The organism is Prosthecobacter sp., from assembly GCF_029946185.1.
Classification (GTDB): Bacteria; Verrucomicrobiota; Verrucomicrobiia; order Verrucomicrobiales; family Verrucomicrobiaceae; genus Prosthecobacter.
Genome location: NZ_JAQSEA010000137.1, coordinates 1 through 40,674 on the forward strand (window position 1 = coordinate 1; position 40,674 = coordinate 40,674).

The 40,674-nt window shown below is 58.5% G+C and carries 20 protein-coding genes and 1 pseudogene; 2 read left to right on the forward strand and 19 right to left on the reverse strand.

What is annotated here, in order from left to right; genetic code table 11:
- From PSV43_RS11335 to PSV43_RS11350, 4 genes and pseudogenes are all read right to left on the reverse strand, one after another.
- Window positions 1-719: pseudogene (locus PSV43_RS11335) on the reverse strand (hypothetical protein); the annotation flags it as partial.
- 463 nt (window positions 720-1,182) lie between these two features.
- Entirely contained in the window at window positions 1,183-2,217 is a 1,035-nt protein-coding gene (locus PSV43_RS11340) for an aldo/keto reductase (RefSeq protein WP_300196838.1), read from the reverse strand.
- A 30-nt stretch (window positions 2,218-2,247) separates the two neighbouring features.
- The gene (locus tag PSV43_RS11345; protein ID WP_300196840.1) at window positions 2,248-3,267 is read right to left on the reverse strand and encodes an LLM class flavin-dependent oxidoreductase; all 1,020 of its coding nucleotides are present in this window, start codon (window positions 3,265-3,267) and stop codon (window positions 2,248-2,250) included.
- Window positions 3,264-4,313 carry an alkene reductase gene (locus PSV43_RS11350; RefSeq protein WP_300196842.1) on the reverse strand — a complete coding sequence of 350 codons (1,050 nt, stop codon included), beginning with the start codon at window positions 4,311-4,313 and terminating at the stop codon, window positions 3,264-3,266. The genes PSV43_RS11345 and PSV43_RS11350 overlap by 4 nt, the downstream gene beginning before the upstream one ends.
- A gap of 130 nt (window positions 4,314-4,443) precedes the next feature.
- On the opposite strand from PSV43_RS11350, the gene PSV43_RS11355 reads away from it, so the two are divergent.
- Window positions 4,444-4,725, forward strand: a complete 282-nt coding sequence (locus PSV43_RS11355; RefSeq protein ID WP_300196844.1) for a helix-turn-helix domain-containing protein — start codon at window positions 4,444-4,446, stop codon at window positions 4,723-4,725.
- A 6-nt stretch (window positions 4,726-4,731) separates the two neighbouring features.
- Here the strand turns inward: PSV43_RS11355 and PSV43_RS11360 are convergent, their stop codons facing one another.
- From PSV43_RS11360 to PSV43_RS11380, 5 genes are all read right to left on the reverse strand, one after another.
- Complete coding sequence (locus PSV43_RS11360; RefSeq protein WP_300196846.1) at window positions 4,732-5,547, reverse strand: glycerophosphodiester phosphodiesterase family protein; 816 nt, start codon at window positions 5,545-5,547, stop codon at window positions 4,732-4,734.
- Window positions 5,544-5,696: a hypothetical protein gene (locus PSV43_RS11365; protein ID WP_300196848.1), complete on the reverse strand. Its 153-nt coding sequence runs from the start codon at window positions 5,694-5,696 to the stop codon at window positions 5,544-5,546. The genes PSV43_RS11360 and PSV43_RS11365 overlap by 4 nt, the downstream gene beginning before the upstream one ends.
- Window positions 5,697-5,793: 97 nt before the next feature.
- Window positions 5,794-6,999 (reverse strand): sialidase family protein, encoded by a 1,206-nt coding sequence (locus tag PSV43_RS11370; RefSeq protein WP_300196850.1) that lies wholly within the window; start codon window positions 6,997-6,999, stop codon window positions 5,794-5,796.
- A 42-nt stretch (window positions 7,000-7,041) separates the two neighbouring features.
- Complete coding sequence (locus PSV43_RS11375) at window positions 7,042-8,511, reverse strand: right-handed parallel beta-helix repeat-containing protein (protein WP_300196852.1); 1,470 nt, start codon at window positions 8,509-8,511, stop codon at window positions 7,042-7,044.
- Between the two features lie 17 nt (window positions 8,512-8,528).
- On the reverse strand, window positions 8,529-9,272 hold the full coding sequence (locus PSV43_RS11380) for an RraA family protein (RefSeq protein ID WP_300196854.1): 744 nt from the start codon (window positions 9,270-9,272) through the stop codon (window positions 8,529-8,531).
- A 93-nt stretch (window positions 9,273-9,365) separates the two neighbouring features.
- Between PSV43_RS11380 and PSV43_RS11385 the strand changes: the two genes are divergently transcribed.
- Window positions 9,366-10,430: a substrate-binding domain-containing protein gene (locus tag PSV43_RS11385; protein ID WP_300196856.1), complete on the forward strand. Its 1,065-nt coding sequence runs from the start codon at window positions 9,366-9,368 to the stop codon at window positions 10,428-10,430.
- A 234-nt stretch (window positions 10,431-10,664) separates the two neighbouring features.
- Here PSV43_RS11385 and PSV43_RS11390 read toward each other — a convergent pair whose 3' ends face one another.
- The 10 genes from PSV43_RS11390 to PSV43_RS11435 all read right to left on the reverse strand — a co-directional run bounded on the left by PSV43_RS11390 (window position 10,665) and on the right by PSV43_RS11435 (window position 40,552).
- A complete protein-coding gene (locus PSV43_RS11390; RefSeq protein ID WP_300196857.1) occupies window positions 10,665-11,660 on the reverse strand; it encodes a hypothetical protein in 996 nt (331 codons plus the stop codon).
- A gap of 154 nt (window positions 11,661-11,814) precedes the next feature.
- Window positions 11,815-12,387 carry a hypothetical protein gene (locus PSV43_RS11395; protein ID WP_300196859.1) on the reverse strand — a complete coding sequence of 191 codons (573 nt, stop codon included), beginning with the start codon at window positions 12,385-12,387 and terminating at the stop codon, window positions 11,815-11,817.
- 117 nt (window positions 12,388-12,504) lie between these two features.
- Entirely contained in the window at window positions 12,505-13,134 is a 630-nt protein-coding gene (tmk, locus tag PSV43_RS11400) for a dTMP kinase (protein WP_300196861.1), read from the reverse strand.
- A 4-nt stretch (window positions 13,135-13,138) separates the two neighbouring features.
- On the reverse strand, window positions 13,139-14,659 hold the full coding sequence (guaA, locus tag PSV43_RS11405) for a glutamine-hydrolyzing GMP synthase (RefSeq protein WP_300196863.1): 1,521 nt from the start codon (window positions 14,657-14,659) through the stop codon (window positions 13,139-13,141).
- A gap of 54 nt (window positions 14,660-14,713) precedes the next feature.
- Window positions 14,714-16,171, reverse strand: a complete 1,458-nt coding sequence (gene guaB / locus PSV43_RS11410; RefSeq protein WP_300196865.1) for an IMP dehydrogenase — start codon at window positions 16,169-16,171, stop codon at window positions 14,714-14,716.
- A gap of 82 nt (window positions 16,172-16,253) precedes the next feature.
- A complete protein-coding gene (gene vccD / locus PSV43_RS11415; RefSeq protein WP_345784663.1) occupies window positions 16,254-16,985 on the reverse strand; it encodes a Verru_Chthon cassette protein D in 732 nt (243 codons plus the stop codon).
- A 52-nt stretch (window positions 16,986-17,037) separates the two neighbouring features.
- Window positions 17,038-18,249: a Verru_Chthon cassette protein C gene (vccC, locus tag PSV43_RS11420; RefSeq protein ID WP_300196867.1), complete on the reverse strand. Its 1,212-nt coding sequence runs from the start codon at window positions 18,247-18,249 to the stop codon at window positions 17,038-17,040.
- Window positions 18,250-18,262: 13 nt separating this feature from the next.
- Window positions 18,263-18,727: a Verru_Chthon cassette protein B gene (gene vccB, locus PSV43_RS11425; protein WP_300196869.1), complete on the reverse strand. Its 465-nt coding sequence runs from the start codon at window positions 18,725-18,727 to the stop codon at window positions 18,263-18,265.
- Window positions 18,728-18,765: 38 nt separating this feature from the next.
- A complete protein-coding gene (gene vccA / locus PSV43_RS11430; protein WP_300196871.1) occupies window positions 18,766-23,790 on the reverse strand; it encodes a Verru_Chthon cassette protein A in 5,025 nt (1,674 codons plus the stop codon).
- Between the two features lie 190 nt (window positions 23,791-23,980).
- A complete protein-coding gene (locus PSV43_RS11435; protein ID WP_300196873.1) occupies window positions 23,981-40,552 on the reverse strand; it encodes an autotransporter-associated beta strand repeat-containing protein in 16,572 nt (5,523 codons plus the stop codon).
- Window positions 40,553-40,674 lie beyond the last annotated feature (122 nt).

The window sequence follows — 40,674 nt, forward strand, 5'->3', positions numbered from 1 at the left end:
CGGAAGTAGCTGTAAGTGCGCAGGAAATCGAGTTCGAGGCCGTCGAGATCGTAGTTCTCACACAGCTCGCGAATGAGGGCGAACTTTTGCGCCCGAACCTCGGGGACGGCCCAGTTTTGCACGAGGTCGGCTCCGCGCAAGGAGCCGGGTTTGAGGCGGTATTCGGGATGCTCGACGTAATGTTTTGTGACGCTCATGCCGATACTTCCGCCGGGTTTGTCGCCGGGCTTGGGATCGCTGAACTCCTTGTGATGGGCATCGTTCATGCGGAAGGAGATGAAGGCGGCCTGCTGGCGCTGACGACAGCGTTCGATGAAGACCTGCACGACATCACCGCCATCCAAGACAAATTGGCCGAAGGGATCGGGCTTCTGGCCGTAGCGCTGCTTGATCCAGGCGTAGTGCTCTGCCAGTGGCAGGACCTTGCTGGGCCACATGGGAACCATGCCGAGGCCGGGCTGGAGGAGATTTGCGTCCACGAGTCCGGTCACTTCATCCACCGTGGCTTCGAGCATCTCTTTGCGAAAAGGTTCCCGCTCTTTGTGGAAGGGGCTGACGCAGGAGGTGATGTTTGTTGTGTCGTTGCTGTACAGAACCCGAGGTGCGGTTCGTGAGGGGTTCGCTGCATTAGCAAGCCATGGCAAGGCTGCGGCGGTCTTGATGAAGCGGCGGCGTGTGGTGCCTGATCGACTCACCCGCATCATTTGTGTTTTGTTCATGCAATTGAATAAGTACATCGGTTTTCTGTTTTGCTACCCTCTACTTCTGCTCTGGATTGATGAGCAACGGCACGAAGCTGGTGCCTGCGAGAGGTAACGCAATCTTGATCCCCTAAATCGGCAAGCCGCGGTAGATAACCGGAAAGTCCACGAGTACTTGTGGGCGCAGGACGGGCTTTTTGGCCACACGCGCTGACGGAGGAAATCGTCTGTATCATTGGAAGGTTTGACAGGCATTGGGAGCCTTTAGCTCATCTCGCGGGAGCGAGATGGCTACTTTCTAGACACCGCTTTCCTCGTTCTGAATCCTGGGTGTTTGCGGAGCTTTCCAGAACGAGCTGATGCTCGGGAGTACTTTGCTTGGCGGAGAGCTGCGCCAAGGCGAAGTGGAAATTGCGAGGCGCTATAAATGCAGCCATCTCTTTTGTGAGATGGCTGCGCTAATGAGGTGCGGAAGTCGGTGCTACTTGGTTGGGAACGGATTGCGCTCTTCGAAGCCGCTCTGGTGCCAGTAGGGGTAGATCTTTGGTTTTTCGCTGACGGCATCGAGCTTGGCCACTTGTTCAGTGGTGAGGTTCCAGCCGACGGCACCGAGGTTTTGGCGGAGCTGCTCTTCGTTGCGGGCACCGATGATGACGGTGGAAACGGTGGGGCGCTGGAGGAGCCAGTTTAGAGCGACTTGCGGGACGGTCCTGCCGGTTTCGGCGGCGACTTCGTCGAGGGCATCGACGACCTTGTAGAGGTATTCGTCGTCCACCTGCGGGCCCATGGAAGAGCTGAGCTTGTGATTGAGGCGGCTGGTTTCTGGACGTGGCTGATTGCGACGGAGCTTGCCAGTGAGGCGGCCCCAGCCGAGGGGACTCCAGACGACGGCACCGACTTTTTGATCGACGCCGAGGGGCATGAGCTCCCACTCATAGTCACGACCGATGAGGGAGTAGTAGGTCTGATTGGCGACGTATTTCGTCAGGCCAAATTTGTCGGCATGGGCGAGGGATTTCATGAGGTGCCAGCCGGAGAAATTGGACACGCCGATGTAGCGGATTTTTCCTGCTCGGACGAGATCGTCGAGGGTGCCGACGACTTCTTCGACCGGGGTCATGGCATCGAAGCCGTGAAGCTGATAGAGATCGATGTAGTCGGTGCCGAGGCGCTTGAGGCTGTTTTCCACGGAGCGGATGAGATGCCAGCGGGAAGAGCCGACGTTGTTCGGGCCTTCGCCAAAGCGGAAGGTGCCTTTGGTGGAGATGAGGACTTGGTCGCGACGGCCTTTGATGGCTTGACCGAGGATTTCTTCGGCGAGACCGTTTGAGTAGATGTCGGCCGAGTCAAACATGTTGAGCCCGTTTTCCAGGCAGATGTCGATGAGACGGGAGGCTTCGGCGACGTCGGAGGTGCCCCACTCTTTGAAGAATTCTGTACCACCGCCAAAGGTGCCGGTGCCGAGTGTGAGTGCGGGGACTTTGAAGCCGGAGCCGCCGAGTTGTCTGTATTCCATGGGAGTGTGGGTAGGGTTGAGTGGGTGAAGTTACGAATTGAAATGCTGCAGGCTTTTAAAAATATCGGAGGCGATTTCGAAGGAGTGCAAGCGCGCCTGTTGATCGTGGATGTGGGCGGTGGCGATGACTTCATCTGCGCCGGTGTCATTGAGCAGGACTTCGATCTGCTGGCGGAAAGTGTCCGGCCCGCCGACGGCGGAGCAGTGGGTCATGCGGGATACTTGTGAGGCCTCGACTGGATTCCAGAGTGAGTCGATGTCATCAACCGGGGGCTGCAATTGTGTGGGCCTGCCGCGAATGAGATTGAGGAAGACTTGCTGGAGCGAGGTGTAGAGGCGTCTGGCCTCGGAGTCCGAGTCTGCGGCGATGACATTCACGCCGATCATCACGTGGGGTTTGTCCAGAGCTGCGGAGGGTTGGAACTGGGTGCGGTAGATGTCGAGTGCCTGATGCAGCAACTCGGGTGCGAAGTGGGAGGCGAAGGCAAAGGGCAGTCCCAGCTCTGCGGCGAGGGTGGCGCTGAAGGTGCTGCTGCCGAGAAGGTAGAGCGGGACATGGAGCCCCTGCCCCGGGACGGCGTGCACGCGCTGCCCGGGCAGAGGTGAGCCGAGGAAACTCTGCAATTCCTGCACGTCTGCGGGAAAGGTATCGCCACTGCTGCCGAGGCCGCGACGCAGGGCGCGGGCGGTGAGCTGATCTCCGCCGGGTGCGCGTCCGAGGCCGAGATCGATGCGGCCGGGATAGAGTGACTCGAGCGTGCCGAACTGCTCGGCAATGACGAGTGGGGCGTGATTGGGCAGCATGATGCCGCCGGAGCCCACGCGGATGGTGGAGGTGCCACCGGCGATGTGACCAATGACGACCGAAGTGGCGGCGCTGGCGACGCCGGGGATGTTGTGATGCTCGGCGACCCAGTAGCGGTGGTAGCCCCACTTCTCGGCGTGCTGAGCCAGATTCAATGAATGGCGGAAGGACTGCGCGGCCGTCTCGCCTTGCAGGATCGGCGACAGATCCAGGACGGAGTAGAGGAGGCCGGGGTGCGTATTCATGACGCAGGGTAATCGGTGTAGCCCTTGGCTCCGTCTGCATAGAACGTGGAGGGATCTGGAGTGTTCAGGGCGGCACCTGAGGCGAAGCGCTTTGGCAGATCGGGATTGGCGAGGAAGGGCACGCCAAAGGCGACGGCATCGGCGTCACCGGCGGCGAGGATGACATTGCCGGAATCGAGGGTGAATTTTTCATTGGCCACATAGAGACCGCCGAAGGCCTTCTTTAACGCAGGGCCGATGCTATCCGGAGCCTGGCGCTCGCGTGCACAGATGAAAGCGATTTTGCGTCGGCCAAGCTCACGCGCGACGTAGCTGAAGGTTTCCAGGGGATTGGAATCGCCCATGTCATGTGAATCGCAGCGCGGAGCCAGATGCATGCCCACGCGATCGGCACCCCAGACGGAGATGACGGCATCGGCGACCTCAAGCATGAGACGGGCGCGGTTTTCCAAGGAGCCGCCGTAGTCGTCGGTACGCTGATTGGACTTGGATTGCAGGAACTGATCGAGCAGGTAGCCATTGGCACCGTGAATCTCTACTCCGTCGAAACCGGCGAGCTTGGCGTTTTCAGCGCCTTTGCGAAAGGCTTCGATGATGCCGGGGATTTCGTTAAGTTCCAAGGCACGCGGGGTGACGAAGGGCTTCTCTGGACGCACGAGGCTGACGTGGCCTGCTGGGGTGATGGCGCTGGGAGCTACGGGCAACGCGCCATCAAGAAACAGCGGATCTGAGATGCGGCCCACATGCCAGAGCTGCAGGAAGATGCGGCCACCGGCTTCATGCACGGCCTGGGTGATGAGCTTCCAGCCGGTGACCTGCTCGTCCGACCAGATGCCGGGGGTATTGGCATAACCGACGCCCATGGGTGTGACGGAGGTGGCTTCCGTGAGGATGAGGCCGGCGCTGGACCGCTGGCGGTAGTACTCGGCCATTAGGGCGTTTGGTATGCGCTGCTGACCTGCTCGAGCGCGTGTGAGTGGGGCTAGGAAGATGCGGTTCGGGAGAGTGAGTGAGCCGAGCTGGAGGGGATCGAAGAGAGTGGGCATGATCAGTTAGTTCTTTTGTTCACATTTACCGAACAATGGAATGATTGAACTGCAAGTGAAATTAATGTAGTATCCGTTCATCAGACCTCTCCACCATCCTTCAGCCGATAGTTTCACAGTCGCAGGCATCATGCATGCGCTCTCAGATCCCGTGCGTCTCAGCATCGTAGCCGAGCTGCGCAAGGCTGAGGAGGGACTCAACTGCGTGGAGACCAGCGGCCGCCTGAAATGCACCATCCCCAAGTCCACCTGCTCACAGCATTACCGCATTTTGCGTGAGTCGGGTATCATCCACAGCGAGCGCCGTGGTGTGGAAATGACGAGTAAGGTGCGGCGCAAGGAACTGGACAGCCGCTTTCCCGGACTGCTGGATGCCATATTGAAATCATGGCGTCGTGAGCATGGGGAGTGACGGCTCTCAGGGCTGTCTTGGGATGGGCTCAATGCCAAACTCCCGTGCCACGGGCAAAGCTTTTGCCAGATCATTCACGAGCGGGAAATCGACCCCGGAGCTCCATTGGCGGCGGAGCCCTTCGGATGTTTCATCGTGGTAATAATTCACGAACACGCCTGCGGCTTTGAGTAGCTTGACCGCCTGAACGGGAACTTCGCCTTTGCCGAGGAGTTGAATGAACTGTGCTTTCATGGCGATGGTTTCCTGCGCGTATGCCATCGATCCATTCTGCCGCTCCATGTTGCAGATGAGGATGCCTGGCACAGCGGCACGGGCGGCCTTGGCTGCATCGGCGGAGGCAGCGAGGAAGGCTTGATGTGTGCGGCCCGTTTTGGCGATTGCCTTGGCCGTGGCTTCGCCGAGGGCGGCACCGCCTTTGAGGTGGCAGTTAAGCCAGACGTTCCTGGGAAACACTGCCAGCGCTTCTTCAAACGTGGGGATGCGTGTGCCGGCGAAACGGGCATCGAGCTTTGCGCCTGCGTCGAGCGCTTTGATCTCTGCGAGTGTGAGGTCAGAAACCTTTCCTTTGCCGTTTGTGGTGCGGTCCACCGTGGCGTCGTGCATGAGGATGAGAGCACCGTCTTTGGTGAACTGAATGTCGAACTCGATCATGTGGGCACCGAGGCGGACAGCCTCAACCAGCGCGGGAATGGTGTTTTCTGGATGAGTGCCCATGTCACCACGATGTGCACAAAGACCACGGGCGGGCATGTCTTCGGCATTGCATTGAAACAGCGCGCCGAATGTCAGGACAATCAGGAGGATGTGGAGGCGTTTCATGGTGACGAGATTTCTTTGCCGTTGGTCAGCCATTCAAGATTGAAGCGGGCAAAGTGCAACTCGTCCCAGCGGCCATAGGGATGCTCTATCTGGCGAAACAGGGAAGCGGGGCTGAAGAAGAGCAGCGTCTTCGAATCGAAGCGCTCCACTGCACCGTGAGAACGCGGCGTGATGAGTTCTTCGCGGCAGAGACGAATGAAGAACGATGAGTGAGGCAGAAGGACAACCCACGCGGGAGGCTATCCATCACTGGTGAGTGGTCAGCCATTCCAAATTGAATCGGGCCAACGTCAGGCGACCTCCGGCAAAGTGGGCCAGCGCTGAACCGTCGCCGCTGCGGCCGTAGAAGCAGAGGATGGTGCCGCTCTTGGTGACGGCGATGTCTGAATACATGCTGGGGCCGGGTTCGATGGTTTTGCTCACGGGCCAGGTTTTGCCTTCATCGCGGCTGATCTTTACACTGACGTTTTTGCGGTCGCGGTTTTTGCCGGGCTCGGCTTTGCCTTTCTCTTTCTCGAGGTTGTGCGGATTGGAGAAGAGGATGAGGCTCTTACCATCGTGATCATAGCGAACGATGCCGCCCATGCAGATGGGTTCGAGCAGGGCGTCGTCAAACTTGGGTGTGCTCCAGTTCGTGGCGCCGTCTTTGCTGACGGTGACGAGGCGACGGTGGGCCTTTGATTCACTGCGTACATTGAGCATGACGCTGCCGTCGTTGAGTTCGATGGCGACGGTTTCGTTGGGGTTGATCCATTCCTCAGTGCATGGCACGGCGATGTCGCCAGCCTTCCATGTTTTGCCTTGATCATCGCTGAAAATGGTAGCGGTGACGCTGGGGCGATGTGCATTGCCACCCTTGCCGGTGGAGAGCCAGACTGGGACGACGAAGCGACCCGTCTTGAGCTGGATGCTGTGGTCTGGCCCGGTGGCGAGCACCTTCCAGTCGTAGTCTTTCTTGAAGGCATCAAAGGCGGAGGTGATCTCAGACGGCTTGCTCCAGGTAAGGCCATCGTCTTCGCTGCGCTGATAGAAGCAGCGCTCGTATTCAAGGCAGAAGAGCATGTGAACGGTGCCGTCCTTGCCGGCGATGAGTACGGGGTTGTTGTAGGTCACGTCGTTGGGATCGACGTTCTTCATCTTGAGCGCGAAGGGGTTCTTGGTCTTGGGTCCTTCGACATTGGCGATGCTTTGCGGTTCGCTCCATGTTTTGCCTTCATCGGTGCTGCGGCGGAGGAGAATGCGGATGTCGTCCCAATCGCTGACACCGGCAGCACGCTTGCGGGCTTCACACCAAGTGAGCACGGTTCCATTGGCAGTGACGACGATACCGGGGATGTGATAGAGCTGGTAGGCGGGATTATCGCCGCCGATGAAGAGATCTTGTTTTTCGATGAAGGGTTCGGCGGCGGCGAGGGAGCCGCAAAGGAGCAGGAGGAAGGAGAGGTGTTTCATGATTGAGGGGGGGATTCAGGGGTTGGTGGTGAGACGCTGTAATTAGGGATCAGGGGAGAACACTTCATTGCCATTCAGGCTGGTTTTGATGCCTTGATCGTGAATGGGTGAGGTCGTCACGTTGTTGCGCACAATGTTGCCCTTGGCGGCAGCGTCGAGTTCGAGTGTGCCTGAGGTATGCGTGTTGTCCGACCAGATCCAACCGCTGGCCTTGAGCAGCTGATTACCGGGGCTGCGAAAGGTGTTGCCACGAATGGTGATGTGCGAAGATTTCATGTCAGCCGCAGGGACATTGGTGAGCTTTCCTTCGCAGACGTTGTCGGCAACCACGATATCTGAAATGGTCGTCATCATGGGAATCCTGCGATCATACAATTGAACATCTCCGTCCAACACATTGCCGGTCAAAGTAATGGCCTCATACTTGCAGCCGAGCGATTCGGGGCGCGTCTCAAAGCTGACCGTGAGTTTGGCAGCGGCCGTCTGATTGCGAAACACATTTCCGGTCACGCTGACGTGAGAGACGGTGGTGACGAGAGGCAGCGGTTCAGTGCGAAACAGCAGGCATGTCCCCCACCTATTCGTAGCCTTCCCAGCAACGGGTTCGACGATGTTGCCGGTGACGGTGATGTGATGCGAGCCTTCGGTGATGTTGATTCCGGTGCGCAGGAAGAACACCTGATTGTCGCAGATGCGGACATTGCGTGAACCAAAGATCACCTGCGGTCCGTCTTCGCAATTGATGATGTAATTATCCGCAATGAGGCCACCATTGCACTCCGCGAGTTCGACCGCTTTGTTGCCACAGGTGTCGATCATGTTGTGATGCACCTGCCAGTTCTTGAACTGTGAGGCCTGGCGTTCCGGAAGGCCGTAAAATTGTTTACCCGCTCCGGCTTTGCTTGCGACCTTGGCTTCTTCGGCAGGAATGACGTACTTGGCCTGATACATGTTCGATGCGGGCTTGGTGCAGCCCGCCGCCTGCTTGGAGTCATAGATCCAGCAATTGCGAACGGTGATGTTGTCGCAGGAGAGGAGCATTGATTCGGGTTCGTCCAGGCGTGCGTTGAAGCCCATGATTGAACCGCCGCCGATGAGCTTGTCGTTGCCGGTGTAGCGCAGGTTTTCGATCACTACATTGTTTGCGGGCACCTTGGCTGAACCGATGCGCATGGGGAAGTATCGGATCGGATGGGGTGGGGTTTTGGGGTCCAGATAGATGTGTGTGGCGTAGCCTTGGCCGCGCAGGGTCACATTGCTTTTGATGATCACGGTTTCATCCCCGGCCTTGCGGGAGAGTTTGAAGGCGCCTGCGCCAAGAATCACGGTGCCGCCACCGGCGGATGAGACTTTGTCGATCGCCTGCTGCAGGACGTCATCGGCCAAAGCATCTGCTCCTGGCGCGGGCACTTGCAGGCCGAAGGCGGTTTCGGCTGGTGAAGCCCCTTGGGCAAGTGCACCGCCTTGGATTACGAACAGACAGAGGAGAGTTAGAATTGAGATCGGTTTCATGAGTGGTTCCAGATGAGCTACCATTCACCTTCGCGTTGGAATTTGGCTTTGGCGTTTTTGCCGAACTGCGCACCGGCAGCGGCGAGATTGGCGAGCACTTCAGCGCTGCTGAGACCGGCACTGCCACGTGCGGCGGGGATGACGGTGAGGCATTCGTTGGAGTCCATGAAACGGGAGGCTTCGAGGATTTGCGGCTGGGCTTCGGGCTCGATGACGAGAAAGCCGTGCTTGTCAGCGTGAATGAGATCGCCGGGAGTCACTTTGCGGCCGAAGACTTCGACTTCGCAATTCCAGCGCACGGGGTGGACGTGTGCATGACCGACGCAGAAGCGACGGGCCAGGGCTTTGAAACCAGCGTTGGTCATTTCATCGACATCGCGGATCGCGCCATCGACAATGGTGCCCACGCAGCCGAGAGCGCGGTGCATGTTGCTGTTCACCTCGCCCCAGAAGGAGCCAATGGTGCGGGGCTTGTCGAGATCTTGCACGCAGACGATTTTGGGTCCGGGGATGCCCGCCACGTAACTGCGGTATTCATTCCACGCGTTCGAATTGACTTCGCGATGAGCTTTGTTGCTTGGCTCCACCACGACGGTGACGGCGTAACCGACCATGGGCCCCATCTGCGGCATGAAATCGCGGGTTTCTTCGAGGTTGAAACCGTCGGCGGCGGGATCGCGTTTGGTGATCTGCTCCCAGCCATTGTAGATGGTGGGTGTGTTCCAGCGTTTGAGTTGAAGGAGGTCGGAATGGGGAAGCATGAGATGCGAAGGGTGGGACATCATGAACGGTGCGACACTTGAAATCTCTGTGGTCATTTCAGCTTACCACGGCATGGTAAGGACCTTCCGCTTATGCACGCCGTTCCCCCCAGACCTTCGCTCATCACGCATAGCGCCGACTTTTTACGCGAGGCTGTGCAGCGTGGAGAATGGCAGGAGGTGCTGCCGTCGGAGCGAACGCTTTGCACGCGGCTGCGCATCAGCCGGCCCACGCTGCGGGCAGTGCTGGCACAACTGGAACGAGAAGATGTGATCGGCGCGGTGGTGAACAAGCGAAGGCAGATTCTCACTCCGACCCAAACGCGTGGCAAGGTTGTGGCATCGCGTATCATCGTGCTGCTGACGCCGGTGCTGCAGCAGGCGATGCCACCGTTTGTACTTTTTTGGGTGGATACGCTGCGTGAGCTGCTGACGGAGGCGGGGTATCAACTGGAGGTGCATGCGAGTCCGCATTGCTTCGCGGCCAAACCTGCGGGTGGGTTGAAAAAAATCACGCAGCGAGTGTCTGCTGCCGCGTGGGTGTTGTTTCGATCTACTCCGGTGATGCAGCGGTGGTTTGTCGCGCAGCAACACCCGACCGTCATCGCTGGATCGTGTGCTGATGACATGGGACTCCCGTCCGTGGATCTGGACTACCGTGCGACGTGCAGGCATGCGGCGACGATGCTGATGCAGAAGGGGCACCGCCGCATTGCGCTGCTGCTGCCAGATTCTGCACACGGTGGCGATGCAGTGAGTGCGCAGGGTTTTCGGGAAGCCTTTGCGACAAGTGACGCTGTGCCTTGCGTCTTGCCTCATCATGAAACAGCGGAGCAGGTGATCGAGAGCCTGAATGAGGCGCTAAAGCGGAAGCCTGCACCGACGGCGTTTCTTGTGGCGCGTTCGATTCACACGCTCACTGTGATGACGCATCTACTGCGGCTGGGCCACAAGCTGCCGCGTGATTTTGCGATTGTCTCACGAGATGACGATGCGTTTCTTGAGCATGTGGTGCCGAAGGTGACGCGGTATTCTGCGGATGCGGCAAAGTTTGCGAAACGGCTGGCCAAGCTGGTGCTAGAGCTGGCGCAGACAGGGCATACGAGCACGAAGCCGGTCAGGTTGATGCCGGATCTGCGGCGTGGGGAGACGGTGTGACGGAATTGCCAAAGAGGCTAAATATTCACCTCACATCATTCATGATCGTAAGGGGCATGCAGACCATTGGTGCCGAAGGCTGGCGCAGAAGTTTCGCGCACAGTGTTTGAGTGATCTCAGTTTGAGCGACTGCCCAGAAACCGCACAGAGGACTGTGCGGACCACTGTGCTGTCGCATTCGCGAAGCGCCTGGCTATTGCTCAACGCTGGAATAACAATGTCAGAGACCAGCAGCTACGCACCGAAGGCTTCGATGAAGCTTACTTCGAGGGCGAGGCCTTCGTTGACGTTGGTGTGGAGGTGGCTTTCGAGCTGGCGCAGGACGCGGATGCGTTTGGCGACGTCGCCGGGTTCCCATTTGGTGGCGAGGGCGGCGGTGGCTTCTTGAAACTTGGGAAGGTCGAGATGCTCGGCACCAGCCTGCTGGCGAGCGACATCGCCCATCCAGGAGAGGAGGAGTTCCATGAGCGAGGTGCGCTGCTGGAGGTAATCGGCCTCGATCTGGGCTTCGACTTGTTCTTCGCGCTGTTTGAGCCAGGCGCCGTCGGTGGTCTTGGCGTAGTGGTCCTGTTCGCGTTCGAAGTCGGCTTCCTGCTCCTTTTTGATCGCGTCTTTCAGGTCTCCGAGGATCTCCTCGAAGTCCTTTTTCAGCGAGAGTGCCGCCGAAATGCTGCCGCTTTCTTTTTTGGACATCTGCTTGAGCACGTAGAGGAGCTTGCCCTCGTGCTCGGTGAAGATGCGTGCGCCGTCGGGAGGCATCAGCGCGACTTCGAGAACGCGGGACTGGATGGTGGGCAGCAGTTGCTGGGGCTGGGTGCTTAGCAGCAAGAGGAGAGTGTTCGGCGGCGGCTCTTCGAGCGTTTTGAGGAAGGCGTTCTGCGCCTGGGCGTTCATGCGCTCAGCATCGACGATGACTGCGAGCTTCCAGCCGTTGGGCGCGGCGGTGCGGTGGATCATCTTTTCCAGGAAGCGGATGGTACCGGGATCGTCGCCATCATCACCAATGGTGATGCGGCGTGATTTGCTCTGCGGGCGGAGGACGATGGCCCCCTGCCCTTCCCAGGCTTCGAGTGTGCCCATTTTGGTGCCGACCATGAGGTCCAGGACTTTGGCGGCGAAGACTTCATGCTGCGCCTCTTTGGGACCGGTGATCAGGTAGGCGTGACCGAGGCGGCCGTTGTCACGTGCGCGGGCGAGGAGTTCAAGGGCATGGTCAGCTTTGAATGGCATGAAGAGGAATGACGAAATTCGAAGGACGAATGACGAATGACGAATGAATCAGGCCTTGGCTGGCTCGAATGGGTTCGCCACGCATCTGAAAGACTTTGACCTACTCGACTTCCGTCCCTGTGCAACTGGCAGCTAAGCCGTGTAAGCAGAGGGGTCATTCGTAGTGCAGTCGTTCGGTCAGGCTGGCCTCCGAAGGACCAAACCACGCCTCCAGCTTGTTCTTGAACTTCAGGAACATCGTCGTCACCGGCTTGTCCGGGGCTGTCCGCACCGAGAGTTCGACCGCGCCTGAAGGCAGCAACCGCCATGTGAAAGTGGCCACTTTCTGGCCTCCCCGAACGTGGTCACCGGTGCCATCCTTCTCGAATTTCCACTTCGTCATGGCGGCTGTCAGCCACGTCTTGCCGACAAACCAGCGTAGTTCGGGCATCTCGGCTCCCGCCGCCTGCTTGCCAGCATTGGCCGCCGCGACTGCAGTCGCCTGTGTCGGCGTGCGTTTCCCCGTCTTTGCAAAGGCGATCTGCTGATTCATCGTCGTGATCTCCGCCTGTACCAAATTCACCCCAACCAGATTCCCGGCACGCGAAAAGGTGTCTCGCAGCTTCTCCAGCTCCACCAGATATTTGTCCCTCAGCGGCGCCGTTTCCCGCTCCACAGCCCCCTGATAAGAAATCTGCAGCTTGTCAAACTCTGCAACGCCACCGTCAGCAGCAGCAACTGGACACACGATCCCGCAGGTCAATAACATCAAAAAAATGAACATCTTCATAGTCAGCATTTGACTGAAAATGAACCTTACCCGCAATCCTAAACCGACTTAATTTTTGAGTCCGAGGGAGGGGCCTCACGTCAACCGTGTGGAAACGCGCTCCCAAACTGCCTCATGCACAGACTCGAGCGAGGCTCCGGCATCAATGATCTGGATGCGCTGCGGCTCTGCCTGAGCGACATCGAGATAGCCTTGGCGCACTTTTTGGAAAAAGGACTGGGGCTGGCTTTCCATTCGGTCCAACTCTCGGCCGCTTTGATGAATGCGCTGCCAGGCGTTGGCGCTGTCCATGTCGAGCACGAGCGTGAGGTGCGGCAAGGTGCCACCAATGGCGAGGTGATTGATGGCGCGCACGCTTTCCAGCGGGAGACCACGGGCAATGCCCTGATAGACGGTGGTGGAGTCGAGGAAGCGGTCGAGGATGACAAAGGTACCGGCCTCAAGCAGCGGGCGGATTTTTTCGCGGACGAGCTGGGCGCGGCTGGCGGCGAAGAGCAGGAGCTCGGTCTCCGCGGTCATGGCCGCGCCCTCTTTGGCGTGCTGGAGGAGATGACGGATGCTTTCGCCCAGCTCTGTGCCGCCGGGCTCACGCAGCACGACGACACTGCGACCCGCGGCTTCGAGCCGGGTGCGAAGCAGGGCGATCTGCGTGGACTTGCCGCAGCCTTCGGAGCCTTCGAATGAGAGAAGGAAGCCTGCGCTCATGGCATCACTCCCACTCGATGCTGGCGGGTGGCTTGGTGCTGATGTCGTAAAGCACACGGTTCACGCCTTTGACGCTGTTGAGGATCTTGTTGGAGGCGTTGCGCAGCACGGAGTAGGGCAGCTCGACCCAGTCGGCGGTCATGGCGTCTTCGCTGATGACGGCACGGAGGGAGATGGCCTGCTCGTAGCTGCGTTCGTCGCCTTTGACGCCAACGGTTTTGACGGGAAGCAGCGCGGCGTAAGCCTGCCAGGTGCGCTCATACCAGCCGCTACGGCGGAGTTCGGCGATGAAGATGGAGTCCGCATGCTGGGTGGTGGCCACACGCTCGGGGGTAATCTCACCGGGAATGCGAACCGCGAGGCCTGGGCCTGGGAATGGATGACGCCATAGAGCCTGGTGCGGGATGCCGAGGCTGGCTCCGAGGGCGCGGACTTCGTCTTTGAAGAGTTCCGCGAGGGGCTCGAGCACCTTGCCCTGCGCCTTGAGTTCCATGATCTTATCAACGCGGTTATGGTGCGTCTTGATCTTGCTGGCGATGCTGCCGCTGGTGGCGCTTTCGATGACGTCGGGATAGAGCGTGCCTTGCGCGAGAAGCTCGACGTTGTCGGCGACCTTCCAGAATTCTTCGACGAAGAGGGTGCCGATAATGCGGCGTTTCTGCTCAGGATCGGTGACGCCTTTGAGAGCACCGAGGAAGATTTCGCTGGCGTCGATCTGCTCGATGGGGACGCCGACTTCTGCGAAGAGTTCCTTCACTTCTGCGCCTTCATTGAGACGCATCATGCCGGTGTCGATGAAGATGCAGCGGACTTTGACGCCGGCCTTGGCAAGGAGAACGGCAAGCACTGTGCTGTCAACGCCGCCGGAGACGCCGCAGATGACTTCGCGGTTGCCGACTTCGGCTTTGATGCGCTCCAGCATCTGAGCTTTGAATTCCTGGATGTCGAACTTGGCAAGAACCGCGCCGCTGCGCGTGAGGAAGTTTTTGAGGATGGCGGTGCCTTCGTGTGAATGCGTGACCTCAGGGTGAAACTGAATGCCCCAGCAGCGGTCCGACCACTTCAGTGCCACGGGCACGGCGTCTTCATTGGTCGCGATGATCTTGGCCGTGCTGGCGAGATCGGCGCAGGTGTCGCTATGGCTCATCCAGACCTGGGACTCATGCGAGATTCCTGCAAAAAGGTCTTCGTGATCGGTGACGACGAGCTTGGCGGGGCCGTACTCGCGGGTGACGCCGGGTTTGACGGTGCCGCCGTGTTTGATGTTGAGGAGCTGCATGCCGTAGCACACGCCCAAGACGGGAACGCCGAAGGACATGAGCTTGGCGTAATCGACATCCGGCGCATCAACGTCGGATGTGCTGCGTGGACCGCCGGAGAGAATGATGGCACCGGGGGACTGCAGATTTGCGAGTTCAGCCGGGGGATAAAGGTGCGACACAAAGCCGAGCTCGCGAACGCGGCGGACGATGAGCTGGGAGTACTGGGAGCCGTAATCGAGAACGGCGACTTCTTGGGCGGTCATGAGAGAGGAGACAAAGACAGAATGGCGAATGCAGAATGACGAAGGCCGGAGGCATCAATGCGGCTCGTAATTGACGGGCTCTTCGGTGATGACGACGTCGTGCGGGTGGCTTTCTTTAAGGCCACCGGCGGTGATGCGCACGAAGCGGGCTTTGGCGCGGAGTTCGTCGAGGGTGTTGGCACCGACGTAGCCCATGCCGGAGCGGAGGCCGCCGATGAGCTGGAAGACCACTTCTGCGAGAGGGCCTTTGAAGGGCACGCGGGCCTCGACGCCTTCGGGGACGAGCTTGCCGGAGGAGTTCTGGCCGTAGCGGTCGCCTGCGCCTTTGCGCATGGCTTTGAGACTGCCCATGCCACGGTATTCCTTGAAGGTGCGGCCCTGCCATTTGACCATGTTGCCGGGGCTTTCAGCGGTGCCGGCCAGCAAGGAGCCTAGCATGACGAAGTCGGCACCTGCGGCGAGGGCTTTGACGATGTCTCCCGAGTAACGAATGCCGCCATCGGCAATGACAGTGACGCCTGCGGCGCGGCAGACTTCAGCGACTTCCTGCACGGCGGTGAACTGAGGCATGCCGACGCCCGAGATGATGCGCGTGGTGCAGATGGAGCCGGGGCCGACACCGACTTTGACAGCGGAAGCGCCGGCTTTGACGAGATCGCGCGCGCCTTCGGCGGTGACGACATTGCCTGCGACGATGGGGATGCTGGAGCCGAGGGCTTCGCGCAGGCGGGCGATGACCTGCATGACGCGGGTGGTGTGCCCCGTGGCGGCGTCAATGAAGACGGCATCCGCACCGGCGGCCTGCATGGCGAGACCACGCTCCACGCAGTCACCACCGACGCCGACTGCGGCACCGACGCGGAGCTGGCCGTTGGCGTCTTTAGCGGCGTTGGTAAACATCTGGCGCTTCACGATGTCCTGCTTGGTGATGAGGCCAGCGAGTTTGCCGTTGGAGTCAACCAGCGGGAGCTTTTCGATACGGTGCGTGTAGAGAATTTTGAGAGCGTCCTCAAAGCTGGTCTGAGGGGTGCCGGTGGAGAGCTTATCACGCTTCGTCATGATGGCGGAGACAGGGGTGGATTCGTCTTCGATGTACCACATGTCGCGGCTGGTGACCATGCCGGCGAGCTTACCTTGGGCATCCACCACCGGGAAGCCGCTAACGCCTTTTTCATGCATCAGACGCTGCACTTCGCCGAGGCTGGTCTCAGGTGTGACGATGTGCGGCTGCTGAATGACGGTGTTTTCGGAGCGCTTGACCCGCGCCACGTGCTCCGCCTGCTGATCGATGGGGCAATTCCGATGAATGACTCCGAGACCGCCTTCACGTGCGAGGGCAATGGCGAGTTCGGACTCCGTGACGGTGTCCATGGCCGATGAGAGAATCGGCACATTGAGGCCGATGGCGGCCAGTTTGGTGGCGACATTGACGTCTCCAGGCAGCACCTGGCTCAGTCCGGGAAGGACAAGAACGTCATCGAAACTTAAAGCAAGAGAAGGCAGTTCACCCATACGCCATTCAAGCGATGATCAGGCGGCTGTCATGTGGAAATTTGGGCAGTTTGAAACGAACCGCCACCCCCGTGAGGAGGTACTAGAAGCCGGGGCGGTAATTGCGCGCCTTGCCAGTAAATGGATCAATCTGAATGGTGTAAAAGTTTTTGGGCAGGTTGCCCGTGGTGATCTCCTGGCCGTTGTTGTACGTGATGGTGAGAAAGCTGGTCGGCAAGGTTCCGTAATCGAGCTGGGAAAACCCGTCATTCTGAGCGCTCACTTTTCTACACGACCCATCGGGCATGAAGCGAATGGCATTGTATTTAGCGTTGGCCACTCCGGAATAGCCCGCACCACCCGAACTGCTGGTCTTGACGTCATCAAGTGCCTGCCCGCTCTGGCCATTCAGGAGCGGGGATAACTCCTGATCAGCTGCGATGATGATGCCGTCAGACAATTTGGACAAAGTGCCGACAGGTACCACGGACTCCTTCGTCTGTGCATTCGCTCCCGTGCCGTCTGTCAGCGTGACGATTTTAAAACTCTGATAAGAGCGGAACAACTGAACGGAGGAGCCGGGGAAATCTGGGTCAGGGTATTTGAAAAACCTCAACTCGACGGGAACATTTTGTGCGTAAGCCAGCTGCTTTGCCTCGGTGAGGGCACCCATGATGGAATCACCGGTCGATGACAGCCGGGTGGCCTGCATGGTACGCATCAAGGCGGGGGTGGCAGAAGCCATGATCATCGCGATGATGGCGATCACAACAAGCATCTCGATCAAGCTGAAGGCCGGTCTGGCCTGACGCTTAAAGTATGGGGAGTGTGTCATTGGAAAGAAAGTGGGCCGGGTTAATGAATGCAGAAAGCGAGACAAATTCGGTTTAGAAGCTCCAGCGAGCCTGCTTCAAGGGGATGGTGGTGCTGAATACCCGATAATTAAGTTTTTGATCAAGCAGGAGTTGAACCAGGGTGCCGACCTTGCCTTGGGATCCATCGAGCTCCTCGCTCAAGCTGGAGGCATTTTGGAGCTTGCCAGCAATCGCTGTCAGCAGCTGCGCTCTCATCTGGCTGTTTTCCTCCCGCGAAAGGAACTCTCCGGAGCGTTCATCCAAGGCGACCATGCTGACCTTGAGCAGTGGCGGAAGGAGGTGCTGTGTCCCCTGCGGGCTGGCATTGATTGGGGAGGCCCCAGGATTGATCTTCAATGTCGAATCGTAAATGAACTGAGGGGCAATGGCATAAGGAGAAACGTTCGCATTGCCGGTCACCTCCACCTGCGGAGAAATCACCAAGGCAATGATGTTTTCGGCAATAGGCCGGGTAAACGCACGAGATTGTGCGGTTTCATTAGCGTCTTGAACTCCAGTGGTCAGCACGTCCTGATACCACTCCATGGAATGAGAGGTGATCGGCCGCAAAGAGGTGTCATAAATCCGGTTTTTTTCCGCTGTGGGACTGTATTCCATCAAGCGGAGGCGACTGCGTACCGGGACAGCGTTGTTGAGCTGTTCCAAGAAGGCCGGGCGAAAGGACGCATCACTCCCCCACTCCACAAAGTAACCCCGGCCACAAAGGAGATTGACCATGTTTTCAGTGTTGACCGGCTGGCCGCTGCCGCCCGCCCCTGTAGTGGCCACCAAACTTGCGACTCCCAATGGAGCTTGGAAAAAAACGGCATGTCCCGGGTAGTTCTGCGAGTTGCCTGCAGCGCCGGGCACGATCCTGCCGGTGGGACCACAGACAAACTGAAGCTCCGACTGCCTGAAGTATTCTTTGGCGAGGGTGATCTGCTGACCTGCGGCATCCGTTCCCAGGGTGTCAAATTCGTTGTCCCAGTAGTTGTTAAGGGTGGCCTGAGTCAAGCTGCGTGAGAGTGTGTCAAATGCCTGACGTGCTTCGCGAAACTGTGACACGCGGGAATTGGCCCGCACCCAAGTGCGCTGCACGATGCCGATGACCTGAGAGACGACGAGCATCAAGATCACAAGAAACGTCACAGAAACGAGCAGTTCGATGAGAGTGAAGGCTGGACCGGCACCCGACCGAAGACGGCGAGGAGACGGTGAGCGTGAAGAGGCGGCGGAAAGCTTCATGGCAGGGAGAAAATCAGCGGGTTTTAGCGATCAACTGATTGAAGGTGACATAGGAGAGCGTGTTGTTGGTACCAAAGACAAAGCCTGGCGTGCTGGACGCGGCGATTCTGATGACCATACGCTTCATATAAGGCTGGGTCTTCTCAGCTTTGGGCAGTGCTGCCACAAGCTGGGGCTCAATCTCCACAACATAGGCGAGATCTTGGGCATCCTGCAGGACCTCGCGCCCTTGATCGTTGTAGTACTTTTTCACCTTCTGGCTGGGCAGCAGATCAAAGGACGCATTTTCCATGTCGTGCGTGATCTGTTCCAAGATGTTGCTGTCGTTGACCATCATTGCCGTCTTACGCGCCATCTCAAGCCCCTGAGGCAGGAGCCCCAGAAGGGTGATGATGGCGAGAGCCGCAATGGCCACGGCGAGCGCGACCTCGACCAGTGAGAAACCAGCCTGTGACCGGGATGTTTTGAGATGTTTCATATGCAAGAGATTGGGCCCACACGAGTGTCAGGCAGTCATTAGGGACTGAAACGTTTGCTTTCCAGGGTGCGGAACTTGTAGAAAGTATCCAAGGGCTTTTCACCCAAGGGGTTGGCAGTCGCAGCGTAATCAGGCAGAGGATTGCTCAAATCGGTGGGGTCGATGTAACGCTCAATCAGAGAGGAGCCACGATATTCGCCCAAGATGGCATCCTTGGTAGGGTCCATGGTATCTGCAGCCGAGGAGCGTGCTTTGGTGATGACCTGCGCCCGCATATGAACTCGGAAGGTATTGCTGCGAGTGGTGACACGGCTGTAGATGTTGGAATAGGGACGTTCACGGGTGTTGTCACCGGTTCCTGGATGACTCTGCCAGAACTGTTCCATCACGGACTGCAGGTTGGTGCCGCTGGTGTTGGCATTGATGTTGGAAATACTGCCGAGAATCTCCCCTCCGGAGGAAGCACCTTTGCTTATGTCGGGAATCAGATGAATTTCACAGATCTGGCTTGGACTCCTGAAGAGACCCCGATAGCGATTGATGGCATGATTGGTGCCTGTTGCTGAATGGTGGAATTTCTGGTCAAACTGATACAGGGTTTTGGTGACATCAATAGGACGGTGCCAGAACTTTTGGTTGTTTTGCTCATCCCAAAAGCGGTCACCCGAGTTGCTCCACATCGAGGAGTTGGCGACAGTCTGGTAGGTTTTCGCGTTTTCGATGTCTCCCAGCGGAATGGCGGTCATGAACTCGCCCTTCATCACGGCATGCATGCCGGTGGCACGGGTGATGTTCGTGAAGGGGACGATCTGGTAGTTGAGGTTGATGCGGCCTGCGATGGAAAGCGGTTCGCTGATGGCATAGGGCTCCACGACGGGCATGAAGAAGAGATCCAGCAGATAGTGGTCGCGCGGGTTGTTGTCACCCGGGTGGCCAGGAGTGACTCCTTTGCCATAGATGGCGTTGGAGCTGGCATGAGGGCGGAATAGGAGAGTCTGCCAAGGCTTGCCTTCAGAGTAAGACACGCCAGCGGAAATCGCGTTGGCGCTGACATTGCCGCCTTCGAAAACGCCGGTGGGGAGTGAACCAAAAATGACTGGGGAAGACACCATGCGGTTCGGGGTCATGTAGATGCCGGTGCGCCAGTCATCGCTGTTGCGCCAAGGCTCGAAGAAATAACCAGAGCGATAGAACTGAACCTTGCTGTAGCGGGTAAAATTCCCGGCATAGAAATTGCCCTCGTCAGGCTTGTTCACATAGGCACCATCACGGGCATTGGCGATGCCGTTGTCATAGTCGCCGTAGGCGTTGGCAGTAGCCGCCCAGCCATCGTCGGGTGGCAGATCGGGAATACGTCCGTCACTGTAGGGTGCGCCAGCGACCAGCAACTGGTTTTTGTTCAGGCCCAAGGTGGGATATTTAGTCATCGAAGCGCCGCTCGGTAAGATGCAACCCGCTTCAGTGGTGGTCACATGCGTGGTGAATGTGTGAATGTTGCGTGGCTGCTGAAGCGGCGGCATGGTGTCAATCTTCGTCCACATCGGATGGCGCATCCACATGGTGTTGGGCACCTTGTAGCGTGCGGCCGGGAGGCGATAATCTCCGACGGCAGGGACAAAGGTGCGGATCACATCCGAGCCGGACCAAGGATTGCCGTTCAAGTCCATGATGACGGTACCATTGTCGGGACCGCCGCTGACCGTGGCCGCTTCCGGGGGGATGAGGCTCACGCCAGCTCGTCCGCCGTTGTCAAAAGTCACAACACCGCCGCTGACGGTGGCAAACCGGTTTTCAGTATCGAGGCGGCCAGTGCAGAGCTGATCATCGCTCGACGCAAAGCTGGTATTAAACTTTGGCGGCACCAAATACAGGGGCGGGTTGAGAGTTCCTTTGTAGGCCGGGTTAGGCGGGCCACTCATGCGATTGATGCAGCCCATGCGGTTAAAGCACCACCAATGAGGCGCCTGGGTGGAACGACGGTAGGTGTCCCGGCCAAAAGAGTCGATGTAGTAATAGTGATTGATCTCATTCTTGTTAGCGGGATCGTAAACAGGATTGCCATTGGCACGTCTTTCGTTGGAGGAATAGACCAGTGCTGGAACGGGCAGAGTCGCGCCATCAAAGGAAATGCTGATGCTTTGTGTCTCCTCGCCATTGTTTCCGGCGCGATTGTGCGCGTCATAGATTTTGATCACGAGATCGCGCTGGCCAAAAGTCAAAACCATCGGCGTATTGCGATCCACAGTAATGAACTGACTGATGAGTCCCCAGTTGTTCAAACCGTCATGCCCGTTGCTACCGGAGCCAGGGTTGGCAATATAGCGGCTGGGGTCTGAGGCGCGAAGGCTGCCTGAAACATAAGGGTTGGTGTCATCACCGATCTGAGAAGTACCCCAGCCCGGACCCGCCCGGCCGCCAGCAATGGCAGTCGGCCCCACATGGCCGCCCATGGAATAGCAGTCATAGGCCTCGTAAATGTTGCCGTTGGATTTGACAATAACGTCCTGCGTCGATGGGAAAAGTGACTGTCCATTGAGCATGATCGAACGCATGAAATTGCCATCCAGAACGATGGCCCACTCTGGGAACATTTTCGTCCAGCCAGACATGGGGCAGAAGAATTCCAGCATCAGCATGGCCTGCACCCGCTTTTGCTCTGGAAGCAGCGGTGTGTTGAGCGGCAGGGTCATGTTCCAGTTGGCGGGATTGTAGCCAGGATGGAGGGCCGGGTGCTTGGCCGGGGTGGTAGGATCACAGCCGTAGAGCGTGCCGTTTTTGTAGGGGAATGACAATGGCGGGAAATTGGAATACCAGCGATTAAACCCCAGCCATGGCGGGGTGCGGGGCGGCATGCCAGCCGGGAGAAAAGTGGCAGCAGCACCGCCAGGATTTGAGGTGGGTGCCGCACCACTTTCACGGGTAGAAAGTGCCTTGGGGGCACTGCCGCCGCCGCTCAGGATCCCGCCGGTGTTCACCGCATACTGGGCATCGTTTTGACCATCAGCCGTGCAAATGAACTGGAAACCAAGCTCAGAAATCGTAAACATGCGGCCCAAGCCCTGTACAATGCGGCCGTTCTTTTGCCAGCGCGCCGGGGAAACCTGACCGTGCCCGGGAAACACCGAAGCATTGTCTGACAGCAGCGAACTGCCGACCTGAGTCTGGCCATCATTCAAACTGCCCGTGGCGCGGCGTGTGATGCGCTGTTCGGTATAGGTAAAGCGGGATTTGGTAATGTTGTCCCGCTCCAAGTAAAGCGGCGTGCTGGTCAGCGGAGTGGTGCCGTTCAGGCCTGACATGCCATCATTATTGCGCGCCAGGACTCCGTCATACATATTGGTGCAGCGGATGTAGTCAAAGAACTGGATGGCAAGCTGGGCGGCATTGTCGGTGCCGTATTTCTGACCGAAGTTGTTGCTGCTGCCGAGCGATGAAGTCTGGGGAAACTGCAGGGTCGTCATCTGTGAATAGAGATAATCAAGGAGGATGCTGTTACGTGCGAGCCCGGTTGAACCGCCGTAATCAGAGGAGGAACCCGTGACATCATGGGTGGGGTGATGGGGCTGAGCGCGGCGGAAAATATAACTGTTGGCAATGGCGGCTCCGGCGGTCTTGCCGCGCAAAGTGGAGCAGAGGGCAATCATGGTATCAAAGCTGGTGCGCCGTTGCTGGCCGAGACCCTCATCTGCAACCGGCCACATGGCAATGCGCGGCAGACCGTGAATGTTGAACTCTGGGGACCGACTGTTGGAAGTCAGGAAAAACCTGGAGCGCTCGAGCGTGTCATGATCAAACAAGTAGCGCGAGCCCTCGCCAGGCAGCGGAATGCTGGTGGCCACACGGCCCAGATTTTCGTTGTAGTTGGCATTGGTATCGTTAACGCCGTCTGCAAACAGCATTTCATCCACACTGGCGAGCAACCTTTCTTTGCGTGCCTGGACGGTGTCGCCGCTGTTGGCGACCGCCAGTTCACCATTGCTGCCTGAAAATGCATCTCTCACGAACGGCTTGGTACCCGAGGAGGAGCCCCCGGTGGCAATTTTGGGGATGAGGGTGTAAATGGCGTCTTTGGTCTGCGTAATGTTGGGGACATTGGCATTGGGTCTATAAACGTCCAAATTGACCCCGGGTGCCAGCACCGCGCTCAGTGCCACGGTGGCGGGATGACCGGGATAACGCTGATATTCACCCGCTGTGCCGGGGAAATTGGCCCACTTGGAATCACGCTGGTGATAGAAATAGGGCGGAGCAAAAAAGGTCGGCTCCGAGGCTGTGTTGACATTGACTTTGCAAGACTCGTCATCGGTCCAGAACGCCACCCGACCGACAATGGGATTGGCGGCTGAAGCGACCGTGGAGCCGTCGGCGCTGATGAACTTGTTGCTGGCGTCAAGAGCGCCGGCCGTGCCATCCCGCAGGATGTAGATCCACTCGACCGGCATGGGGAGGCGCATTTTGTTGGGTTCAGTGCCAGCATCCGCAGGTGTGATCACTTCGTTGTAGGTCACTGTTCCGCCCGCACCCGAAATTGCAGGAGTGTTCTTGGTGTAAGAGAAGCCCTCCACTGCGGTCATGGTCCGGCCATTGGCAGTGCCGGTGTAAGCCGCGCGGGGATCAATGATTGGGAAATAAAGGGCCATGGTGCCGGTGGTGAGGCCGGGGCGTACGATCGGGTCGTTCAAATCCACATAGCGCGCTACATTTTGAGGTGTTCCCCAGTCTGTTGGGATTTGGTTGGCCGTGTTGAAAATGTCCGCTTCATTGGAGCCAGTAACGACCATCTGTGAGCTGGAATAGAGCTTGTGGGCCCGCACAAAATCACCGTTGGCCTGGTAAACACGTGCCATGCCGGGCTGGGTGGCGTGAATGGTGCGGCTGAAGGAGCCTGTGGCAGTATTTTGGGCATTTTGCAACTGGACCTCGGTAAATACGACGGCGAGGTCGGCAAGCTGCTTGGCACTTCGAGAGGCCACATAACTCTGAGTGGATTTATATTCAGTGCGGGTGACTGAAAAAATCGCGATCATCAGCATGGACATCAATGCCACGGTGGTGACCACCATGACTAAAGCCATGGCTTTCCTGCGCTTATTCCACTTTGCGACTAATGTTACGGCGTTCATGATTAGCTCCTTCTAAATTTTTGATTTATGAGGTGATAATAATGAATTCGCATCCCGCTGACAAGGTATTTATTATGTAAACACAAAGTCTTAGCTGGGTACTTTCCCAGCAGGCCGGACAGGAACTGGCTCAAAGAGCCAGCTTGCGGCGGCGGCGCCAGCCCAAGGCCAAGACCCCCAAAAGCAGCAGGAGCAAGCGGCCTGGTTCAGGCACAGCCACTACGATGACCCCCGTGGAGTACAAGTTGCTGAGGTCCCAGAACCTGCCGCCACTCAACGAGGGCAGGTCCATGAAATCCGTACCGGTGAGCTCGTTGCCATTGGCACTGTAGAAGGTGCCAGTGGGTGTGAGGTTGCCCCAGTCAATGAGCTTCCAAGAGTCTCCGACATTGAAAGCGGCCGAATCCAAGGTGCTGCCTTGACCGATGCCAACACTGAGAATCGCCCGGTCAATGGTGATGAGAGATGCCGCAGAGCCGACATCTTTGAAAACCAAGCGGTCAGCTTCGGTGGTCGTATTTGAGCCTTCGTTGAGGAAGAGATTCAACTGGAGTGTGGAGCCAGCGTATAGAGTGGCGAAACTTTGGCCGTCCCCTGTGGAGTTCAGCGCGACGGTGAGCTGGCTAGCCGCGGTTTGGTCAATCCCGCCAACCATCAGGTTGCCATAAACCGTGAGACCATTGCCAATGCCGGGAGCGATGGTGCCAGTACCGCCAAGCGTGGCACTGCCAACCGTGGGACTGACAATCACATTACCTGAGCCCGTGCCGGAGCCAGCACTGTTATTTACCAGCAAGGTCCCATCAAATACATAGGTATCGCCATGGTAGGTGTTGTTGCCCGAGAATGTGGCCACACCGGAGCCTGTTTTCACCACATTGAGTTTGTCCTGAGCACCATTGGTTTCGCTGATGGTTCCAGAGAAGGTCATTCCCGTCGCGGAATTCGCGGTTGTGGATTCAATGTAAAGGTCTTTGGTATCCACAGCGCCGACGAGAAGATCCTGCAGGGTGACGTTTCCGGTGAATTCGACCGCATTGGCGGAAGCAATGGTGGCGGCTCCAATTCCATTGTAGTTGACGTCAATGTTCTGCGTGATCGTTGTGATGGCTGCATTGTCGATTTGGAGTCTGACATCGGGATTGGTCGTGTCCTGCAGCCAGTGAATTGGATCCGTACCCACACCATTGACGGTCGTGACACTCGGCGCGGCCATGAAGTAATTCCGACCTGCTGAGGAACCGCTGCTGACGGACACACGAGCACCGTAGACCATGTTGGTCGAGTTATTGAAGGCTAGGACGGCATTTGAAGTCCCTGGGACATTGTTATTGACCCCGTCAATGCGAGCCAGGTTCATGGTCAGGTCGTCATTGATCTGCGTGATGACGTAGAGGCCGTTGCGCTCAGGATGATCAACTTCATCCTTCACCAGAATGATAGTCCTGCCAATGTCAGCGGTGCTGAAGGTCACGCCGTCAATGACACGGCTGACATTGTAAAAGGCACCGGTGCCACTGTTCAGAGAGTTGGCATTTCGAATCCCCCCGCCCGTGGCCAAAAATGCACCGCCGAGGCCACTGATGTTGGAGGCTGTGGTGGAAAACTCGTTCTCCACCCCCAGCAGTGAAGCACCATTGGTGGCGTAATCGGCCGTCAAAGCAAGGCCAGTGGATGCTGGGGTGAAGGTGGAATCTCCCAGTTCAAGGGTGGTGGTCTGACCCAGTGATGAGGTGTTTTGAAGAACCAGAGTACCTGCCCGCACCACGGTGCCCCCCGTGATGGCGGCACCAGAACCACCTGTCTGTGAGCCATAGGTGTTGGCACCGGCGAGCACGACGGTCCCACCGCCAATGACCGTAATGCCACCCTGGCCTGAGATGGCTCCTTCGTAGGTGACGGTGGAACCGGCATTGTCAGACAAGAAGACATTGCGGCCGACGGCCCTGTCGATCTCGAGAGCGGCGGTGACCATTGTCGTAGTCGCCTTGGTTTCGAGCACCGAAATGCCTTCGCTGTTCGCATTGCCAAATGTCACTGCATTGGAAAGCATGTCTCCATTGAAGACCAAGGTGAGTGCCATGCCGGGAGAGCGTGTGTCGGTGGTGGTGCCGACTTCGACCGCACCGGTTCCCAGAGAGCCGTTTTGCTGCGCGATGAGTGTGCCTTCTGCGAGGGAGGTACCGCCAGCGTAGGTGTTGTTCGCGGCGAGGCTCAGCACGCCGTTGCCACCTTTGATCAGGCGACCGTCGCTGCCGGAGAGCACACCGTTTATGGTGGCATCAGGAGCCAGCACGCCGGGAGAAGAGTAAACAGAGCCGTGACCGCTGATGACTTCCACCAGACGAGACTTGCGGCCAAGATCAATGCCATTGGCAAAGATCACGGTGCTGTCGGCATCCTGAGCGCCCAGAATGAGCGAATCATTGTCCGGCACGAAACCATTGAGGCCCCAAACGAGGGTGGCTCCGCTGCCGCCGAGGTTGACGGTGCGGTCGGTCGTGTAAGCGGCAAAGCCACCGCTGCTGGTCCAATCCACCTGAGTGTTGCCCGTGCCTATGCTGCGGGTGAAGTCGCCCGAATTGAGACCGACGACGCCGCCGTCGATACGGAGATGGCTGTTGGAAGGCAGCGCATCTACGGAATCAAGGCGCATGACGCCGCCCTGCAGATAGGTGGTGCCGGTGTAGGTGTTGGAGCCGGAGAGCGCGGTGGTGCCGTTGCCGCTGAGCACCAGATTGACGAGCAGTCCGGCGGCGGTGTTGTTGGCGATCGCGGAACTGATGGTGAAGGCCGTCAGCGGATTCCAGTTATAGATGATGAGGTCAGCGGTGGTGGTGTCCGTGTTCGCAAGGCCCGAGGTGAGGATACCTCCCACAATGGAGTTTTGGTGGGTGCCTGCGTGGGTGGCCTGCAAGATAGCGCCGCTGGTAAGGGTGAGGATGTCCGTGATGTTGATGATGCTCGAATTGAGAGCAACGGGCAGGGTCGCGAGATTTTCAGAATACAAGGCGACATCCGCGCCAGCGACTGTGCTGGTCAGACCATTGGGATTGGTGAATGTGACGGTGCGGGCAACCGTATTGATATTCGTAATGTAGGAGCCAGAGGGAATGCCAGGTCCGCCGATCGCCATTCCCAATTGCAGGCGAGGATCATTGATATTGGTGATGGTGCTGCTGCCAATGGAAGTGGTGCCGGTAACGGAGGCATTATCGAATGCATAAAGGTTCTCCGCATTGCCCGAGGCCGTGGTCGCCTGGCTCAGGGTGATGGTGCTGTTGTTGGGGTTGGTCAGATCAATGGCGGTGATGTAAGTGCCGTCTGCAATACCAAAGCCACGGATGAGCTGTCCGACCTGCAGCCGCTCAGCTCCCGGAACGCGTGTCACCAAGGTTGCGGAATCGCTGAAATCACCCGCAACGCTGGTTGCGTTGTTGGTCAGCAGAATCGTATTCACCGAGGCACTGGAAACAGTGCTGCCAGAGAATGATTCTTCGAGCAGGGCACCGTCAGAGATGTGGTCAGTGGCAAGCCAGTTGGCCGGATTTGATTTGAAAGTGTGCGATCCTTTGATGTCGGAGCCGGTGAGGATGTTTGTGGCGGAGTCCACAATGGCAAAATTGTTCACGCCCGGATTGTTCGGATTGTTAATGCTGAACAGGGCACGTGGGATGACAACTCCAACGTCGACCAAGGCGCGGCCGGAAAGAGTGATCTGAGCCGCCAAGGCACCGCCATTCACTTCAAACAGCACTGTGCCACCCTTTTCATAATTGATGGGCGAAGGGGTGTTGATGTCCTGCAGATTGAGGAAGGTTCCTGATCCGGTCGTACCCGTCACGCGAATGACGGAAGAGCCTTCGGTGATATTCAGCGTGCCGATGATGTTCTGCGTGGTGGTGCGGCCAGAGATGCTCTGAATTTCGAGCGTGCCGCCGGCCATGGTCAGGGAGCCCACGTCGTTGCGGATGTATTGGTCGTTGAAGGCAGGCGAGAGCTTGAGTGTGCCGTCGCTGACCACCAAGGAATCGATGCCGTAGCCGCCGAAGGAAGTTCCGAGTAGGGCCAGGGTGCCAGAGCCGATCTTGACGATGCCGTAAGAATCCTGATTTCCCGGTGTGGTGAAATTGCCACCCATAGTGAGAACCGTGTAGGCATTGCCCACATCCAAGATTGCGGTCTGATTGATGGTGAATCCACGGTCTGTGCTGGCGCTGGAGCCGTTGAATTGAAGCGTGCCACCGTTGAAGACCAGATTGGCCAAGGCATTGCGGGAGGCGCCCAGGCTGGAAGCAGGGCCTGCAAACACGAGGTTGTTGGAGCCGGTGGAAATTGCCGCCAAGGAGATTTCGATCGTGGTTCCATTGATGATTTTGGTGACGGTGGCTCCCAGCGGAATGCCAGGTCCCGAGATCAGTTCACCCACACTCAGATTCGCAGTGGTGGGCACGAGGACTGTGACGCTGCCGTTGGCGGTGGTGGCGAGCAGGGTGGCACCAATGCTGGTGCTGGCTCCAAAGGTGAGATTGTTCTGGCCGGTGGTGGTTACGGGATTGGAAATCTCGATGGTGTTTTGATCCAGGATTCGCACGATGGTGGAGCCGGCCGGAATGCCGTTGCCGGCAAGGGTCTGCCCGACGGTCATTCCGAGCGTGCTGCCCACGGTGATGAGTGTGCCACTTTGAGTGTTGGTGCCGCGAGTGCCGGTGAACAGGCCGGGGTTGCCGAAGGTGAGGTTGGCGGTCCCCGTAGCAGAGGCGAGCGTGGCGGCGTTGCCACCTCCATTGATAACGCCAATGGTGATCTGGGTGCCGTTGACGATGGAAAGGATGACCACGGTTCCACCACCGGTGGGAATGGCTGCGCCTGTCACAGTCTGCCCGACGCTAAGCCCTGCCGTGCCACTGGCCACGGTGACCGTGGCGCTGTTGACGGTGGTGGTGGCTGAAATGGCACCCGCCTTCGCAACGACGGTGCTGCTGTCATAGCTCAGGCTGGAGTTGGTGGTGAGGAGAGCGCCGTTGGACAATGTCACCGTCGTTTGATTATTGATGGCGGTGATGGTGACTCCCGAGGGGATCCCTGCCCCGCTGACGGTGGTCCCAATGGTCAAACCACTGGTGTCGGTGAGTGTCGCTGTGCGGCCCAGCGAGGTGAGGTTGGTGATCATCGCCGTGTTGGCATTGTAGCCTTCCACTCCCAGAGACTGGATGGTGGTGACCCCTGCATTCAGGATGGTGACCCCTGTGTAGAGATTCATGCCGGAGAGAATCAGGTTGCCCAGGCCCGACTTGTCGAGACCCGTCACCTGCGTGAAGTTGAGAGTGCCAGTGCCCGCAGCAACGGCGGCGTTGTTGAGGGTGATGGTGGAATTGGTGCCGATCGCAGTGATGATGGTGCCGTCAACGATGCCGGCTCCGGAAACCTGCATTCCCACGTAGAGACCGCTGGTACCATGGGTGCCATTGAGTCCGGTGACCGTCGTGCTGCCAGCCGCAGTGGTGCCCGCACGATCTTGGTTGAACTGAAGGGTTCCCGTCGCGGAGGACGTTGGCGCCACGCTGAGGGTGATGGTGTTGGTCTGGAACTCCCGGGTCGTGATGCCTGAAATGGTTTCATTTACCACCCCATCGAGGGTGATGTTTTGGCCACTGATGCCGGTCACCTTGCGGCCAAGCAGGGTGGCTCCCAAGTAAAGATTGGTAGGAAGCGCGCCGGAGACAACCACGTTGGTGCCGGAAGCGCTCTGCACGCTGACTGTGGCCACTGAGGAGAGCCCGGTGATGGTGGTTCCCGCTAGGATGCCACTTCCGGTCACGAGCATGCCGACGGCAAGGTCCGCAGAGTCGATGTTACGCACCAAGTTGCTGGCACTCACGAGCGTTCCAGAACGGTCATCACGGCTGGCCGTGTTGTTGATGATCGAAGCGGAGATTTCCAATGGAGCATTTGTGTTGTTCTGGATAATCAACAGGTCATTGACGGTGGTGCCCACTCTACCGGTGGTGAGTTTGCCTGTGCCATTGATGAGGGCCGAGTTGCCGCCCATGTTGGGAGTGACCAAAATGGCACCGCCTTGAAGCGTATTGCTTCCATTGAGGGTGAGGGTGCTGACTGCGCCCCCGCTGAGAGGACTGTTAAACCGCATTGTATTGGCAGTCCGGCCGGTCTGTGTGGTGTTGGCGATGAAATTCATGTTTCCAGTGGTGGTGGAAAGGGTCCAGTCGTTGTTCACCACATTGTCGGTGTAGTCGCTGTAGGCGCGAATCAGGAGATCGCCAGAAGTCGTGGTTCTCGTATCGACCAGAGCTTCGTTGAAGGAGCTTTTCCTAGCCCAATCCGAAGAGCCGACGGTGGCCCAAGCACCGAGAATGCCCACGGTGTTGTTAGTGTCGGTGCTGGCAATGTCGTTGGCGCTGAAGCTGATGGTAGCCCCTGCGCCACGGCTGATGCCGTTCATGCGGAGGATCGAGCCGCCGTCCAAACGAGAGACTCGATTTGCCCCAGCACTCAACGAGACGCCTGAAACGATTTCCACATGGGAACCGCCCGTCAGTTCGAGGGTGCCGCCAAAGCGGCTGCCACCGAGAACCAGCGCGCCAGTGTCGGAGAGTTTGCTGGAATTGTTGTTATTGTAATCAAGACGCAGAGTGCCGGCCTGGACAGTGTGATTGGTCACATTGTAACTAGGAAGGCTGTTGCGGGTGGTCAGATCTGCCTGGCCACTGAGGATCAGTGTGCCACTGCCGATCTGCGACACCGTGCTGCCTCCGCCAAAGGTGCCCTTGATGTTGAGGGAGGAACCTTGCTGAACCAGGATGGTGGAGTTGGCATTGACGAAAACGGAGCCAGCCCATGAACTGCTTCCCGTGGTGGTGGCCAAGGTGCCGCCAGCGAGGTAAATGGTTTGGACCGTGGCGTAGTTCACATTGCGCAAGTCGAGGGTGGCGTTCTGATTGCCGATGAGGTTGCTGGCGTTGGTGCCGCCGGCAATGATGATGCCTGCACCACCTGAGGCACCAAAAGCGCGGTCAATCGTGGCTGCGAGAATGCCGGCATTGACCATGGTTTCTCCCGTGTAGGTGCTTTTGGAGCCGAGCACCCAGGTGCCGTTGCCAATCTTGTTGAGCGAGGTGGCTCCGCCCGTGCCATCACCAAGAGCCAGACTGAAGTTGTTTTCACCGCGATTGGCTCCGCCCAGGGTCAGGGTGCGGGAGCCTGTGCCGATAAATGCCACTGCTGGGGACTGGTCATTGAAGCCAATGTTCAGGGTAGCACCAATGAGGGTACCGTCAGCGATGATGGCCCCGGCGCTGTCACCCACACCGAGAGTGAAGGAACGATCTGTGAAGGTGGCGGAATTATTGAAAAACCGGAGGGAACCACCGTTAAACACCAGATTGGCGGCATCCATGGACGCGTTGCCGATGCTGCTGTTTTGCCCGCCAAATCCAAGCTGTGAAACGCGGATGCCACCACCGTTGATGACGGTGGGACCTGAGTAGGAATTGCCACTGCCCAGAGTGAGGATGCCGTTTCCGCTTTTCGTCAGGGACATGACACCGTAGGTGACCGAGCCGTCGCTGATCACTCCGCTGAAGGTGAAGCTGTCGGATGCATTGACGACCAAGGTGGAGGGAGAGGTGCCATTGTTGGTGATGGTGCCACTGCCCGTCACTTTGGCCACGGTGGTGGAGAAACCGTTCAAGTTGAACGTGCCATCCGTGTAGACGTTGTAGCCGCCGGTGCTGCTGACGAGGCCGGTGTTGCTTTCAAAGCGGACTTCGCCGCCGTTGGCGGTGAGAGTGCCATTAAACTGGTTGCTGCCACCCAAGCGCAGGAGGCCGGAGGTCAGCAGGATGTCGCTGGTGAGCGTGTTATTCCCAAGCAAGGCGATCGTGGAACCAAGCATGCGAATGAAGCCGATGGTGTTGTCGCCAGTCAGTTTGACGGCATTGAAGCCACTGTAGGCCAGGTTTTGATTGGTACCATTTGCGACTGCGAACTGGGAGATCTCGATGGTGGTGCCGTCAACGATGCTCGTAATGACGGTGCCCACGGGGATGCCATCTCCAGTGACTGTGGCTCCCACTTCGAGTCCGGCGGTGGTGGTCACGGTCAAGGTGGTTCCACCGGTGACGAAGGTTGAAGCGAGTGTACCGACGTCAAGCGTCTGCGTGCCGATGGTTTCCAGGCCGCCCGAGAGATTGTTATTACCTGAGATCAGCAGCACTCCGAGGCTGCTGGCGTCGGGGGCAAAAATCAGGCTGCCGAGGGTTGCGGTGATGCTGTTGGCGGCGCTGAGAGTGAGGGTGCTGTTGGTGGCCACACGGATGAAACCATCTGCGGTCCCAACGGTAATGCCACGGTTGGCATCATCGAACACCAGATTGGTGCTGGCGCGCAGTGTACCGCCGTTGAGCGTCAACTGGTCAGCCTGGTAGGTCAAAGGATTCGCCCCCAAGTCACTTTCGCGGGCGATCTGCAGCACGCCTTCGTTGAGGTAGGTCTTGCCCGTGTAGGTGTTGAGCACGCCAAAGGTTAGCGTGGTGTTGACGGCAGTGGTGGGTTTCTGAGACAGGATGACTTGGTTGTTGCTGACGAGGCCAACCACGGTCGTACCAAGAGGAATCCCCGTCCCTGTCACCGTCGATCCGATCGAAATATCCGTATTGAAGGAGCCTGTGGCGAGGGTCACCGAGGTGGTGTTGGGATTAATGGACAAAGTGCTGGCGGTCACCGTCGGATTCAGTACCAGGGTGCCAGCACCCGACTTCACCACGGAAACCGCATTGCCGCCGTTGTTAACGATGGCGCTGAGGACATTGAGCTGGTTGACCGGCAACTGGAAGATGAGTTCATACGGATTGAGTGATCCGGTATAAGTGCCCGCTGTGATCCTGCCGCCTGTGATGGTATGGGTGGTGCCGTGGGAAAGAATGCCCCCGCTGTTGATGGTGAGCGTGCTCTGCGTTGTCGATGAGATCGGATTGATGTTGATGGTGAGGCCGGAGGTGCTCTGAATGTTGAGCGAGTTGATGGTGCGGCTGCCAAAAGTGGTGGGGGTCTGGGAGACTGAGACCTTCACATTTTGGGTGGAGGACCACGAATTGATCGAGTTGGTGGCATTTGCCAGGGTGTAGGAGGTGAGCCCCACGACGGCATTGACGGAAGCACCATTGACCGTCTGGGTGCCAATAGTGGCCCATTCATACGCCTGCACTCCGGAGGTGATGGTGGACCGAATGGCCCAGCCGCCAATAATACCGTTCGTGAGCGTGGGTGCGCTGGTGAATGCGATGACACCGCCGGTGTCCGCACCGCTGCGAGTCGAGTTAAAGATGGCGGTGGATCCAGCAGCGCGGGTGCCCAGGCTGGCGAAGGTCAGCAAGTTGGAAGCCGCATTGGACCGTTCAGAGACAATGCGGTTGGAACCACCCGCAAATGACAAGGTGCCCAGGGTTTCAAAGAAGTTTTCCGAGCCTGAGCCGACACCCTGCAGGGTGAGCTGGCCGCCATTCATGGTGATGGTGGCGGTGTCGTTGATGCGATTCACGGCGGTGGCACTCGTGTTTCTAATTCTCAGACCTTGGAAAGTCGTGCCGTCAGCCAGTGCGCCGCTGCCGGAGATCAGCACGCTGGTCACTCCGCTCAAGGAACCCGAGCCTTCGATCCGCAGGTCACCACCAAGGAGATTCACTGCGCCCGTCACCGTGCTGCCTGAGAGGACGGACAAGACACCCGCAGAGGTGACGTTGTTGCCATTGCCAAAAATCGTCAATCCACCGGCCTGAACATTGATCGCGCCATTCCAGTTCACGACGGTGTAATTCTGAGCGCCCGAGATGTAGAAGCCGCCACCTGTAACGGTGGTTGAGGAGGTGAAATTGGTGATGCCGCCTTCCAGCACTTTGATACCGCCGCCAAATGTAGCACCCACCGTGTTGAAATTAAGAGTGCCGGTGCCGCCATCGCGCACGAGAGCCCCGGTGCCAGAGATGGCGCGTCCGAACGACCATGTACCACCATTGGTGATACGCATGCCGAGAGTGCCGTTGTTGGTGATTGTCTGAGCACCGATGGTTCCGCCGCTGGTCCCATTGCCGAAGCTGGTCGTGCTTTCGAGAACGAGCGTGGCTCCCGAGTTGATGGTGGTGGTGCCAGAATAGGAGATGTTGCCCAGAGCCAGGACCTGAGTGCCGTTGCCGCTGACGACCAGGTTGAGCACGCCGGTTCCGGTGTTGTTGGCACGATCCCGAATGTAGCCGTTGTAGTAGCTCACCCCGCTGGTGTTCAAAGTCAGGGTGCTGTTGGCGGACTGGTTTTCACCTTCCGTGTTTTCAATGACGCCGGCCGCAGTGAAATCAGAAAGTCCACGGACGGTTTCATTGAAGCCCATCAGCTTCCAGTAGGCGTTGTTGCCATTGTTGCTGGGTGAGTCGCCACCAAAACCTGCATCAAAGCGGATGAGGGCGGTGTCGGCGATCTGCTCGTCAGCGCCAAGATGAACGAGGGTGCTGCCCAGGCCGCCCATGCTCACATTACCGAGCTTCAGGTCTCCCAGGATGGTGCCATTGGCCACATAAGTGCCATAATTAGTGGCGGTGGTGGTTGTGGCGGTGGAGGCATTGGACAAGACGAGCTGAGTGCCGTTTTTGACGGCGAGGACCACGGTGCCGTTGGGAATGCTGGAATTGCCGTTGATCACCATGCCTGCATAGAAGCCGGTGGTGTTGGTGACGTTGACGAGCTGGCGGACATCATAGGTCGTGGCTGTGCCGGTCGCGTCGGTCAAGGTGGCGGGTTTATCGATCACAAACTGGGTGCTCGAATTGATCTGCGTGATCACCGAACCCGCCTGGATGTTCGGATTGCCCGTGATCACCATGCCGATGTAGAAGTTGTTGGTATTGGCTCCTCCAGTCAGATTGACCGTGGTGCTGCCATTTGTCGTTGTGGAGGTGGAAACCTGGACGCTGCTGAGCGTGGTGGTGTTCATGCTGGTGATGGTCTTGGCCAGCACGAGCTGAGGATTGGTGGCATCACCGAAGCCGCGGCTGAACACGGTGGTCAGGCCGGTGTAGGTGTTGGCGGTTTGACCGCTCAGGGTGACACGACCAGCCCCCATGATGTCGAGACCAAAAGTTGAACCTGGGGTCTGGGAAATAGAGCCGCTGATGTCGAGACGGGCCGCTGCGCCGCCAGCGTTGGAATTGATGCGGAGGTTGCTGGCCAGCTGAATCGGTGCGGAGATCACGTCCACGCCGGCGCCGGTGCTGTTGGACTGCACCTTGCTTAGCAGGGCCTTGCCATAGTCACCGTTGTTGAAGATCAGGCTGCCGCCGCTGCCCTGAGCGATTTCGAAGCGGTTGGTGTTGTTCTGGTCACCCAAGACGAGCACGCCCACGGTTTTGCTGCCATCCAGGGTAATGGTGGCATGCAGATTGACGGCAGTGCCGATATTGGTGGTCAGATTGACGATGGAACCGATGGAGTTTGGCACGGTGGCAGGGAGCCAGGCGGCCACGGAGTTCCAAGAAGTGCTCCGGTCCAGATTGAAGTTGTTCATCAAGACCGGGATGGTCCCGGGCCGGGTGATCGTCAGGATGATGCCGTAGAGGTTGAAAAGGCTCACATCGTAGACGAGTCCGCCGCCGAGTGTGGGCAGGAAAAGATCGCCACCGCCGGAACCACCTGTGCGGTAGTTTTCACCGACGTTGAAGGTGGAAAGCGCATTCAAGCCGACCCAGTTGCCGAGATTGAAGATATCGCCGCTCTGGGCCTTACCCGAGGTGGTGGCCAGTGTGAGATAATTGTTCAAGTCCTGAACGACGAAGGAGACTTGGTTCAAGGTCAGCATGCCGTTGACGGTGATGAAGTCGGTGCGGCCGGTCCCGATGGCGGCGGCATCCCAGGTAGCATAATTGAGGTCACGATACCCGCCAAGGGTGTCATAGTTACCGGTGAGAAGTGCACTGGTCAGACCTAGGCCGCCGTTCAAGGTGGCGTTGGCAATTTGGAAATTGGCGGTGGAGCCCGTCTGCAAGGTCAGGTTGCCTTTGAAGGTCAGGGAACCGACGTTGTTGCCAAAGTTGGTCCCCGGCATCAGGGTGGAACCGCTGTTGAAGACGTGATTGGTGCCGTCCACGAAATTATTGACCAAGGTCCCCTGTGTACCGTTGATGACGCCGGAGCCGGACAGGCTGGCACCGTTGTTCACGGTGGTGGCTCCAAAACCGATGCTGTGAGTAGCCGTGGTCCCGACCTGCAGATTGCCGCCATTCACCGTGGTGGTGCCCGTGTAGGTATTGATGCCGGCAATCACCCAGTTGCCAGATCCTGACTTGATCAGACTGGTCTTATTCACGCCGTTGTCCTTGATGAGGACAGAGAGACTGTTCGCACCTGTGTTGGCACCGGTAAGCGTGAGGGTCTTGGCACCCCCGCCGACAAAACCCATGTCTCCTGTGCCGCTCAGGTTCAATGCTCCCGCGCCTGAGGCATCAATCACCCCGCCTGCGGAACCGATACTGAAAAGACGGGAAGTCGAGACTGCGTTGCCGGTGTAGCGCAGCGTGCCGCCATTGATGACCAGATTGGTGGCCAGACTGGTGGAGGCCCCAATGCTGCTGTTTAAACCACCATTGGCCAGAACGCCGACCTGCAGCACACCACCCGTGATTGTCGTCACACCGGTGTAGGTGTTGGAATTCCCCACCTGCCAGGTGTTGGAACCTGCTTTAGTAAGCGCCGTCGTCTGACCGCTGCTGCCATTGGTAATGGAAGAAGCCAGAATATTGACGATGGCGGCATTACTGCTGCCAGTAAGAGTCAAAGTGCGACTGGTGCCGCTGGTGAAGGCCAGCGGAAAGCCGTTGGAGAAAATCAGAGCTCCAGTGCCTGATGCGTCCAAGGTAGCGCCATTGGTCCCGCCGATGGTGAACAGGCGGTCTGTGGTGGTGCCGCTTCCGGTATAGCGCAATGTGCCGCCGTCGATGATGAGATTGCCCGCCGCCTTGGTGGAAGCGCCGATGCCGCTGGCGATGCCGCCCAGCTTGATGTCGTCCGTGACCAAAACACCGCCGTTGATGGTGGTGACCCCGGTGTAGCCGTTGCCCGGAGCGGCGCTGAACACAAAGGTCTGCTCTGTCAAAGGAGCGGAGATGACGAAGCTGTTCGGTGCCTGGATGCTGGAAACGGTGTAGAGGCCGCTGGCATCAGGATTACCCTGCGCGTTCACCTTGGTGCCGACGCTCAAGCCGGAGGTGCTCACGCCAGTGAGGGTGATGCTGGCAGGGGGGGTGCTGATGACGACGCTGTTGCTGCCGGAATCAATGCTGGAGACGGTGTAAATGCCGTTCGGATCAGCGGTGCCGTTCCTGTCCACAACGGTACCGACTATCAGACCTGTGGTGTCTGGCACGGTAACGGTGAGGGTTTCACCGTTCCAGTTCACGGTCATCGTGTCGGAAGGAAGGATGCTGGTGACGGTGTAGGCGCCGCTGGGGTTGACCGTTCCATCGGCATTGGTCTTGGTGCTGTTGACCACAAGGCCGGAGGTGTCCGCGCCATTGATGGTCAGGTTTTCGGAGGTCGGCACGACAGCCGCCTGGCTGAGCTGGAAGCTGTCAGGCCCCAGAATGGCGGAGATAAAAGTCCCGGGTGCAATGCCATTCCCGCTGACCAGCTGGTTGAGGATCAACCCTGCAGTGCTGGTCTGAGTGACAATGGTAGGAGCTGCACCTGTGATGACACCGGCGAGGCCCACCACGGCGTTATTGGGAGCGAGCACCCATGTGCCGCTGTCGGTCTTGGTCAAAGAAGTCCTGCCCGCGCCTGCTGAGGCGGAGTCACCGAGGGCCAGGACCAGTGTGTTGAGCCCGGTGTTGGTGCCGCCCAGAGTGAGGGTGCGTGCGCCTGCCCCACCGACGAAGGCCATGGCGCCGACGTTGGTGAAGCTCAGTGCGCCCGTGTGGGTGCTGTCAACATAGGTGCCGGAGGCTTCGATCTTGTTACCTGCAGAACCGAGGCCGAGGGAGAAGAGCCGGGAAGTGCTGGCAGCCGTTCCAGAGGCGTTGGTGTAGCGCAGGGTTCCGCCACTGATGATGAGATTGGCTGCATCATCTCCGGAAAGGCCGATGCCGCTGGCAGTGCCGCCATTGGTCAAGGAGGTTACTCCCAGCACTCCGCCGGTGATGAGGGTAGGCCCGGAGTAGGTGTTGCTGGCGTTGTTGAGCAGCAGGGTGCCGGTGCCAGATTTGGTAAGGCTGAAGCCGAAGAGATCATCGCTCACCACGCCATTGACGGTCAGCGCGTTGGCCGAATTGATCGCCCAAGTCTGATTCGAGAGCATGCGCACGTTGCTGTTGATGGTATGTGCGCCGGTGCCAGCTTGGGTCGTGATGCCTGCGCCGATGATGGTCAGGGTGTTGTTGGAGATGGTGATGCTGCCCGTGGCACCGGAGCGGAAGGTGAGGCTGGCGATGGAGCGGTCGGTCCCCAGCGAGTTGGTGAAATTCCCTGCGCCCGAGTCGGTGTTAAAGTAAACATTGGTGAATGCGCCGGGGATGCCGACGAGCTGAGTGGTACCAGCGGCGGTGGTAAACCAGTTGGCCGAGGTGTCCCAGGAGGCATTGGAGGCACCTTTCCAATAGGCATCCTGGAAGGTGGCAGCGGTGACGTTGAGCACGATTCTGTCTGCAAGCTGCTGCAGGGCGAGATTGTAACCGTTCGCCCCGAGGATGACGGCGTTGTTGAGGAGAGTCAGGTTCGTGGCGAAGCTCCCTCCGGAGATGGTCAGGCCACCCGAGAGGAAGGTGATAAGGTCATGCTGGCCGGTAGCCAGGATGGAGGTGCCCGTTTGAGGCAGAATGGCTATGGTGGCTCCGCTTTGATTCAGGGTGACGCCGCGGGAGACGACAATGGTGTCCGTGCTGTTGGTCCCGCTGCCGATGTCAAAAAGCATGCGCACCTTGGGGTCATTCACATTGGTGGAGCCAATGGTGAGGCCGGAGCCGACAAACGAGGAACCCTGCACCAGATTGAAGGTGCCGGCCGAGTTGTTGTTGGCCATGGTGAAGGTCGAACCGGCATTGAGGTTCAGGCTGGCTCCGGCAGCGGCAATGCTCGTTGAGCCGGCGGAGTAGGCCCCCGAGGTCAGGACGGAGAAGGTGGCTCCATTGGCCACACTGATGGCGGTGTTGGCGAGAGAGCCTGCAGTGAGCGAGAGATTGCCCGCAGTGACGGTCGTGGCCCCGGTGTAAGTATTGGCAGCAGTAAGCGCCCAGGTGTTGGTGCCGTTTTTTGTCAGCGTGGTCAGTGCGCTGCCGTTGTTGGCGATGGTCATGCCAAAGACGTTGACGAGGGTGGAGTTCGCGGTGCCGGTGAGGGTCAGGCTGCGTACCTCGTTGGTGGTGCCATAGGCCAGCGCTCCCGAAGTGAATGTGAGCGCGCCGATGCCGGAGGCATCAATCGTCGCCCCGCCGGCCCCGATGGTCAGGGAACGGTTTGTTGTACTGGTTACGCCGGTGTACTTGAGGGTGCCGCCGTTGATCACAAGATTGCTCGCCAAGTTGCTGGCGGCACCGATGCCGCTGACGCCACCGCCGTTGCCCAGGGACTTCACACTGATGGTGCCGCCATTGATGGTGGTGATGCCTGCATAGTTGTTGAAGGAGCCGCTGAGCGTGAGCGTTCCCGTGCCTTCCTTGGTGAGGGCGAACAAGCTCGTCGTGACCGACGTCAAAACACCGGAGAATTCCGTGGACGTGTTGTCCCGGCCAACGGTCAGGGTGGAGATGAGATTGGTGCCACCGGTCAGGAAATGATGCGAGTTGATGACGACGCCAGCGCCAGCGAGAGAGCCGATGGTTTCGCTGCGACCAGCCATGTCGAGCATGGCACCTGCGGCGATGGTGACAGCGGAATTGTCCGGGATGACGAGGTCGTTGGTGCCTGCAGCGTAGGTGCCCAGCACAAGGACACCGCCATTGATGACGGTGGAGCCCGTCCAGTCGTTGCCGCTGTTGGCCAGCACCAGAACGCCGGCCCCGTCTTTGACGAGCCCGACGCTGCCCGCGCCACTGGTGACCTTGCCGCTGATGTAGCCGGTGGCAAACGGACTGGACACTGTGATGGTGCGCGTGGCATTGCCGAGATTCACACCGCCGGTCAAGGTCAGGTCATAAGCGGCGGCCCAGGAGGGGCTGTCACCGCCGAAGGTGAAATTACCCACCAGATTGACGTTATTGCCAACGACGGTAGCCACACGCAGGGAGTTGTTGGCGTTGGTGCTGTACTCCACGTGCGACATTGTAAAGGTCGTAGCGGCGAGGCCGGTGATGAAGGTACCCGCCTTGATGCCGCTGCCTGAGACCCCCTGGCCGAGAGTCAGGCCGAGACTGCTGGGAGTGCTGCCGGTGTTGACGGTGACGGTGGCGCTGAGGTTGGTCGTAGTCGCGGCAAAACCAAGCCGGTTGCTGGCCTGAATGACCGGACTGCTGGCCGGATCGGTGCCACCGATGGTGAGGATGCCGGTACCGATCACCCCGCTCGTCAGCGCACCCGGAGCGCCGGTGGTGTTGAGGCCAAAAATGAGCGTGCCTTCTTTGAGATTGAATCCGCCGGAGTAGGTGCTGTTGCCGAAGAGGGCCAGGGAGCCGCTGCCAACCTTGTTGATGGCACCGCCGGTGGTGGTCATGGCAGTCGTGATGACGAGACCGACGGGGGAAAGGCCGGAGACGTTGATGACGGGGGCGGCGGCGGTGAATGTCAGCAGCGAGTTGGCAGCGCTGTTGGTGGCGGCGGCAATCAGGGGTGTGG

Coding starts and splice junctions, on each gene's coding strand:
- PSV43_RS11340 (WP_300196838.1), bottom strand. CDS start 2,217: ATGGAATACAGACAACTCGGCGGCTCCGGCTTCAAAGTCCCCGCACTC.
- PSV43_RS11345 (WP_300196840.1), bottom strand. CDS start 3,267: ATGAATACGCACCCCGGCCTCCTCTACTCCGTCCTGGATCTGTCGCCG.
- PSV43_RS11350 (WP_300196842.1), bottom strand. CDS start 4,313: ATGCCCACTCTCTTCGATCCCCTCCAGCTCGGCTCACTCACTCTCCCG.
- PSV43_RS11355 (WP_300196844.1), top strand. CDS start 4,444: ATGCATGCGCTCTCAGATCCCGTGCGTCTCAGCATCGTAGCCGAGCTG.
- PSV43_RS11360 (WP_300196846.1), bottom strand. CDS start 5,547: ATGAAACGCCTCCACATCCTCCTGATTGTCCTGACATTCGGCGCGCTG.
- PSV43_RS11370 (WP_300196850.1), bottom strand. CDS start 6,999: ATGAAACACCTCTCCTTCCTCCTGCTCCTTTGCGGCTCCCTCGCCGCC.
- PSV43_RS11375 (WP_300196852.1), bottom strand. CDS start 8,511: ATGAAACCGATCTCAATTCTAACTCTCCTCTGTCTGTTCGTAATCCAA.
- PSV43_RS11380 (WP_300196854.1), bottom strand. CDS start 9,272: ATGCTTCCCCATTCCGACCTCCTTCAACTCAAACGCTGGAACACACCC.
- PSV43_RS11385 (WP_300196856.1), top strand. CDS start 9,366: ATGCACGCCGTTCCCCCCAGACCTTCGCTCATCACGCATAGCGCCGAC.
- PSV43_RS11390 (WP_300196857.1), bottom strand. CDS start 11,660: ATGCCATTCAAAGCTGACCATGCCCTTGAACTCCTCGCCCGCGCACGT.
- tmk (WP_300196861.1), bottom strand. CDS start 13,134: ATGAGCGCAGGCTTCCTTCTCTCATTCGAAGGCTCCGAAGGCTGCGGC.
- guaA (WP_300196863.1), bottom strand. CDS start 14,659: ATGACCGCCCAAGAAGTCGCCGTTCTCGATTACGGCTCCCAGTACTCC.
- guaB (WP_300196865.1), bottom strand. CDS start 16,171: ATGGGTGAACTGCCTTCTCTTGCTTTAAGTTTCGATGACGTTCTTGTC.
- vccD (WP_345784663.1), bottom strand. CDS start 16,985: ATGACACACTCCCCATACTTTAAGCGTCAGGCCAGACCGGCCTTCAGC.
- vccC (WP_300196867.1), bottom strand. CDS start 18,249: ATGAAGCTTTCCGCCGCCTCTTCACGCTCACCGTCTCCTCGCCGTCTT.
- vccB (WP_300196869.1), bottom strand. CDS start 18,727: ATGAAACATCTCAAAACATCCCGGTCACAGGCTGGTTTCTCACTGGTC.
- vccA (WP_300196871.1), bottom strand. CDS start 23,790: ATGGTGGTCACCACCGTGGCATTGATGTCCATGCTGATGATCGCGATT.
- PSV43_RS11435 (WP_300196873.1), bottom strand. CDS start 40,552: ATGACCACCACCGGCGGTGCCATCAACAAGGTTGGCAGCGGCTCCCTG.